The organism is Streptomyces sp. NPDC020983, from assembly GCF_044333485.1.
Classification (GTDB): domain Bacteria; phylum Actinomycetota; class Actinomycetes; order Streptomycetales; family Streptomycetaceae; genus Actinacidiphila.
In genome coordinates this window covers 327,175-382,588 of the sequence record NZ_JBIRRA010000005.1, presented here as the reverse complement: position 1 = coordinate 382,588, position 55,414 = coordinate 327,175, and the positions used below count along the sequence as shown (strand labels likewise).

Here is a 55,414-nt window from a genome sequence, read left to right as displayed (position 1 = left end):
GCTGCAGTCCCTCGACGAGGACGAGCGCGCACGCCAGGGCCCGGACCCGCAGATCGTCGCGCTCCTCTCCGTGCTCGACGCGCATCCCGGGCGTCCGTGGACGGTCGAGGGGATGGCCCGGGTCGCGCACCTGTCGCGCTCGTCGCTCGGCGAGCGCTTCCGCCGGGCCCTGGGCAGTACCCCCGCGCAGGTGCTGCGCGAGGTGCGGATGCGGCACGCCCGCGCGCTGCTCGCCACGACCGACCGGCCGGTGGAGCAGATCGCGTTCACCGTGGGGTACGGCTCGGCCGCGGCGTTCAGCCGGGCGTTCTCCGCCTACCACGGGACGCCGCCGCAGGCGTGGCGCTCAGACCCGGGGGGTGCGCAGCGACGCGAAGCCGGCGCTGCCCGCCAGGGCCACGACGGCGCCGAGCAGCATCGCCGCGCGGACACCGCTGTGGTCGACGACGGCGCCGCCGACGGCCGAACCGGCGGTGATCGCCACCTGGAAGGCCGCCACCTGCAAGGACAGCGCTGACTCGACGCTGCGCGGCTCGGCACGGGTGACCCACAGCTGGGTGGCGACGGGCACCATGTTGAAGCCGATCCCCCAGACGACGATGCCGGCCGTCGCGAGCACCGGATGCGTCGTCGCGACCAGCAGCAGGAGGCTCGCGCCGAGCAGCGCGGGCGCGGCGACCACCGCGACCCGCAGCCGGCCGGCGAGCATGCCCGCCGCGAGGTTGCCGGCGAGCCCGCCGACGCCCCAGCCGAGCAGCAGCCAGACCGTGCCGCCGTCGGTGACGCGTTCGATGGCGAGCCGGATGAAGGGGTAGGCGGCGAAGTTGCCGAAGGCCACGAGCGCGATGCAGCCGACCCCGGCCATCAGCCGGCGGCCGGACACCACCCGGCGCAGCATGCCGAACCCCGCCCCGGGCTGCGCCGGTACCGGCGGCAGCGTCGCCACGACCGAGACGAGCGCCAGCACGCTCAGGCCCGCCGCCGCCCAGAACACCGGCCGCCAGCCGACCGCGTCGCCCAGCACGGAGGAGAGCGGCACCCCGACGATGGTCGCCGCGCTCACCCCGAGCGCGAGGCTGGTGGACACCACGTGGTCGCGGCCGGGCATCGCGCGGATGCCCGCGCCGAGCGCGAAGGACCAGAAGCCGGCTATCGCGGCGCCCAGCAGCAGCCGTCCGGCGAGCAGCAGCGGGAAGTCGGGGGTCACGGCGACGATCAGGTTGGAGACCACCGCCAGGGCCAGCAGCCCGACGAGCACCGTCCGCCGGTCGGTGCGGGGCAGCAGCACGCCGATCGTGGGTGCCGTCACGGCGCCCGCGACCGCGGTCGCGGCGACCGCCAGCCCCGCGGTGCCCTCGCTGACACCGATGTCGGACGCCATCGCCGGCAGCACGCTCGCGGGCAGGAACTCACTCCCGACGAGCGTCGCGATCCCCAGCGTGAGCGCCATGACCGGCGCCCACGACCCCTCTCCCCCGGCAGCGCCGGACACCACCTCGCCACGTGCCTCGGCAGCGGCTTCCGGAACGGTCACACGACCCTCAGACGTCATGCGCCCAGTCTCCCGGCCGTGGCCGCGGCCGGCTTGACCGTTCGGCCGCTCCCCTTGACGCGGACGCCGGACCCCGCCCGCTGTCGGAGGGGCGGGCTAGTGTCCTGTGACCCGGCCGTCCACCGAAGGAGCGTCATGTCCCTGCCCCGGCTCCCGCAGACCGCGCCCGGTGAGGTGCTTTTCCTCGCCACCTGTTACGAGGACGGCGCGGCCCTGTGGGGCGGGCTGCCCGAGGCGGTCGGGGGCCGCACGGAGGGCGGCGTGCTCGTGCTCGGCGAGGGCGGGGTGCGGCTGCGCCCGGCCGAGGACGGCCGGTGGGAGCACCTGCTCGGCGGCAACGTGCCCGCGCTCGTCCCGGCCGGCGGCCCCGGCGTGCCCGTCGCCGTGCTGGCGGACATCCCCGCGGTGTACGGCGGGGACGGTCCGCTGCTGGTGGACCTGGCGGTGACCCCCGGCCGCGGCGTGCGGGTGGCGGCGGCCCGGCTCGGCGGGATCCTGGCCGCGCTGCTGGACGGCACGCTCGCGTTCGGCGACCTGGTGGGCGGCATGGACGTGTGCGGCATGTACCAGGGGGACGCGGGGCGGCCCGCCTTCCCCGCACCCACGGTGCCGTCGCCCCGGTCCTTCCCCGCGCTGCCCGCCGCCGGTGGGCCGCTGCTGGTCCGCACCTCCTTCGACGACGAGGAGGGCTGGCGCGCGCTGCTCGACGAGTTGGGCGGGGCCGACGCGGACGGCCGGGTCGGCGCCGACCGGGATCCGGTGGGGACGGGCCCGGACCACGACCCGCCGGCGGCGCTGGTCGTCGACGACCGGGCCTTCGAGGGCCTGACGCCGGGCCATGTCCCCGCGCTGGTCCCGCCGGGCGACCACACCGAACTGGTCGCGCTCGCCGACGCCAGGACCTTCGCGGACCCCGGCCGGCCGCTGACCGCCGTCGACCTCTACGACACGCCGGGACATGCCGCGGTGCTCCCGTGCGGCATGCTCGGGTCGCTGGCCTGCAACCTGGCGATCGCCAACATGGACTTCCACGAGTTCGTCCTCGCGGAGGGGGCTCAGCCGTGGTGGGACGAGTGACCGGCGGCGGTACGCGTCACAGCACCGGGAGGTCGGTGCCGTGCTCCGCGGCCGGGCGGGGGCCGAAGATACGGCGGTCTGCGGGATCGATGGGCAGGTCGTTGATGCTCGCCTCGCGGCGGCGCATGAGCCCGTGCTCGTCGAACTCCCACAGCTCGTTGCCGTAGGAGCGCCACCAGCGGCCGCGGGCGTCGTGCCACTCGTACTGGAAGCGCACGGCCATCCGGTTCCCGCGGAAGCCCCACAGGCTCTTGCGCAGGGCGTAGTCCTGCTCGCGCTGCCACTTGGCGGTGAGGAAGGCGACGATCTCCTCACGGCCGTGGACGAAGGTGTCGCGGTTGCGCCACACGGAGTCGGGCGTGTAGGCGAGAGCGACGTGCCGCGGGTCCCGGGTGTTCCAGGCGTCCTCGGCGGCCTGCACTTTCTGCCGGGCCGTCTCCTCCGTGAACGGCGGGATGGGCGGGCGGTCTTCCGGCATGATGGGCCCCCTTCATGGAGAACGCTCGTTCTCAACCTTGGCACTAAGGTAGGGAACGGCCGTTCTCGACGTCAAGGAGGCACGGATGCCCGCCCCGATCACCGAAGAGCAGTCCCGCCGGGACCGCGACGCGCTGCTCGACGCGGCCGAGCGGCTCTTCTACGAGCGGGGCTTCGGGGCCGTCGGCATGGACCAGGTCCGCGCGGCCTGCGGGCTGCCCCTCAAGCGGATCTACCGATTCTTCCCGGCCAAGGAGGATCTGGTCGTGGCGATGCTCCGGCGCCGGGACGCGCGCTGGCGCGGCAGCCTGGCCGCGTACGTCGAGCAGGCCGCCGATCCGCACGGGCGCGTCCTGGCGGTCTTCGACTGGCTCGGGCGGTGGTTCGAAGAACCCGGCTTCCGGGGCTGCGCGTGGATCAACGCCTTCGGCGAGCTGGGGGCCTCCTCCGGTCCGGTGCTCGCCGAGGTGCGGGCCCACAAGCGGGCGTTCCACGACCAGGTCGGCGTCTGGACGGCCGCCGCGGGCATCCCGGCCGAGCCGGTGTGCCTGCTCGCGGAGGGCGCCATGGTCATGGCGGGCATCACCGGCGACCCCGCACCGGCCCGGCAGGCACGCGCCGCGGCCGAGGCGCTGCTCGGCGCGCGGGGGCGGCCGGCGCAGGCAGCGGGAGCCGCCGGCCCGGCGGGGTGAGAGACGCGGATCACACCGCCCGCGGTGTCACAGGACGCGGACCTGTCCGGTCAGAGTTGCGTCAACGCACCTGAACGAGGGGTTCACACCATGGAAGCGCGTCTCGACTTCTTCGGCAGCGCGGTCGGCGGGAAGGTCCTGAAGTACCTCAACTCCGCCAACAAGGCGGTCGCGGACTCGGGCCTGCCGCACGCGACGCAGGAGCTGGTGAAGATCCGCGCGAGCCAGATCAACGGCTGCGGATTCTGCACCGACATGCACACCAAGGACGCCGCCCACGCGGGCGAGTCGCAGCTGCGGCTCAACCTGGTGGCGGCATGGCGCGAGGCCACCGTCTTCACCGAGGCCGAGCGGGCGGCGCTGGAGATCGCCGAGCAGGCCACCCGGATCGCCGACGCCGCGGGCGGTGTCACGGACGAGGCGTGGGCAGCGGCCGCCAAGCACTACGACACCGAGCAGCTGGCCGCGCTGGTGTCGCTGCTGGCCGTCATCAACGCCTACAACCGCGTCAACGTGTGCAGCCGCACGCCCGCGGGGAGTTACCGGCCCGGCCAGTTCGGCTGAGCCGGCCGGCCAGGGCCCCGGTCGCCGCGGGCCGGGAGGCGGCGGGCCGCCGCCTCCCGGGCCCCCGGCCCCGCCGGCGGCACGCCGGGCCGGGTCCGGTGGGACGCGGGAGGCGCCCGTAGCATGGCCGGGACCGCAGCCCGAAGGGACGACCGTGCACGCAGACCCCGACTCCGCCTCCCTGGACCGGGCGACGCGGGACTTCCTCGCGGCGCGTCCGCGGCTCTTCGGCGTCGCCTACCGGATGCTCGGCAGCGTGGCGGAGGCCGAGGACGTCGTGCAGGAGGCGTGGCTGCGCTGGCAGAACGCCGACCGCTCCGCCGTCGCCGAGCCGGCGGCGTTCCTCACCACGGTCACCACCCGGCTGGCGATCAACGTCGCGCAGTCCGCGCGGGTGCGGCGCGAGGCGTACCCGGGGCCGTGGCTGCCCGAGCCCGTCGACACCGGCGCCGACCCGTACCTCGGCGCGGAACGGGCCGAGGCGCTGGACCTGGCGGTGCTCTTCCTGCTGGAGCGGCTGAACCCGGTCGAGCGGGCCGCCTACGTGCTGCGGGAGGCGTTCGACTACCCCTACCGGGAGATCGCCGCGATCCTCGGCACCGGCGAGGCCAACACCCGGCAGCTGGTGAGCCGGGCCCGCAGGCACCTGGCGGCCGAGCGGCGCGAGGGGGTCGGCGCCGCCGAGCACCGGCGGCTGCTGGAGGCCTTCCTCGCCGCCGCCCGCACGGGCGACGTGGCGGCGCTGGAGGACCTGCTCGCGGCCGACGTCGCGAGCTGGTCCGACGGCGGCGGGGTACGCGGCGCGTCGAAGGTCCCGGTCCTCGGCCGGCCCCGGGTGGCCCGGTTCCTGGCCGCCTTCGCACCGCGCTTCTGGCCGGGCGCGCAGGTCCGGTGGACCGAGGCCAACGGCCGTCCCGCCGTGCTGGTCTCGGCCGGGGGCACGGCCCAGGCGCTGCTGTGCGCCGACGTCTCCGCACAGGGCGTCGACCGGATCCTGTGGGTGATGAACCCGGCCAAGCTCGCGCCGTACGTGGCGTCCCTGGCCGGCTGAGCCGCGCCCGCGGGCGGACCGCCGCCGGTTCGCCGGCGGCGGCTGCCGGGCGTGACGACCGGCGGCCCGGCGGAGAGGCGTGGGCGGCGCCCCGGTGATCCGGGGTCAGTCCCGGGACCCCGCCGCGTGCTGGGCCGGGAGCCGGGCGAACCACTCGACGGTCATCGCCAGGCCCTTGTCCACGTCCACCACCGGCTCCCAGCCCAGCACCGCGCGGGCCAGCGCGATGTCGGGCCGGCGCAGCCCCGGGTCGTCCACCGGGCGCGGCACGAAGCCCACCGGCGAGTCCGAGCCGCACAGGTCGCGGATGCGGCGGGCCAGGTCGAGGATGGTCAGCTCCACGGGGTTGCCGAGGTTGACCGGCCCGGGGTGGCCGGCGGCCGCCGCCGCGAGCAGGCCCGCCACGGTGTCGTCGACGTAGCACAGCGAACGGGTCTGCGAGCCGTCACCGGCGACGGTGAGCGGCAGGCCGGCGAGTGCCTGGGTCACGAAGGCGGGCACCGCACGGCCGTCCCCGCGGCGCATCCGCGGGCCGTAGGTGTTGAAGAGCCGCACGATGACGGTGTCCACGCCGAGGGTGGTGCGGTAGGCGGTGGTGAGCGCCTCGGCGTAGCGCTTGGCCTCGTCGTACTGGCTGCGCGGGCCGACCGGGTTGACGTTGCCCCAGTAGCTCTCCGGCTGCGGGTGGACGAGCGGGTCGCCGTAGACCTCGGAGGTGGAGGCGAGCAGGAAGCGCGCGCCCTTGCGGTGGGCGAGGTCCAGGGCGTTGGCCGTGCCGTGGGAGCCGGCCCGCAGCGTCTCCAGGGGGTGCCGGGCGTAGTCCAGCGGGGACGCCGGGGAGGCGAGGTGCGCGACCAGGTCCACCGGCCCGGCCACGTCGAAGGGCTCGCAGACGTCGCGGACCTCCAGGGTGAAGCCCGGGTCGCCGTCGAGGCCGCTTAGGTTGCCGGTGCTGCCGGTCAGCAGGTTGTCGACGCACACGACCTCGGCGCCCTCGGCCCGCAGCCGGTCGCACAGGTGCGAGCCCACGAAACCGGCCCCGCCGGTGACGACCGCCCGCCGCACCGTGCGGCCCGCGCCCTGCTGCTCCATCGGCTCGTCCTTCCTCGTCGCGGTGTGTTCCATCGGTCAGGACTCCCGCAGCGATCGGCCGGTCCTCGTCAGGAACACGTCGTCGAGCGTGGGGCGGTGCAGCTCGATCGTGGCCAGCTCCACCCCGACGTCGGCGAGCGCGCGCATGATCCGCGGCATCGCCGTCTCGCCCGCGTCCACCGCGAGCCGCAGCTCCCCGCCGTCACGCACCTCCGCGGAGCGCACGCACTCCAGGCCGGCCAGCACCTCGGCGGCCTTCGCCGGGTGGTCGGCGACCTCCAGGGTGACCACCTCCCCGGCGATCTGCCGCTTGAGTTCGGCCGGGGTGCCCTCCGCGACGGTCCGGCCGCCGTCGATGATGGCGATCCGGTCGCACAGCGCGTCGGCCTCGTCCAGGTAGTGCGTGGTGAGGAACACGGTCATGCCGTCGGCGCGCAGCCGGCGGATCTCGTCCCACATGTGCGCCCGGCTCTGCGGGTCCAGGCCCGAGGTCGGCTCGTCCAGGAACAGCACCCGGGGCCGGTGGACGACGCCGAGCGCGATGTCCACCCGCCGCCGCTGCCCGCCCGAGTACGTGCGGCAGTTCCGGTCGGCGTAACCGGCCAGGTCGAAGGCGTCCAGCGCCTCGGCGGCGCGCTCGCGCGCCTCCGCCCGGGAGGAGCCGAACATCCGTGCCTGGAGGACGAGTTCCTCGCGGGCGGTCACGTCGTCCCAGGTGCCGCCGCCCTGGGCGACGTAGCCGATGCTGCGGCGCACCTCGCCCGGCGCGGTGCGCAGGTCGGCACCCGCGACGACGGCCTCGCCCGCGTCGGGCGGCAGGAGGGTCGCGAGCATCCGCAGGGTGGTGGTCTTGCCGGCGCCGTTCGGGCCGAGGAATCCGAAGATCTCCCCCGCGGCCACGGTCAGGTCCAGGCCGGTGACCGCCTCCACGGTCGTGGAGGAGCGGCGCCGCCCGGTGCGGAAGGACTTCCGCAGGTCCCTGGTCTCAATCATCGAGGCGTCCTTGTCGTGCTCGGAAGTTGCGCGGGGTGTGTGCCGTAGGGGGGCCGGCGGTGCGTCAGCGGACGGAGCGGGCGAAAAGCCGCGCCGACCACGCGAGGGCGACGAGCGCCACCGCGCCCAGCAGCGCGATGCTCTGCCAGACCGAGGAGTCGCCGGCGTGCCCGGCGAAGAGCGCGCGCATCCCCACGACCGCGCGGCTGAAGGGGTTGACGTCCGAGATCCGGCGCAGCCACAGCGGCGCGAGAGCGAGCGGCAGCAGCGTGCCGGACAGCAGCATGAGCGGCTGGGCGATGTTGTTGACCACCTGGCCGAGCGCGTTGGGGTCGGTGACCTTGAGCGCGATCCCGTACGACACCGCGGAGCTCGTCAGGGTGATGAGGGCGAGCATCGCGTAGGCCAGCAGCAGGTCGGGGACGTGCACGAACAGGCCGAGCGGCATCGCCAGCACGATGATGACGGCCGCCTGCACGACGAGCACCACGACGTCCCGCAGCGCCCGCCCGAGCAGCAGCGCCGCCCGGCTCACCGGGGTCACCCGGGCCCGCTCCACGACGCCCGAGGCCAGCTCGGCGAGCAGGCCGAAGCCGACGTAGAGGCCGCCGCCGAGTGCCAGGGCGACGAGCATGCCGGGGACGTAGATGCGGTAGGCGTCGGTCATCGAGTCGGCGCCCATGGACGCCAGCGCGGGCTTGAGCAGCGGTGCGAACAGCGCCATGTAGATGACCGGCTGGGCCACGCCCAGCAGGATCGACAGCGGCGAGCGGGTCAGCAGCAGCATGTGCCGCTGGAAGACCAGCCAGGTGTCGCGGAGCGTCTTCACGTCGTCGTCTCTTCCCTCGGTGCGGAGCGTGGTACGGGTACGGCGTCCAGGAGTCCTTCGAGGTGCCGGGCCGCGGCCGCGGCGCCGCCCGCGGCGGCGAAGGAGTCGCGGACGCGGCCGGCGGCGGCACGGTAGGAGGGGTCGTCGAGCACGGCGAGCAGCGCGCCGCGCAGTTCCTCCGGGCGGACGCTCGGGAACCTGACCCGGCGGCCCGCGCCGACCGCCTCGACCCGGGCCGCGTTGATCGGCTGGTCGCCCTTGATGGGCGCGACGACCAGCGGCACGCCGTGCGCGAGCGCCTCGCAGACGGTGTTCAGGCCGCCGTGGCTCACGACCGCGTCCAGCCGCGGCATCAGCTCCAGCACCGGGGCCCGCGGCCGCACCAGCACGTCCGCCTCCGGCGCGCCGGGCACCGTGCCGTCGGGCGCGACCAGGACGGCCTGGACACTGCCGGCGAGCGGGCGCAGCGCCTCCACGACGCGGGCGTGGAAGTCCTGGGCGAGGTCGAGGGCCAGGGTGCCCACGGTGACCAGCACATGACGGCGTGCCGGGTCCAGCCACTCCCACGGGAAGGCGGTGTCCGGCGGCCGCGCGGCGAGCGCGGGGCCGACCAGGCGGGCGTTGTCCGGCCAGTCCAGCGGGCCGTTCAGGGCCTCGCCGGTGAAGGCGACCAGCAGGTGCGGGGAGAAGCGCAGGTCGTGCGGCGGCTCCCCGGGCATCCCGGCGGCGGTCCAGATCTCCGCCATCCGCGCGTGGATCCACGCCTCGACCCGCGGCAGCGCCCGGTAGGGCCGGGTCAGCTCCATCGTGGTCGGCGCGAGGCTCGCCCAGGGCAGCCCGGCGCGGTGCGCGGCCACGGCCCCGGCCACGGCGTGCTGGTCGACGGCCAGGACGTCGGGCCGGAAGGCGGCGACCGCCTTCTCGATGCCGGGCAGGGTGACGCGGGCGTGCGGGACGATGTAGCCCTCCCAGCGCGACTTCGCCGCCGCCATACCCCGGTCGGCCTGGCCCCGGTGCGCCCGCAGCGGGATGGGCGCGATCGCCGCGTCCGGCCCGAGCACCGGCCGCAGGAAGGACTCCGAGCCGGCCCACAGCACGTCGTGGCCGAGCGCGACGAGCTCCTTCGACACCGCGGCGAGCGGGTGCACATGGCCGGTGAGCGGCAGCGACACGAAGAGGTAGCGGCCCATCAGCCGTGCTCCGCGGATGCCGCGCCGCCGTCGCCCTCCGGGTCGTCCGTGCGGTCGCGGCGGGCGGCGACGAGGGCGGCCACGTCGCCGACGGTCAGCTCGATGACCGCGTCGATGCCGAGCTCCGCGACATGGCCCGCGAGGTCGACGCGCTCGCCGTAGCGCGCCCGCAGCGCGGCGCTCCACGCGGCCAGTTCCTGGCTCTCGACGAGCAGGTCGCCGTCCAGCCGGCTGGCGGGCGTCACGGCCTCCAGCCACGCGGCGTCCTCGCCGGTGACCTGCCGCAGCAGCTCGGCGACCGGCCGTACGAGCGTGTCCGCGTCCGCGGCAGGCGACGCGCCCGCCGCGGGGCCGGGTTTGACGGCCCGCAGGGCGCCGTAGGTGATGACGCCGGTCTCGAAGCCCTTCGTCATGAGCGGCCCCGCGTGGAAGAAGCCCAGCACGTCCACGCCGCGCTCGCGGGCCAGCCGGCGCATCTCGGCCCGTCCCTTGTCGTAGCGGGCGATCTGCGCGAAGGACGGGTCCCAGGAGTTGGCGACGGCCTTGCTCCAGTCGACCGTGGCCACGTCCGCGAAGCCGGCCGCGCGGGCGAGCCGCTCGTGCTCCTCCAGCGACGAGAAGTGCGGCATGACCTGGTGCTGGAGGATCTGCCGTACGAGGTCGCGCTCGTCGGCGGCCAGCTCGCCGTCGCGCACCGCCCAGGTGGCCACCGCGAGGACACCGCCGGGACGCAGCAGGCGCAGGGCCTCGGCGAAGAAGGCCGGGCGGTCGGACAGGTGCATGAGGCTCTCCAGCGCCCAGACCACGTCGAAGGACGCGTCGGGGAAGCCGGTGGCGAGCGCGTCCAGCTGGTGGAAGCGGGCCCGCCCGGCGAGGCCCGCGGCCTGCGCCTTCTCCCCGGCCCTGGCTGCCTGCCGGGCGCTCAGCGTGACGCCCTCGACGGTGCAGCCCATCGCACCCGCGAGGTGCAGCGCGGGGCCGCCGATGCCGCAGCCGACGTCCAGGACGGCCGAGCGGGGAGGGACACCGGTGAATGCGACCAGTTCGCGCACCAGCCGGTCGGTGGCGGCGTGCCGGTCGGCACCATTGACGCCGGGTATTTCACCCGGATCCCAGAAACCGTGGTGGACGTGTTCTCCCCACAGGTCCTCGTAGAGGTCGAGCGTGATGTCGTAGTAGCGCTCCACGGCCGTGTTCAGGCCGGCGCCGGTCCCAGGTTCCAATGGCTGCCAATCCTTCGGAAAAAGAGCATGCGGAATCGGGAAAGGTAAGCGGAATAACGCGGGCGGGCGTGCACCGCGCCGGCGGCGGCACCGCGGGACGCGGCGACCGGACGCGGGCACGTGAATAGGTAAAACCGGGGGCGGGATAAATGTTGCCCCGGGAAGTCGCGCAGGAAGTGCGGGAGGCGCAGGAAGCGAAGCGGGTGCAGCACAGGAGCAGGACGTGGGGATCGTGCAGGACGGCAGTGCGGTGCGAGGCGCGCAGGAGGGCGCGAAAGTGCAGGCCGCGAGGACGGCCGCGAAAAGGGACCACCGAGTCGTGAGGGACGACTGGGGGATCCCGCAAGGGGCGGTGCCGTTCTGAGCTGCCAACTTCCAGCCGGGTCACGGCAGTTGGCCAATGAGCGGCCATGCTAGCGGCGGGCGTCGCACGTCGTCAATACGAGAAGATTTGTGTCGCATGTGACGGACAGATACAGCAGAGATTGATGAGGAATTTGTCGCCGCTGAGCGGAGGCGGGCTTGACAGCGCGGAATTCTGAGTTGAAAGTTCGGCGTGGGAATTCCGCTCGTCCCGCTATTGATCTGGACCATTCCGATTGCCCCGGCACCTCCGGCCCGTACGGGACGGATTCGGCCGGCGGACACCGGAAACCGGGGGCGGCGGGGTGCCGGAAACCACCAGACCGGGAATCACGAAAGGGGTCCGGGTTCTTCATGAAGGCTGCCTCGACGACACCCTGGGAAGGCCGGGAGGGCCGGCCGGCCCGACGCCCTTCCGGGGACGGTGCCTGGGACGGTCCCGCGGACGGCTCCTGGGACGGCTCCTGGGTGGACGACGTCCTGCTGGCCGGCCCCGGCGCCGACATCTGCCTGGTCTTCGACGCACCCGTCACCCGGGCAGAACTGCGCCGCCTGGTCCGGGAGCGGCAGGACGCGCTCACCGCCGCGGGGCTCGGTCCCGGCGGCAGCGCCGCTCTGTGCCTGGCACCCTCGCTCGCGCTGGTCGCCGACCTGCTGGCGGGCTGGCGCTGCGGGGCGCAGGTCGCGCTGCTCGACCACCGGCTCACCCCGTACGAGACCGGCCGGGCGCTGGAACGGCTCGCCCCCCAGGTCGTCGTCACCGCCGAACCGGTCGGTCCGGGGCCCGCGCGCGGCTTCCACGACCAGCACCCGGTGGCCCGCCCGCGGGCCGGCGGCCTGACGGCGCGCACGCCGCACGCGCTGGTGCAGCTCAGCTCGGGCTCCACCGGACCGTCCAAGATCATCGGCCGGACGGCCGCGGACCTCGTCGCCGAGATCGGCCGCTACGCGCGGATGGACGGGGTGCCCCGGGCCGGTGAGCGGATCGTCTCGATGGCCTCGACCGTCCACGTCCTGGGTCTCGTCGGCGGCCTGCTGCACAGCCTGGCCGCCGGGGTGCGGCTCGCCTTCCCCGCGCGCACCACCGCCGAGGGCATCCTCGCCACCGTGGCCGCCGGGCCCGAGCCGACCACCCTGCTCGGCGTGCCCTTCCACATCGAGCTGCTCAGCTGGGTGGCGCGGCCGCCGCGGCTGCCGCAGCTCACCGGCATGACGACCGGCGGCGAACTGGTCCGGGCCCGGGTGCACGAGGCCTTCACCGAGCGCTACGGCGTGCGGCTCGGCAGCATGTACGGGATGACCGAGGTCGGCGTCATCGCCACCGACCTGTTCGGCGAGCACCGCCCCGAGGTCACACCCGCGCCGGGCATCGCCGTACGGGAGGCGGGCGGCGAGCTGCTGATCGCCACCGAGCGCTCGCCCTACATCGGCTTCGACGACCCGGCCCGCTGGTCGGACGGCTGGCTGCACACCCGCGACGGCGGCAGCGTCGACCCCGGCACGGGGCGCGTCCGCGTGCTCGGCCGGCTGGACTCGCAGGTGTCGGTCGGCGGCCTCAAGGTCGACCTCACCGAGGTCGAGCACACCCTCGCCGAACTCCCGGACGTCGCCGCGGCGGTCGTGGTGTTCGGCTCGTCGGTCGAGGCCTACACGGTGCTGCGCGAGCCCGGCGCGCGCGCCCGCGTCGAGGCGGGGCTCGCCGAGCGGCTCGCCCCGTACAAGCGCCCGCGGCTGCTGCACGTCGTCGACGAGCTGCCGCGCACCGCCACCGGCAAGCTCGTGCGCGACCTCGCGGTGCTGCGGGCGGCCGCCGCCACCGCCGATTCCCCGCCGGACCGCCCGCCCGCCGGGTGACCGGCCGGACCGGACCCACCGTCACCGCCGTAACGCAAGCCACCGGAAGCCACCGGAGAGGGAGCCCCGCGATGTCCACCGAGATGTCCACCGATGAGATCCGCGCCTTCGTGCTCGAAGCGCTGAGCGAGATGAACTACAGCGTCGACGACGTCGACGACGACACCCCGCTCGGACCGGCCGGCGTCGACCTGGAGTCGCTCGCCCTGGCCGAACTGGGCATCCGCGCGGAGGAGCGCTTCGGCGTCGCCTTCGAGGAGGACGAGGCCGAGCAGCTGGGCACGATGACGCTCGGAGAGTTCGGCGCGGCGCTGGCCGCCCGTATCGCGGCCGCCCCCGCGGCGGGCCAGTGAGCGCGGCCGCGCCGCAGCCGCCCACCGTGCCCGGCCGCGCGGAGGTCCTGGCGATCCTCGCCGCCTTCGGCGACCGCCCGCCGGAGGAGGTGCCGGAGAGCGTCGACTCGATGGAGCTGGCCTGGCTCGTCCACCAGATCGAGTCCCGCTACGGCGGCACGGTCCCGGATTCCTCCCTGGTCCGTATGACGACGGTCACGGCCGTTCTGGACGAACTCGCGGCGCTGGCCGCCCTGCCGGGCGCCGCGGCGCAGCCGGACGCGGCGGAGGGCGCCGACGGAACGGGCACGGGCCCGGACGTCCGCGCGGCGGCCCCGTCCGGGCAGGGCGGTGCAGCCGCCGGGCCGGCCGGAGCGGCAGGGGGCGGCCCGGGTTCCGTCGGCGCGGGCGGCCCCGGAGCCGGGGGCGGCGGTGCGCGTGGGTGAGGCCGGGAAGGTGCGGCGCGGGCCCGAGGAGGTCGTCCTCACCGGTGTCGGCGTGCTCAGCGCCTTCGGGGTCGGGACGGGCCCGCTCATGGCGGCGGTGCTCGCCGGGCGGCCGGGGTTCGCGCCGGTACGGCGCTTCGGCGTCGCCGGGCGGCGGGCCGGCCACGCCGCCGCGCACCCCGGATCGCCCGTGCTGGCCGACGAGCTGCCGCGGATGATCGCTCTCGCGTGCGAGGACGCCGGGCTCGCGGCGCCGGTGCGCGCCCGCTGCCCGCTCTACCTCGCCGTGCACGGCGACCCGGCGCTGCCCCGGGTGCCCGCCGGCGAGCGGGCGGCGCACGGCGCGGGCCGCTTCGCCGAGGACGTCGCCCGGCGGGCGGGGCTCTCCGGTGCGGCACGCGCGTACACCTCGGCCTGCGTGGCGTCGAGCACCGCCGTCGCGGACGCCGCCGCGCTCGTCGCCCGCGGGCGGGCGGAGCGGATCGTGGTGGCCGCCGGATACCTGGTGGACGCCGACCAGTTCGCCCTCTTCGACGCGGGGCGGGCGCTCGCCCGCGACGGGCGGGTGCGGCCCTTCAGCGCGGGGCGCGACGGGTTGCTGCTCGGCGACGCGGTCGCCGCGGTGGTGGTCGAGTCCGCCACGGCGGCGCGCCGCCGCGGGGCGCGGACCCTCGCGCGGCTCGCGGGGTGGGGGCGCACCGGGGACGCCCACCACGTCGTCCGCCCCCGGCCCGACGGCTCGGGCCTGGCCCGCGCGATCACCGGCGCGCTGCGCCGGGCGTCCCTCGCCCCGGCACGGATCGGCTACGTCAACGCGCACGGCTCCGGTTCGCCCGCGGGCGACACGGCCGAGGCGGCCGCGCTGCACCGGGTGTTCGGCGCGGGCGCCGCGGCCCTGCCGGTCAGCTCCACCAAGGCCGTGCACGGGCAGGCCCTGGAGGCGGGCGCGCTGCTCGAACTCGTCGTCACCGTCTCGGCGCTGGCGGCAGGCAGGCTGCCGGTGAACGCGGGCTGGCTCGGCCCCGACCCCGGCTGCCGCCTCGGCCTCGTCCTCGGCAGCCCGGCGCCGGCCACGTCCCCCTACGCGCTGAGCCTGACCACGGCGTTCGGCGGCGCGAACACCGCGCTCCTGGTGGCCGCCGCATGACCTTCACCGACCGCACGGCGGCACGCCCGCCGCACTCCCCCGTCCGGACCGCCGCCGGCGACGCGCAGCCGCGGACCGCGCCCACGGCCCCCGGCGCACAGGCCGGCCCGGCGCCCTCCCCCGGTCACCGGCACGCAGGGTCCGACGCGCACCCGGCTCCGCCCCCCGGCGGCGGCGACCGCGTAACGGCTCCCCCGCCGGAGGAAGGACCGGGGCACGGGCACGGCGGCGAACTCGCCCTCCGTGCCCGGGAGTACGGGCTGCGCGTGCTGGCCGGAGCGGGGTGGCCGGAGGGTGCCGGGGACCGCGAGCCGCCGGTGCTGCCCGGCTTCGTCGGCTCGTCGTTCAGCCCGCTCGCCGCCGAGGTCGCACGGCGCTGCCTGGGGCGGCGGCCGGGCGGTCCGGTGGCGTGCACCGGACTGGTCGTCGTCAGCACGCTGGGCGACCTGCAGGGGGCCGTCCGGCTCGCCGAGGCGGTCGACACCGGCGGTGCGCCGGGCCCGCTGGCGTTCTTCCAGGCCGTGCCGAACGCCGTGGCAGGCCATGTGGCCGCCCGCTGGGGGCTGTCGGGACCGGTCGTGAGCGTCGCCGACGGCACCGCGGGCATGGAGGTGGCCGCGCTCCTCGTCGAGGACGGAGACGCGGACGAGGTGCTGCTGATCCGGGTGGACCAGGCGGCGACCGCCGGGGCGCGGGACCGCGCCGCGGCCGTACTGCTCAGTGGAGGGGATGTCCTGTGACGGGTGCGCGAGGCGCGGGCGGCGAGGTCGTCGTGACCGGGATGGGCATGGTCACCCCGGTGGGAACGACCGCCGCCGAGGTGACGGCCGCGATGTGTGAGGGGCGTTCGGGGCTGGCACGGCCGCCGGCCGGGAGCCCGCTCGAAGGCAGCGTCGACGTCGCCGCGTTCGGCCCGCCGGTCGACCCGGTGTCCGTGCTGCCCGCACCGGAGACCCGGGTGGTGGACCGCTACATCGTGATGGCGCTGCGGGCGGCGGCCGACGCGCTGGCCGACGCCGGGATCGAGGTCGGCCGGGACGTCGACCCGTACCGGATCGGCGTGATCCTGTCCGGCACCGGGGGCCTGGCCACCCTGGAGGCGCAGGTGGTGACGCGGACGCAGCGCGGCCGGCTGGGCGTCAGCCCGTACCTGCTGCCGGGGATGCTGCCGAACATGGGCGCCGCCCGCGTGGCGATCCGGCACGGGATCCGCGGCTACAGCTCGTCGATCGGGACGGCCTGCGCGGCGGGCGCGCAGTCCGTCGGCGAGGGGCTGCGGCTGCTGCGCTCGGGCGAGGCGGACGTGGTGGTGTGCGGGTGCAGCGAGGCGCCGCTCTTCCCGACGCTGGCCGACACCTTCTCCAACGCCCGTGCGCTGGCCCGCGGCTGGGCCGCCGACCCGGAGGGCGCCAGCCGTCCCTTCGACCGCCGCCGCAACGGCCTGGTGCTCGGCGAGGGCGCCGGGGTGCTGGTCCTGGAGCGGGCCGAGCACGCCGACGCGCGCGGCGCGGCGGGCTACGCGGGCCTCGCCGGGTGGGGCGCCACCAACGACGCCCACCACCCGACCACCCCGCACCCGGACGGCGAGGGCGCGGCCGCGTGCATGCGCCGGGCGCTCGCCGACGCGGGCCTCGCACCCGCCGACATCGGCTACGTCAACGCGCACGGCACCAGCACCAAGATCGGCGACCGCGCCGAGGCGCTGGCGATCCGCCGGGTGTTCGGCGCGGACGGCTGCCCGCCGGTGAGCGCCACCAAGGCCGTCACCGGGCACATGCTCGGCGCCTCGGGGGTGGTCGAGGCGGCGGTATGCATCGTGGCGCTGCGCCGCGGCGTGCTGCCGCCGACGCACAACCTGGACGACCCGGATCCCGAGTGCGACCTCGACCACGTCCGCAAGGCCCCGCGCCCGGCCCCGCGGATCGGCCACGTGATGTCGAACTCCTTCGGCTTCGGCGGCCACAACATCAGCCTCGTCCTCGGCCCGCCGGCCACCCGGCTCGCCCGCACCGTCTGAACGGCGCGCGGACGGTCCCCTCGTGGCACCGTCCCCGGCCGCACCGCACGCAATCGACCAAGGAGCGGCAATGGACTACCTCGGCATCGACCATGTCGAGTTCTACGTGGGGGACGCGCGCCAGGCGGCGTTCGTCCTGTGCTCGGCCTTCGGCTTCCGGGTGCACGGGCACGGCGGCCCCGAGACGGGCCTGCCGGACCAGCGCAGCCTGCTGCTCGGCCAGGGCGACTGCCGGGTGCTGCTGACCTCGGGCCTGCGCCCGGACCACCCGGCGGTCGAGTACGTCTCCCGGCACGGCGACGGGGTGGCCGTGGTCGCCTTCGGCACCCGCGACGCGGGCGCCGCCTTCGCCGCGGCCGTCGCGGGCGGCGCCAGCCCGGTCGAGCCGCCGCGCACGTACGACGGCCCGCAGGCCTCGGTACGCACCGCGACCGTCTCCGGATTCGGCGACGTGGTGCACCGCCTGGTCGAACGGCACGGCGCCGCGGGCGACTTCCTGCCGGGCGCGATCGTCACCGCGGACACCGGTCCGGAGGCCGCGCCGCCGGACGGGCCGGAACTGCTGCGGACGATCGACCACGCCGCGGTGTGCCTGGAGGCGGGCACGCTGGAGGCCACCACGGCCTTCTACCGGGCCGCCTTCGGATTCGACCTGATCTTCGAGGAGTACATCGAGGTCGGCGGCCAGGGCATGTTCTCGCAGGTGGTGCAGAGCCCGGGCGGCAACGCGACGCTGACGCTCATCCAGCCGGACCTGAGCCGCACCCCCGGGCAGATCGACGACTTCCTGGCGTGGCACGGCGGCCCGGGCGTGCAGCACCTGGCGCTGACCACCGACGACATCGTCGAGGCGGTGGACGCGCTCGGCGGCCGGGGCGTCGGCTTCGCGCCCACCCCGGCCAGCTACTACGGCTCGCTCGCCGGCCGGATCGGGCCCGTCGACCTGCCGGTGGAGCGGCTGCGCCCGCGCGGCATCCTCGTCGACCGCGACCACTGGGGGCAGATGTACCAGATCTTCGCCCAGTCGATGCACGTACGCCGCACGTACTTCTGGGAGCTGATCGAGCGCCACGGCGCCCGCACCTTCGGGACCAGCAACATCCCGGCCCTCTACGAGGCGAAGGAGCGCGAGCTCGCCGCCGTCCGCGCGACCACGAAGGCAGGCCTGTGATGACCGTCGACCAGGACCGTACGACCCCCGTCCCGGCCGGGGACCCCGTTCTCACCGAGGCGGAGGCGGCGCTGCTGCCGGACGACGCCGACGTGGCCTTCTACGCCGAGCACGGGTGGTACCTGACGAAGAAGCTGCTCGACGACGCCGAGGTGGACGAGCTGGTGGCGGCGAGCGAGCGCTACTACGCCGGCGAGCGCAGCCGTACGCTGCCGGTCCGCCCGCCGCGGCTCGCCGCCTGGCAGCCCTCGGACGGCCCCGTGCAGCGGCACAACGACTACGTGCACGTCGAGAGCGACCCGATCGCCCGCATCCTGCGCAAGCCGCTGATCGGCGCGGTCGCCGCGCGGCTGGCGCAGGCGTCCGAGATCCGGGTCTTCCAGTCGACGCTCATCCTCAAGCCGCCGGTCGCGGGCGAGCCCAGCAACATCGTGCCCTGGCACATGGACAAGCACTACTGGTCCACGTCCACCTCGGAGCGGATGCTCACCGCCTTCATCCCCTTCCACGACTGCGGCGAGGAGATGGGGACGCTCACCGTCGTCGACGGCAGCCACCGGTGGCAGGAGACCGGCCGCGAGGACTCCATGACCCGGCACTTCGCGGACCGCGACCGCACCCAGCTGGAGGAGGTGCTCTCCGCCAACGCGGCCCACAACGGGGCGGAGATCCGCAAGGTGCCGCTGGTCATCCCGAAGGGCCACATGAGCTTCCACCACTGCCGCACCTACCACGGCAGCGGCCCCAACCGCAGCGGCCGGCCGCGCCGGGCGGTCTCCCTCCACCTCCAGGACGGCGGCAACGAGTACCGCCGCTTCCCGCTCGAAGGCGGCGGCGAGGCGGTCTACAACCACGACGTCCTGGTGCGGCGGCTGCCGGACGGGCGCCCCGACTACGCCGACCCGGTGTACTGCCCGGTGCTCTGGCGCGGCGAAGGACCGCACGCGCGTGGCTGACGCGTACGGGGCCGCCGGCCTCTACCGGACGATGGCGCTGATCCGCGGCTTCGAGCAGCGGGCGGTGGAGCTGGTGCGGGCCGGCGTGATCGCCGGCGGCATCCACCCCTGCACGGGGCAGGAGGCGGTCGCGGCCGGGACGTGCGCGGCCCTGGGACCCGGCGACCTGATCACCAGCACCCACCGCGGCCACGGCCACGTGCTGGCCAAGGGCGCGGACCCGGCGCGCACGATGGCCGAGCTGGCCGGCCGGGACACCGGCCTCAACCGGGGCCGGGGCGGTTCGATGCACGCCGCGGACTTCGCGGCGGGCGTCCTCGGCGCGAACGCGATCGTCGGCGCGGCCGTGCCGATCGCGGCGGGCGCGGCCTGGGCGCTGCGGCAGCGCGGCTCGGACCGGGTGGTGCTGACGTACTTCGGCGACGGGGCCGTCAGCCAGGGCGTGGTGCTGGAGGCGTGCAACCTGGCGGCGCTGTGGCGCGTACCGCTCGTGCTGGTCTGCGAGAACAACGGCTGGGCCACCTCGATGCGCCCCGCCGACACCGTGGCCGGCACCGTGACCGGCCGCGCGGCGGCCTTCGGCATCCCCGCGGTGACCGTGGACGGCATGGACGCCGAGGCCGTACGGGACGCCACCGCGCGGGCCGTCGAGCGGGCCCGGTCGGGCGCGGGCCCGGCGCTGCTGGAGTGCACGACCTACCGCTTCGACGCGCACCACACGTGGGAGCACACCGCCCGCCCCCGCTACCGCAGCGAGGAGGAGGCCGCGGCGGGCCGCGCCCGCGACCCGCTGGAGATCCAGGGTGCCCGGCTGCCCGCGGAGGTGCGCGCGGCCGCCGACGCGGAGACGGCGCAGGTGCTGGACGCCGCCGTGCGGTACGCGCTCGACGCGCCGCACCCGGACCCGGCGGGCGCGCTGGACCACCTGTACGCCACGGGGCTGCGGCCCAGGGCGGGGGCGCTGTAGATGCCGAAGCTGTCCTACCTCAAGGCGCTGAACCGGGCGCTCGGCGACGAGATGGAGCGGGACCCGGCCGTCGTCGTCCTCGGCGAGGACGTGGGCGTGGCCGTCACCCACGTGACGGCGGGCCTGCTGCGCCGCTTCGGGCGTGACCGGGTGCTGGACACGCCCATCTCCGAGCAGGCCTTCACGGGCTTCGCGACGGGTGCGGCGATGGTGGGGATGCGCCCGCTCATCGAGTTCCAGATCCCCGCGCTGCTCTTCCTCGCCTTCGAGCAGATCGCCAACCAGGCGCACAAGTTCTCCCTCATGACGGGCGGCCAGACCCGGGTGCCGGTCACCTACCTGCTGCCCGGCTCCGGCTCCCGCGACAGCTGGGCGGGCCAGCACTCCGACCACCCCTACAGCCTCTTCGCGCACGTCGGGGTGAAGACGGCGGTGCCGGCCACGCCCGCGGACGCGTACGGGCTGCTGGTGACGGCGATCCGGGACGACGACCCGGTCGTGGTCTTCGCGCCCTCCGCGGCGCTGGGGGTGCGCGAGGACACCGACTTCGGCGCGCTCGCGCCCGTACCGCTCGGCTCCGGGCGGGTGCACCGCGCGGGCACCGACGTCACGGTGGTCGCGGTGGGGCACCTCGTGCACGACGCGCTCGCGGTCGCGGAGGAGCTGGCCGGGGAGGTGTCGGTGGAGGTCTTCGACCCGCGCTCGCTGCACCCCTTCGACTGGGCCGGCCTCGCGGCGTCGCTGGAGCGGACGGGACGGCTCGTCGTCGTCGACGACTCCAACCGCTCCTGCGGCATCGGGGCCGAGATCGTCGCGACCGCGGCGGAGGAGATGCGGCTGACCGCGCCGCCCCGCCGGATCACCCGCCCGGACGGCGCGGTGCTCCCCTTCGCCCGCGAGCTGGACCTCGCCTGCCAGCCGACCCGTGCGCAGCTGCGGACGGCGGTCGAGAAGGCGGTGCGCGGCGGATGAGCGGACAGGCCGCGGCCGGTCCGCCGGTGAAGCGACATGACGACATGACGACAGGGCGACACGCAGGAGGAACGCCGTGACCGGCAGAGACATCCGGGCCAGGCTCGCCGCCGATCCGGACCTGGGCGCGGGCAACGTCTTGCCCAAGCTCTTCGAGCACGGCGCCGACCCCGGGGGCCCGGGCGCCGCCTTCGACCAGCCCGTGGACGGGCACCCCGCAGGGAGCGCGCTGACGCTCGGAGCGCTCCGGGAGCGGGTGGAGGCGCGCGCCGCGTGGTGGCACGCGCACGGCATCGGCCCGCGCGACCCCGTCGCGGTGTACGTGTCCGGCTCGGCCGACACGTTGCTGAGCTTCCTGGCCCTCACCTGGCTGGGCGCGATCCCCGCGCTCATGAACCAGTACCTGACCGGCGACACCGCCGCCGCCTACCTGCGCAAGCTCGGCGCGACCGCCCTGGTGACCGACCCCGTGCACCGCGAGCGGCTGGCCGGCGGCGACCTGGGCGGCCTCGCCCTGCACGCCGACGCCGCGGACACCGGCGGCGGCGACCCGGGGAGCGCGCCCGCGCCGTACCGGCACCACGCCGACGACCCGATCGCCGTCACCCACTCCTCCGGCACCACCCGCATGCCCGCCGCCGTGGTGCACTCGCACGCCAGCCTCTTCGCCGCCATGCGGCTCTTCCGGCTGACCGCGCCGCGCGCCCGAGGGGCCGAGCGCATCCTCAGCACGCTGCCCGCCGCGCACGCGGCGGGCATCTCGGCCCTCAACATGGCGCTGTGCCTGCGCAGCGACCTGCTGTTCCTGTCCACGCAGAACGACGGCGCGGCGGTCGTCGACGCGATCGAGAGCTGGCGGCCCACGGGTGTCCTCGGCTTCGCCGCCACCTGGGCGCAGCTGGCCCGGCAGGACCTCGCGGCGCGCGACCTGGACTCGGTGTCGCTGTGGTTCAACACCGGGGACTGCGCGCACGAGCCGCACATCCGGCGGCTCGTCGCCGCCGGCTCGCGCGAGACCGCGACCCGCGACGGCGTCCGCCGGATGCCCGGCTCCAGCTTCGTCGACGGACTGGGCTCCACCGAGATGGGCCACTCCGCCTTCCACATCACCCACACCCGCACGACCGGGCGCTACGGGCGCTGCGTCGGGGTCCCGCACGGATTCGCCGAGGTCGCGCTGCTGGACACCGCGACCGGCCGCGAGGTCCCGGCCGGCCAGGTCGGCCAGCTCGGGCTGAAGGCCCCCACGCTCGCGCCGGGCTACTGGAACGACTCCGCGGCCACCTACCGCAACCGGCTGGGCGGCTACTACCTCACCGGCGACCTGATGTACCGCGACGAGGCGGGTTACTACTACCACGTCGACCGGGCGGTGGACGCGGTCGACCTCGGCGGCGGCGAGCACCTCTACACCGCCATGTCGGAGGAGCGGATCCTCGGGGCGTGCCCGGACGTCCACGACTGCACGGTGGTCTCCGACCGGGTCGGCGGGCAGGTCGTCACCGACGTGCTGCTGGCCCTGCACGACGGCGCCGACCCGGACGCCGACCGCACCCCGGCCGTCCGCACCGCCCTGACCCCGGCGGCGGCCGCGACCCTGCGCCGCGTCGTCGTCATCTCGGACGCCGACCTGATCACGGGCCCGACGGGCAAGGTCCGCAAGTTCCTGATGCGCCAGCGGCACCGGGCCCGGTCGGCGGAGGCGGGGGTGGGGGCGTGATGAGCGGACGCGGCCGGCCCGCCGAGGCGCCGGCCCCGGCGGCGGTGGCCCCGGCGGCGGTGGGCCCGGCGGCGGTGGGCCCGGCGGCGGTGGGCCCGGCGGCGGGCGGCGGGGCCGCGGAGGAGCGGGCGCCGGTGGCGGCCGCCGAGCGGATCGTCGTCGACTTCGCCGGGGAGGGCGAGGGCGAGGACGAGATGTCCTGGGGGATGTGGGAGATCTGGCAGGCCATGGGACGGCAGCGCAGCCCGCTGCCCATCGGCGGCAGCGCCGCGCTGGAGCCGGGAACCACGCTCGCCGGCCTGGCCGCCGAGCTGCGCTACCTGCTGGAGCGCTTCCCCTCGATGCGCACCCGGCTGCGCTTCGCCCCCGGCGGCCGGGCCCGGCAGCGGCTCTTCGCCAGCGGCTCCGTCACGCTGGAGGTGTACGACGCCGCGCCGGGTGCCGACGCCGGCGAAGTCGCCGCCGCCGTCGAACAGGCCTACCGTGAGCGGGAGTTCGACTTCACCGCGGAGTGGCCCGTGCGGATGGGCGCGGTACGGCAGGGCGGCCGGCCCGTCCACCTGGTGACCGTCATGCACCACCTGGCGACGGACGCGCTCGGCGGCGCGATCATGCTGCGGCAGGTGCAGACCCGGGACACCGCGCCGGTCAGCGGCATGCAGCAGCTGGAGCAGGCGCGGTGGCAGCGCTCGCCCGCGGGGCGGCGGCAGAACGCGCGGGCGCTGCGGCACTTCGAGAGCGTCCTGCGGACCATGCCGGCCCGGCAGCTCCCCGGTCCCACCGACCCGCGCGAACCGAGGCACTGGGGCGCCGAGTTCCTCTCGCCCGCGCTCACCGCGGCGCTGCCGCGGATCGCCGCGCGGACGGGCGCCCCGGTGGCCGGCATCCTGCTGGGCCTCTTCGCGGTCGGGCTGTACCGGGCGACCGGGATCAGCCCGGTGGTCGTCCGGCCGGTGGTCGGCAACCGCTTCCGGGCGGCCTTCGCGGACGTGGTCTGCATGGTCGCGCAGGCGGGCGTGTGCGCGATCCACGTCGCGGGCGCCGGCCCCGCGGACGTGGTGAAACGGGCCGTGCAGGGCAGCCTGACCGCCTACAAGCACGCCTACTTCGACCCGGAGGCGCTGGACGAACTGATCCGGCGGGTCTCCGTGGAGCGCGGCACGGACGCGGGCATCGGGACGTACTTCAACAACCGCAGCAACTACACCCTGCCCGCCGCGGACGCCGCGGCGGAGCCGGACGCGCGCGGGCTGCGGGCAGCCCGCCGTGACACCGTCTTCCGCTGGTACGAGCGTCAGGAGACCCAGACGGAGCGCTTCTTCGTGCACGTCGACGACGCCCCGTCCGGCGGGCTGCGCTTCGAGATCCACGTGGACACCCACCACGTCTCGCCCGCGCAGGCCGAGGCCTTCGCGTACGCCATGGAGGCGGCCGCGATCGAGGCGGCCTTCCCGGACACGGAGGAGGCGGAGTTCGCAGCGGGCACAGAGGGTGCAGAGGGTGCGGACGAGCCGGTCGCCGTGGAGTCCGCGCGGTGACGGCGCTCGCGGGGGTGTCCGCCTACGTCCCGGCGGGCCGCGTGCCGATCGAGGAGCCCGCCGCGCGGCTCGGGCTGACACGGATGCAGGTCAAGGTCTTCCGCCGCTACCACCGGCTCGGCGAGGTCGCCCGCGATCCGGGCGGCTCCGTGGAGGACCTGCTGCGCGGCGCGCTCGGCCGGCTCCGGGCGCTGCGCGGACGGGAGCAGGACGTACGGTACGTGCTGCACGCCCGGACCTTCCCGGCCGTCGTCCCGTATCCGTACGACCCCGTGCGCGCAGTCTGCGAGGAGTACGGGCTCGGCCACGCGGCGGTCTTCTCCGCCGGCCAGCACGCGTGCGCGTCCGGCCTGCTGGCCGTGGACGCCGCGGGGCGGCTGCTCGCGGCGGACGGCGACCCGGACGGCCTCGCCCTCGTCCTCGGCGGCGAGAAGGCCTTCACCCCGGAGGCCCAGCTCGTACCCGGCACCTCCTTCTTCGGCGAGGGCGCCGCGGCCTGCCTGGTGGCCGCGTCCGGCGAGCGCGACCGCGTGCTCGCCTACGCCGTCGAGCAGCGCGGCGAGTTCGACGGCGACTCCCCCGAACTCGCCGCCGAGTTCCAGCGGGTGTACGCCGACGCGCTCGCCGCGGCGATCACCGCGGCGGCCACCCGGGCCGGGCTGGCGGCCGCCGACCTCGCCCTCTTCCTGCCGCACAACGTCAACCGCGTGGCCTGGCACCAGGTGTGCCGCATCCTCGGCGTACCGCGCGAGCGCGTCCTGCTCGACAACGTCGCCGACACCGGCCACGTCTTCTGCGCCGACACCTTCGTCAACTACCGCACCGCGCTGGACCGCGGTCTGCTGCGGCCGGGCGAGCCGTACGTGATGGCCGCCGCGGGCGCCGGGCTCGGCGCCTCCTTCTCGGCGATGGTCCTCGTCCACTGACCGCCGCCCGCCCGCGAACGACCCGAACTCCCCCGAGAGGCCTGACCGATGACGGAGCAGCACCCCGCCCCGACCGCGACCGACCCCGAGCTGCGCGAGCGGCTCGTCGACGGCATCCGCGACCTCCTCCCGCGCGTCCTCAAGCGCGAGGTCGGCCCGGTCACCGCCGACACCGCGCTGCTGGACGCGCTCGGGCTGACCTCCACCACCGGCCTCGAACTCGTCCTCGAACTGGAGGAGCGGCTCGACGTGGAGATCAGCGTCGAGGAACTGGTCCGCGACGACTTCGGCACGGTCGGCTCGCTCGCCGACTACGTGGCAGGCAACCTGCTGACGGACGCGGACGCGTGAGCGTGCGGACCCTCGTACCGGGCACCGCCGTCGCCGCCGCTCCCGCCGGCTGGGGTGTGCGCCGCGCGGTCCGCCTCGCCTTCCCGGACCCCGGGCCCCCCGCGCCGGACCCGGAACGCACCGGGCGGCTGCGTGTCTACCTCACCGACCTCCTGCGCCCGTACGGCCTCGCCCTCGGCACGGAGCCGCCGGACAGCGGCGGCCACGCGTACGGCGACCTGGCCGAGGCGCTGATCCGGCAGGCCGTGCCGGCGGGCGAGGAGATCGACCTGCTCGTCCTCGCCTACGCCGTCCCGGACGTCACACCGGGCCGGGCCACGGCGACCTGGCTGAGCCACGTCTGCCCCGGCGGCCCGCTCGCCTTCGCCGTCAGCGACCAGGGCCCGGCCGCCGCCTTCACCGCCCTGCGGCTGATCCACGCCTACGCCACGACCGCCGCGCTCCACCGCGCCCTGCTCCTGGTCGTGGAGCAACCCGCCCTGCCCTACCCGCCGCTGACCACGCCGCCGGCGCCGCCCGGCACCTCCGCGGCAGCTGCGCCGGCGTCCGCCCCGCCGCACCCCGCCGCCGCGCGGCGGACCCTGGGCGCCACCGCGTCCGGACCCGGCTCCGCTCCCGTGCCACCGCTCCTCCCCGACGCCGCCTACGGTGTCGCCCTCCTCCTCGGGCCGCCCGCCCCCGGCGAGCGGCCCGCCGTGCTCGGTGACCTGCGGGCGGGGGACGCGACCGCCGACGACGTACGCGCCGCGCTCGCCGGGGACGGCGCGGTCGCCGTGGTCGGGACCGGGATCGACGGCCGGACGCTCGGGCCCGGGGCGCGCGTGCGCTCCGCGGCGGCCGGGCGGCCCGGCACCGGGGTGTGGTGGGAGCTGGCCGGAGCGCTCGCGGAGCCGGCCGCCGGGCCCCGCCGGCTGGTGCTGGCCGACCGGGCCCCCGGGTCCGGCGGCCTCGCCCTGGCCGCGGTCGACCTCCCCGCCCTCACCGCGCGGGAGACCGCTTCCGCCGGAGCGCACCGATGACGGCCACGACCCTCTCCGGCTACGAGCGCGCCGCCCGGCACCGGCTCGACGGCCCCGTCTGGGACTTCATCGACGGCGGCGCCGAGCGCGAACGCACCCTCGCCGCCAACCGCCGCGCCTTCGAACGGGTTTCACTGCGGCCGCGCGTCCTCGTCGACGTCTCGCACTGCGACACCGGCGTCGAACTGCTCGGCGCCCGGCTGCGTACCCCGATCGGTGTCGCGCCCACCGCGTACCACCAGCTCGCCCATCCGGACGGCGAGATCGCAACCGCGCGCGGCGCCGCGGCGGCCGGGGCGCTCTTCGTGGTGAGCATCTACGCGAGCCGCTCGCTGGAGGAGATCGCCGCGACCGCGCCCGGACCGCTGTGGATGCAGCTGTACTGGCTGCGCCGCCGCGAGGCACTCGCCGACCTGGTCGCACGGGCCGCCGCCGCGGGCTGCCGCGCGATCGTGCTGACGGTCGACGCCCCGCGGCTGGGCCGCCGCCACCGCGACGCGCGCAACGGCTTCGCGCTCGGGCCCGGTATCCGCGCCGCCAACCTCGACGCGGCGCTCACGGCCACCGCCCACGTCGCCTCCGCCGGGCGCTCCGCGCTCGCCGTGCACGCGGCCGAGGCGGTCGACCCGGCGGTGACCTGGGCCGATCTCGGCTGGCTGCGCGAGCGCAGCGCGCTGCCGCTGGTACTCAAGGGCATCCTGACGGCGGAGGACGCGCGGCTCGCCGTCCGGCACGGCGCGGACGCCGTCATCGTCTCCAACCACGGCGGCCGCCAGCTCGACGGCGCCCCCGCGAGCCTGGACGCGCTCGCGGAGGTCGTGGACGCGGTCGGCGGGGCCTGCCCCGTCCTGCTGGACGGCGGGGTGCGCGGCGGCACCGACGCCTTCGCGGCGCTCGCGCTCGGCGCCCGCGCCGTCCTGCTCGGCCGGCCCGTGCTGTGGGGCCTCGCGGCGGACGGCGCCGCCGGCGTGGCGGGCGTGCTGGACCTGGTGACCGAGGAACTGGCCCACACCATGGCCCTGGCGGGCCGCCCCGTGCTGGCGTCGCTCGACGCCTCGGCGGTGACGACCGGAGGAGGAGCCCGATGACGGTGGAGCTGGCCCGCGACGACCTGCACGTGTCCGTGTCCGACCCGCAGTCGGCCTCGATGAACTTCCTCAACGAGGTCGCCGCCCGCTTCCCCGACGCCGTGTCGCTCGCGGCCGGCCGCCCGTACGACGGCTTCCACACCACCGACGACCTGCACCGCTACCTGCGCACCTACCTCGCCCACCTGGAGGGGCTGGGCCTGGACCGCGAGCAGCGGGAGCGGCAGCTGCTCCAGTACGGCAGGACCAACGGCCACCTCGGCGGGCTGATCGCCCGGATGCTCGCGGTGGACGAGGGCGTCGAGGTGCCGCCGGAGGCGGTGATGGTCACCGCCGGGTGCCAGGAGGCCATGGTCATCGCGCTGCGCGGGCTGTGCGCGCGGCCCGGGGACGTGGTGCTGGCCGTCGAGCCCTGCTACGTCGGGCTGACCGGCGCCGCCCGGGTGCTCGGCGTCGAGGTCGTCCCGGTACCCGAGTCGGCGGACGGCCTGGACCCGGAGACGGTGGGCGAGGTCGCCGCGGCGGTACGCGCCACGGGACGGCGGCCGCGCGCCCTCTACCTCGTGCCGAGCTTCGCCAACCCCTCGGGCGCGTCCATGCCCGTACCGGCCCGGCGGCGGCTGCTGGAGGTCGCCGCGCAGGCGGATCTGCTCGTCCTGGAGGACGACCCCTACGGACTGTTCGGGCTGGACGACGAGCCGCGGCCCACGCTCAAGGCGCTGGATCCGGGCGGCCGCGTCGTCTACCTCGGCTCGTTCGCGAAATCCTGCTTCCCCGGCGCGCGGGTGGGCTTCCTGGTCGCCGACCAGGTGGTGGTGGGCGCGGACGGGCGGCGCGCGCTGCTCGCGGAGGAGCTGTCGGCCGTCAAGAGCCTGCTGACGGTGAACACCTCGCCGGTCGCGCAGGCCGTCGTCGGCGGCTTCCTCGTCGAGTCCGGGTGCAGCGTGCGCGCGGCGGGCAAGGCGAAGACCGCCTTCTACCGCGCCGGCCTGCGCGCCCTGCTGGGCGCGCTGGAGCGGGAGTTCGCGGACGAGCCGCGCGTGCGGTGGAACGCCCCGGCGGGCGGCTTCTTCGCGGTCGTGGACGTCCCCCTGACCGCGGACGAGGCGATGCTGGAGATCTCGGCCCGCGAGCACGGGGTGCTCTGGACGCCCATGGGCTTCTTCTACTCCGCCGGATCCGGCGGGGGCCGCCGCAAGATCCGCCTGTCGTGCAGCGCCCTGCCACCCGATCGTGTCGAGGAGGGCGTCCGCCGCCTCGCCGCCCTGGTCCGCGCCCGCGCGGACACCGCCCGGGGGGCGGAGCGGTGACGGCCGTCCAGGTGTGGCTGGTGGCCGACCGGCGGTCGGAGGCGCTCGTCACCGAACTGCTCGGCGTCCTGGACGACGACGAGCGGCGGCGCGCCGACGCGTACCGCTCGGCCGACGACCGGCGGCGCTTCGTGCTGGCGCACGGCGCGCTGCGGCACCTCGTCGCCCGGTCGCTCGGCGCGCCGCCCGGCGAGATCCGCTGGGCGCGCGGCCCGCACGGCAAGCCCGAACCCGCCGGGCGCTGGCGCGGCGTGCACGTCAACCTCTCGCACTCCGGAGAGCTCGCGATGGTGGCCCTCTGCCCGGACCGCCCGGTCGGCGTCGACGTCCAGCAGGTGCTGCCGCGGCTGGACGCGCCGGCCATGGCCCGCCGCTACTTCCCCCCGCAGGAGGCGGCCGCGGTGTGCGCCTGCCCGGACCCGTACCTGCGCGCCACGCGCTTCGCCCGGCTGTGGGCCCGCAAGGAGGCGCTGACGAAGGCGCACGGGGGCCGCCTGGTCGAGGGCCTGCGTGTCGCGGTGCCGTCCGGCGGGCCGCCGCCGGACATCCCCGCGCCCGACGCCTGGGCCCGGGCCTACCGCGTCCGGGACGTCCCGGCGCCCGCGGGCTACCGCGCGGCGGTGGCGCTGTCCGGCAGCACGGACTTCGCCGTCAGCCGCCACGACTGGCTCCCGCCCACCGCACCCTGACACACCGGAAGGCAAGCGATCCCATGCCCCTCGACCCGCAGCTCCAGGACCTGCGCGACCAGCGCGCACGCAGCGGAGCCACGCCGCTCTACGCGCTCTCGGTGGAGCAGGCCCGCGCCGCCGACCTCGCCGCGATCCGCGCGTCCGGCGGCAGCCCGCGCGCGCTCCACGAGATCACCGACCGGACGATCCCCGGTCCCGGCGGCCCGCTGCCGGTCCGGGTCTACCGGCCCGGGCCCGAGCGCGGACTGCCCGCGCTGCTGTACTACTTCGGCGGCGGCTGGACGCTCGGCAGCCTCGACACCGCCGACGTGCTGTGCCGCACGCTCGCCGCGGAGGCCGGCTGCCTGGTCGTCGGCGTCGGCTACCGGCTCGCACCCGAGCACCCCTTCCCCGCCGCGGTGCACGACTGCCACGCGGGCCTGCGCTGGGTCGCGGAGCACGCTGCCGAACTCGGCGCCGACCGCGCCCGGCTGGCCGTCGGCGGCGACAGCGCGGGCGGCAACCTCGCGGCCGCGGTGACGCTGCTCGCGCGCGCGGACGGGGATCTCGCGCTGGCCGCCCAGCTCCTGGTCTACCCCAACACCGACCAGCTGGCCGACGACACCTCGATGCGCGACAACACCGACCCCTACCTCTTCAACCACCACTCGGTGGCCTGGTACGCCCGCCACTACCTGGCCGGCCCCACGGACGCCGCCGACCCGCTGGCCTCGCCGCTGCGCGCCACCGACCTGAGCGGCCTGCCGCCCGCCCTGGTCATCACGGCGGAGTACGACCCGCTGCGCGACCAGGGCGAGGCCTACGCGCACCGGCTCGCCGAGGCGGGCGTACCGGTGGAGGCCACCCGCTACGCGGGCATGGCGCACGGCTTCTTCGCGATGGCGGGCGCCGTGGACGCCGCCGCCGAGGCCACCGCGCAGGCGGCCCGCCACCTGCGCCGGTGCTTCAGCGCGCAGCCGGCGGCGGGGTGACCCCGCAGCGCGCCGGAGGACGGCACGCCCGCGGCCACCACGAGGCGCGGCCCACCCGCCCGGAGCGCCGTCAGCGGCGGGCGGACCGCGCCTGCGGCGGGGATATCCGCACCCGCTGGGTCTCCGGAGCGTTCTCGATGTCGTCGAGCTGCGCGAGGATCGTGCGGCGCAGGTCGTCGTAGTCCGCGAACGAGTAGTCCTGGAAGAGGGTGTAGCCGGTCCACATCAGGTTGGCGCACACCCGGGCCGGCACCCGGCCCGTCCGGGCACCCATCCCGACCAGGGCGACGGACCCGATGCTGCCGGGCGCCAGCCCGTTCTGCCGGTGGACGGCCTGGAAGGCGGCGGCGCAGGCGAGGGCGACGTTGAGCGTCTCGCTCACGTTCTGCGCGGACTCCTCCATCGTCGGCGCCGAGATCAGGTACTTCGGGCGGACCGCGCCGGACGGCACGCACACCGCGCTGCCCACCGGCAGCCGGCCGCCCGCCTCGTCGCGGATCGCGCGCTGCACGCGCAGCTGGACACCCGCTCCCAGGTGGCGCTTGACGACCGCGTCGACCCCGCCGTCCATCCGGCCCCGGGAGTTGGAGGGGCTGACCCACGCGTCCACGTCCTGGTCGAGGAGGGAGGCCTTGCGGATCTCGATCCCCGGCGTGTCCGCGAAGGCCGCCCGCCACGACTCCACCACCGTCGCGTTCACGTCGGCCAGCACCACCCGGAGCGGCTGCTGCACACGGTTCACGGTCATGGGTCCCCCTACGGTCGAGATCTTTCCCCTTGTCGGTCACGACGCTACCCGGGCCCACTGACAACGCCCTGCCACGCGCCTCCCGGCCGCCGCGGGAGGGCGCATGAGCGGGTGTCAGACCCCGCAGGTATGAGTAGAGGTGCCGCGGCCGGCCGTACGACGGCCGCGCGGGCGCGGACACCGCCGCGGCCGCGGTCCGACACTTTCGACACTCCCGGAGATTCCGCCATGAGCGACGCCCCCACCACCCCCGCCACGCCCGGTCCTGACGACCCGCTGGCTCTCGCAGAGCTCTTCGCGGGCGGCGGCGAGCCGTGGCTGCCGCTGCTGAAGCCGGTCATCGAGGCGCAGCCCGGCGCGGCGGAGTTCATCGGCCCGCAGCGCCGCCCGGAGGTCGTCCCGGTACGCGAGCTGACCTTCCAGGCGCTCAAGCCGCACGCCCCGCAGAAGTGGAAGGTCGTCGTCTTCGGCCAGAACCCGTACCCCCGGCCGGAGAGCGCGACCGGCATCGCGATGTTCGACAACACCTTCCACGACTGGAAGGATAGCCAGTTCGGACGGGTCGTCAGCATCCGCTGCATCATCAAGGCGGCGGCGATGTGGAAGTACGGGATACCGAAGAAGACCCCGATCGCCGACGTCCGCGCGCTGCTGAAGGAGAAGGAGACCGTCCAGCCGCCGGAGTGGTTCCAGGCGATGCTCACCCAGGGCGTGCTGCTGCTGAACGCCGCGCTGACGGCGCACAGCGACGGCTCCTCGGGACCCGAGCGGCACACCGCGTTCTGGCGGCCGGTGGCCGAGCGGATCGTCGAGGAGATCCTGAGGGCCAAGCAGGACGCCCCCGAGGAGGACCGCGGGGTGGTCTTCGCCTGGTGGGGCGCGCACGCGCGCAGCCTCAAGCAGGTCGTCGTGCGGCTGCAGAAGAAGTATCCCGGCGTCGAGGTACGGCACATCGACCACTGCAACCCGGCGGCGCAGGGCGACATCTTCTGCGACGGCGAGCACTTCGCGGTCGTGAACGACGCCCTGGCCTCGCTCGGCGCCGACCCGGTCGACTGGCTGCCCAGCACGGGGTGGGACGCCGCGGCCGCGGGGGCGGGCGGGGCGGACGGCGGCGTCGCCGAGCGGATGGGCGCGTTCATCACGTCCACCATGGAGCTGCACCAGCTCTACCTGGAGCGCCTCGCGAGCGTGAAGGACGAAGGCCTCGTCCTTCCCGCCGTCACCGGCGTCCTCGACACGCCGCTGATGGACTTCCGGGACGCGGTCGGGCCGGTCGTCGACCTGCTGCCCGCGCTGGACGGGCACGTCAGCCGCTCGCACGAGTTCGGCAAGCGGCGCGCGGACGAGCTGTCCGGCGTCCTGTCGCCGGAGGCGATCGCCGCGCTCTACCTCTACACGTGCGAGTCCGCCTTCTACCGCGAGATCAACGCCGTGCTGCGCTCGCCGGACCGGTCGCGGGTCGTCCCGTACCTGCCCTACCTGCGGCTGCTGTTCTCGGCCGTCTCCGGGCTCCCGCCCCGCACCGAACCGCTGTGGCGCGGCGTGCCGCTGGACCTGCGGGCGCAGTACCCGCTCGGAAGCACCGTCACCTGGTGGGGCGTCTCGTCCTGCACGCCGAATCCCGGCGTCGCCCGCGCCTTCCTCGGCAGCCGCGGCAGGCGCACCCTCTTCACCGTCAACCCGCTGCGTGCGACGGGCATCCAGAACTTCTCCGCCTTCACCGGCGAGGAGGAGTACATCCTGCTGCCGGGCACCCAGCTGAAGGTGACGGACGTCCGGGCCGAGCGCGGCGGGCTGTGCACCGTGACCCTGACCGAGCTGGAGGACGAGCTCCTGGTGTCCTGATCCCGGTCCCCGCCCCCGCGGCGCTCAGCACCCCGCCTCCCGCCAGGGCGCCCAGCCGTCGTCCCCCGCGAGGTACGCCTCGCGGGTCGCGGCCGCGGCCTGCGCGGCGGTGAGCTGCGGCCGCTCCGCGGGGTCGGTGACGGCCGCACCGGGCCCGCGGTTGGCGTACTCGCCGAAGCGCATGCCCTGCCACGGGTGCGCGGCCGACATGTCGGCGTAAGGGTGCGCCGCGTCGATGCCGGCGCCGAGCAGGCTGTCGCGCACGGTCAGCATCGGCACCGCGGTGCTGTCCGAGCTCGGCACCCACGGGCGGGCCAGCTTGTAGGCGCCGTCCGGGGCGCCGCTGGTGATGCGGCAGCGCGTGGCGAGGAAGCCGTGCGGGTCGGCGGCCGTGGTGCTCGGCGCGAAGACGAAGCCGTACGGCGGTGCCGCCAGGTCCGTACGGTCCAGGGTGTGGAAACGGCAACAGTCGTAGACGGCGGTGGCGCGGCCGAAGACGAAGTCGACGTCGCCCTCGGCGTAGCAGTCCCTGAAGTACTGCCGCGCCAGGACGTCCTGCGCCATGGTGTCGGCGTACAGCGTGTCCTGGTGGCCGAGGAAGCGGCAGCGGTGGAAGGCCGAGCGGTCGCCCTGCACCTTCAGCGCGACCGCCTGGGTGCCGGTGACACCGGGGTGCTCGGCGCGCAGCCAGTCGTTGGCGAAGGTGACGCCGCGGGCGGTGAACCCGGCCGCCTGGACGGTCACGGTGGCCGAGCCCGAGGTGCCGTACGTGCCGCCGCCGGGCTTGGGCGTGCCGTTGGCGTTGCCGTGGACGATGACGGTGTCGCGCGGATCGCCCGTCGCGCCGAGCAGTGTCAGCCCGGACGCGGCGGCGGTGACCAGGACCGTCTCGCGGTAGGTGCCGGGGCCGAGCACGATGACGGAGCCCGCGCCGGGTACGGCGTCCACGGCCGCCTGGACGGTGGTGAAGTCGCCCCGCCCGTCAGGGGAGACGTACAGCGCGTCGCGGGCGTGCGCCGCGGGTGCGGCGGTGACCGCGGGCCCGAGGGCGGCGGCCGTCGCGGCGGTGAGCAGGGATCTGCGGGTGAGCGTCACGGGCCACTCCTCGGGGGCGGGGCTTCCCTTTGCGCCGACGTTCCGCAGTATGAACATGGTCCATGTCCACGCACAACCAGTGCGTCGAACAGAAAGCCTTTACTGTCCATCGGCCGCGTCCGCCCGCGACCTCCGCAGCGCATCCGTCGATGCGCTTCACCGGCGGTGGCGCCCCACGGCCACGGCCATCCGTTGCCAGCACGAGCCTTGTCCCTGACGGCAGATCGGGGCGGCCTCGACGCGTGGCGCGAACCGTGCAGGAGGTGTTGCCCGCCCGGCGGAGGTGCCCTACGGTGCTGGGCACCGCAGCGCTTCGACAGCGGGCAGTCCTGTCCCTCGATGCAAGCGCTTGCCGATCATGAGGTTCATCCCCCCACAAAGGAAGAGCACCATGTCCCCACGCACCGAGACACCCCGCCCGCCGCACCGCCGGCGCCACCGGCTCGCCGCCGTCCTGGGGGCGGTCACCGCCCTCGGCACCGCCGCCGTGGCCACCGGCGCCTTCCTGCCCTCGGCCTCGGCGGCGACCTGGCCCACCCCCACCAGCAACCACGGCACCGGCTCCACCATCTCGGTCTCCGGCACCAAGGACTACGGCTACGCCCGCTACTACGGCACCGGCAGCCTGGGCACCGGCGACCAGTCCGAGGACCAGGGCCCGATCTTCGACCTGGCACCCGGCGCGACCCTGAAGAACGTCATCATCGGCTCACCGGCGGCCGACGGCGTCCACTGCGAGGGCAGCTGCACGCTGCAGAACGTGTGGTGGGAGGACGTCGGCGAGGACGCCGCCACCTTCCGCGGCTCGTCGTCCTCCAACGTCTACACCGTCACCGGCGGCGGCGCGAGGCACGCCTCCGACAAGGTCCTGCAGTTCAACGGCGCGGGCAAGCTCGTCGTCAGCAACTTCGCCGTCCAGGACTTCGGCAAGCTCGTACGCTCCTGCGGCAACTGCTCGACGCAGTACCGGCGGACCATCGAGCTGAACGGCATCGAGGCCACCTACCAGGGCAGCGCCCTCGCCGGCATCAACACCAACTACGGCGACACCGTCTCCCTGCGCAACATCACGATCATCGGGGACGGCAGCCACAAGATCGTCCCCTGCCAGAAGTACATCGGCAACAACACCGGGGCCGAGCCCACGAAGAACGGCTCCGACGCCGACGGCTACTACTGCAACTACAGGTCGTCGGACATCACCTACCGGTAGGGCCGCCCTCCCGGGCCGTCCGCGGCGCGGCGCCCCCGCCCCGCCGCGGACGGTCCGGCCGGAACCCTCCCGCCCGGGCGGCCCGTGCGGGAGGAGTCAGCCGGCGGCGGGCGGCACCTCGCCGCGGGGGGACCAGAACATCAGCAGGAACTCCACCGGGACGGCCCCTGCGTCCTCGTCCTCCGGGCCGTTGAACTCCGCCACCAGCGCCGTCAGCCGGGCGCGGAAGTCGGCGGCACGGTCGGGGGACAGGCGGGTGTCGAGGGCGACGATCACCGGGCCGAGCGGGTCGGGCGAGCCGTCCGGGGCGGGGTCGCGCTGGAAGCGGCCGGTGGTCACGTCCCGGACGAGCCGGTCGCGGACGTCGTTGAGCGCGGCCGCGAAGGCGTCGGCGACCTCGCCCGCGTTGCCGGGCGCGGCCAGCAGCTCGCGGCTCAGCCGCAGGGCGAACTGCGCGACCTGGTACTGGCTCTCCTGGATCCCGGAGACGAGCCGGGTGCGCGCCACCCGGATGAGCCCGGCCGCCTCCAGCACCTTGATGTGCCGGTAGAGGCGGGTGACCGGCTGGCCGAGCATCCCCGCGAGCTCCTTGACCCGGAAGGCGCCGTGCACGTCGGTCATCATCGCGCGCAGGATCGCCAGCCGCAGCGGGTCGGAGAGCGCCTTGAGCGTCTCCACGTCGGCGACCTCCCGGACGGTCCGCACACCCTCCGCATCCTCGGCCATCGTCGCCCTGCCCCTTCCCGCCGTCCGCACACCGGCGCCCGCGTCCGGTCCCGCCCATTCAACACTAGTCAACCGTTCACCTGATCCCTACCATTCACGCATGAGTGAATGTCTTGCAGAACGTGAAGAGCGCGCTCCCGCGGCTGTGCCGCTGCGGCGCAACCGCCGCTTCCAGGCGCTGTGGATCGGCGCCGCCGCGGCCCATCTCGGCCAGGAGACCGTCGAGGTCGCCTCCCCCCTGCTCGTCCTGGGACTGACCGGATCCCCGGTGCTGGCAGGCCTGTTCGGCTTCACCGAGGTCGGCACGGCGATCCTGGCCGGACTGCCCGCCGGGGTCGCGGTCGACCGGCTCGACCGGCGCGGCGTCCTGCTGGTCTCCGAAGCGGTACGGGCGCTGACCCTCGCGCTCGTCGTCGGGTGCCTGGCGGCGGGCGCGGCAGGCGTCGGCCTGCTCCTCGGCGCCGCGGTGGTCCTGGGGGCGGCCACCGCGTTCGGAGCGCCCGCCCGGATGCTGCTGCTCCGCGCGGTGGTCCCGGACCACCAGCTCACCGCCGCACTCAGCCGGGACGAGGCGCGCGGCGGGGCCGCCGCACTGGCCGGACCGCCGCTGGGCGGCGCGCTCTACCTGGCCTCGCGCGCCTACCCGTTCGCCGCCGCGGCCCTCGGCTTCGCGGTCTCCTTCTGCTGCGCCCTGGCCGTCCGCGTCCCGGCGGCGGAAGGTACCGCGGGCCCGGCCGGAGCCCCGGCGGCGCGGCGGCCGACGGCCGTCCGGCCGGTCACCGGGACGCCGGCCGGGCTGCGCGAACTCGTCGGCGACCGGCTGCTGCGCGCGGCCCTGGCCGTCATCTGCTGCTTCTACTTCAGCGTGACCGCGGCCGTCCTGGTCGTCGTGGTGGCACTGCGGGACCAGCACCACTCCTCCGGCGCGATCGGCCTGGCCCTCACCGGCACCGCCGTCGGCATGCTCGGCGGCGCGGCCCTCGTGCCGCGGCTGGACCGGCGGCTCGGCCCGGGCGCGGTGCTGCTGGCCGCGTCCGCCCTCACCACGGCAAGCGTGGGCCTGCTGGCGCTGCCGCTCGGCCCGGTGTGGGTCTTCGCGATGCTGGCGCTGGCCGGGCTCGGGCTGCCGGCGCTGCGGGTCCTCGTCGACATCCTGGTCTTCCGGCGGACCCCGGACCACCGGCGGGGCCGCACCATGGCGGCGACGATGACCCTCATCGGCGCGGGGGCCCCGCTCGGCTCACTGGCGGCCGGGCTGGCTCTGCAACTGCTCGGCGTGACCGGCGCCATCGTGCTGGTGGCGGGCGTCCAGGCCGCCGTCACCACCGCCGGGCTGCGCAGCCGGCACGTCACCGCTGCCCGCTGGCCGCGGTGACGCCCCCAGGGGACCGCGGGCGGAACCGCCCTTCCCGCCCACGGCGCGGCCCCGCCCGGCACTCGCGTCGCCCCGCGCCTCCGGCACGCGCACGGTGCCCTCGGGGCCGTGCCGCGGAGCCGGGCAGGCGCACGGTGAACCCCGGTGTCCCCGCTCTCCCTGCGAAGGAGACCCGGGCGCCCCGGCCTGTCGGCACGGCCCTCGCGGACCGCGGTGGTGAGCGCTCAGCACCCTTGTGCGGACGCGTGTTCCAGAGCCTCTACGATCAGCTCGTCCGGCGCGGCCGGGCGTTGACAGTGCGGGCGGCCCCGCGGAGGGCCGCCGGAGAACGAGGGTGGGATTGTCCAGGCACCGGTTGTCGAAAAAGGGGCGCTACATCGCGTGGGGAACGGCCGCGGCCGTCGTCGCCGCGGGGGGTGTCGTGTGGGCGCAGTCGTCGATGGCGGCGACCACGTGGCCCGCGCAGAAGACCTTCACGGGGCGGGCGTTCGACACCTGCACCGCGCCGTCGCAGGCGGCGATGAAGGCGTGGAAGGCCGACGGCTACTACGGCGGCGCGGCCGTCTACGTCGGCGGGCGGAACCGGGGCTGCGCGCAGCCCAACCTGACCGCCTCCTGGGTGAAGGCGGCGAGCACCTCCGGGTGGAGGATCGTCCCGATCTACGTCGGCGCGCAGCCGCCGTGCCAGACGGGCACGAAGTCGGAGAAGCTCAGCGCCACCACGGCCGCCTCGCTCGGGGCGAGTGACGGCAAGGACGCGGTCGCGAAGGCGGCGGCGCTCGGGATGAGGACCGGGTCGGCGATCTACCTGGACATGGAGTCGTACGACATCACCAACACGTCGTGCAACAACGCCGTGCTGACGTACGTGCGCGCGTTCAGCAAGTCGCTGCGCGACAAGACCTACCGCGCCGGCTACTACGGCTTCTCGACGTCCAGCGCCAAGGCCGTCGCGACGGCGGCGAACAGGACGGACCTGCCGGGCAACCTCTGGTACGCGCTGTGGGACGGCAAGGCCACCACCACGACGGACTGGCCCTGGAGCACGACGCTGTACACCGACCACAGCCGGGCGCACCAGTACCAGGCCAACAGCAAGGAGACCCGCAAGGGCTACACGCTGACGGTGGACCGCGACTACTGGGACGGCCCGGTCGCCATCGTCTGAGCGGGCGGTCCGCCCGGGCCGCCGGCCGGATCCTCAGCCGGCGGCCCGGGCACGCGCGGCGTAACGGCCCGGCGCGGTGCCCAGCACGCGCGAGAAGTGGCGGCTGAAGTGGGACTGGTCGTAGAAGCCCACGGCGGTCGCCACCTCGGCCGGCGGCAGGCCGTCCAGCAGCATCCGGCGCGACATGTCGACACGGCGCGACATCACGTACTGGTGCGGGGCGATGCCGAAGGCGGCGCTGAACGCGCGCACCAGGTGCGCGGGGTGGGCGTGCAGGCGGCGCGCCGCCTCGGCCAGGGTGACGCCGTCGCACAGGTGCGCGTCCAGGAGGTCGCGCAGCCGCCGGGCGACACCGGTGCCGGGCCGGGCACCGGCGGGGACGGGCCGGGGACGCAGGTGCGTCCGCAGCCGCTCGCCGACGAGCGCGAGACGGCTCTCGGCCTCCAGCTCGTCACCGGGACGCGCGAGGGCCTGGTGCAACTGCCCGACGCGGGTGCGCAGCAGCGGGTCGGCGAGGTCGGGCGTGTCGACGGCGGGGCCGATGTAGCGCTCGTCGAGCTGCGTCATGTCGAGGTAGAGGACGCGTTTGCGGAAGCCGTGCGAGGTGGCGGGCGAGCCGTTGTGCGGGACCTGCGGCGGCAGCAGGCTCACCGTGCCGACCGGGGTGCCGTGCTCGCTGCGGTCCAGGTCGTAGCGGACGGCGCCGTCGTCGACGATCAGCAGCGTCCAGGCGTCGTGCACGTGCATCGGGTAGGAGTGCGCGGTGAAACGGGCGTGGAAGACCTCCACGACTCCCGCCACCGGCGGGTGCCACGCCGCGGTCTCCTGCGCTTCGGCCATGCAAAGAACGTACAAGACCGCGAGCGCGCCCGGCCGTGAGGCTGGCTGACATGGAAACCGTGAACGAGACCGGGGCCGGCTCCGTGCCCTCCGGCAGCGAGCCCGTCCGCTTCGGCACCAGGATCGCCGTCCTGCTGCGCGACGACCTCAGGCCGTGGCAGCGGCTGAACGTGACCGCCTTCCTGGTGAGCGGGCTCGGCAGCGCCGTCCCGGAGGTGGTCGGGGAGCCGTACGAGGACGCCGACGGCACCGCGTACCTGCCGATGTTCCGCCAGCCGGTGCTGGTCTTCGAGGGCGGCGGGCAGACGCTGACCGCCGCGCACGGCCGGGCGCTGTCCCGTGCCCTGCCGGTTGCGGTGTTCACCGCGGACCTCTTCGCGACGGGCAACGACCGCGACAACCGGGCGGCGGTGCGGGCGGTGCACCGCGACCGGCTCGACCTGGTCGGGCTGGCGGTGCACGGCCCGCGCAACGCGGTGGACAAGGTCCTCAAGGGCGCCCGCATGCACCCGTGACCGCAGGGGCTGCCGGACCTTCAGCCCGGCCCTCCCCCGGGCCGCGGCAACGGAAAACCCTTTGCCTGCGACCGACGTGACCAGGGACGATGCACGGCTGTGGAAGAGGACGACGACACCCCCGCCCGTACCGGACGCCTGCGGGCGCTGCTGCCGGACCTGACCCCCTGGCGCACCTCGCGCGACTTCCGGCTGATGTGGCTCGCCGGGGTGATCACCACCTTCGGCAGCTTCCTCACCCTGGTGGCGCTGCCGGTGCAGGTCAAGGACCTGACGGGGTCGGCGGCCGCGGTGGGCGCGATCGGCGCGGTGGAGCTGGTGCCGCTGGTCGTCTTCGGGCTGTACGGCGGCGCGCTCGCCGACGCGATGGACCGCAAACTGCTGATCAACGCGAGCGAGGCGGCGCAGGGGTTGCTGTCGGCGGCGCTGCTGGTCAACACGCTGCTGCCGCACCCGGGGGTGTGGCCGCTGTACGTGGTCGCGGCGCTGTCCAGCGCGCTGACGGGTCTGCAGCGGCCGGCGCTGGACGCGATCGTGCAGCGCATCGTGCCGCGCGACCAGCTCGCGGCCGCGGCCTCGCTCAACGCCCTGCGCTACCAGGTGGGCGCCATCGCCGGCCCCTCCCTGGCCGGCCTGGTGATCGCCTGGGTGGGACTGGAATGGGCCTACGCCGCCGACACGGTGACCTTCGCGGCCTCGGTGTGCCTCGGCCTCGGGCTGCGCCGCTCGCCGGCCGCCCACGACGCCGCCCGGCCCTCGCTGCGCGGCGTCGCGGAGGGCGCGCGCTACGCGTGGAGCCGCAAGGAGCTGCTGGGCACGTACGCGATCGACCTGGCCGCGATGTTCTTCGCCTACCCGGCCGCGATCTACCCCTTCCTCGCCGACGACCTGCACGCCCGCTGGTCGCTGGGCCTGATGTACGCGGCCGGGTCGGTGGGCTCGCTGCTGGTGAGCCTGACGAGCGGCTGGGCCTCCCGGGTGCACCGGCACGGCCGGATGGTGGTCCTCGCGGCGGCGGGGTGGGGCGCCGCGATGGCGGGCGCGGGCTGGGCGCGGCAGATCTGGCTCGTCCTGCTCCTCCTCGCGCTGGCCGGCGGGATGGACATGGTCAGCGGGATCGGCCGCAGCACGATGTGGAACCAGACGATCCCGGACGCGCTGCGCGGCCGGCTCGCGGGCATCGAGCTGCTGTCGTACTCGGTCGGCCCGCAGCTGGGCCAGGTCCGCTCCGGCGCGGTCGCCGCGGCGACCTCGGCCCGTACCTCGGTGTGGTCCGGCGGTCTCGCCGGGGTCGCGGCGGTCGGGCTGCTGGCGGCGTCACTGCCCGCGCTCATGGCCTACGACGCGCGGGCCGCCGGCGGGGCGCCGCAGCCGGCGCCGCGGGCGCCGGAGGGCGCGGGGGCGGCCTGAGCCGCGGCGCGCGCGGGTCCACTCCGGCCGCCGACCTCGCGGTGAGCCGCCGCGGGAGGCCCTCCCGGGACGGCCGGCCGGGGAGCGGGAGCGCGCCGGCCGCCGCTTCGCCCCGCCCCGGCTCCCCGCGGGGGCGGTCAGGCCGCGTGCAGCACCGCGGCCATGTCCGCGGCGGGCAGTTCGGCGGTGTAGACGTCGGTGCCGGGCTGGTGCTTGCGGCCGCCCGTGGCGAGCGGTCCGGCGTCCACGGGGTCGAAGCCGATCTCGCGGATCAGGCCGGCCACGACCGTCTTGGCCTTCGCGTCGTCGCCGGAGACCGGGATGGCCAGCCGCTCGGGGTCGCCCTCGGGGCGGCCGCGGTCGCGCAGGTTCTCCCAGAAGATGGCGTTGAAGGCCTTCACGACGTCGCCGCCGGTGGCCGCGCGGACCTTCTCGCTCGACGTGGTGGAGCCGTCGTCGAGGTCGGCCTCGTGGCCGTCGCGCTGCGGGTAGTAGTTGCAGGTGTCGACGACGATCTTGCCGCTCAGCCCGGCGCGGGGCAGCTCGCCGATCCGGCCGTAGGGGATGCTCACGACGGCGATCTCGCCGAAGCCCGCGGCCTCGGCGGCGGTGACGGCCCGCACTCCGCCGCCGATGCCGGCCGTCAGGCCCGCGAGCGTCTCCGGGCCGCGGGAGTTGGCGAGCGCCACCTCGTGGCCGACCGCGGCGAAGTGGCGGGCGAGGGTGGAGCCGATGTGGCCGGCGCCGATGATTCCGATGCGCATGCTGGTGCTCCTCGGGGTGGGGGGTCAGGGCGTGCGGGGGACGGCCTCGGCGCAGGCGGGCGGGCCTGCGGGCCGGGGGCGCAGCGGGACACCGTTGCGGCGCAGCACCTCGCGGACGTCCAGGATCAGCGGGAAGACCTCGTGGTTGCGGTCCTCGCCCTGCTCGTCCCAGGCGCGCTGCTCGGCCTCGACGGCCATCCGGTCCTCGGCGAAGACGCGCTCGGTGAAGCGCCTGATGAGCGGCCAGGCCAGCTGGAGCACGCCGGGCACCCGCGGCTTCTCGATCATGAGCAGCCCGTAGACGTGGCAGGTGCGCTGCTCGGCGTCCTCCGGCACGTAGGCCGCCCACAGCCGGAAGGCCGGGCGCTCGGCGCCCTCGGGGACCAGGTCGAGGGTCTGATAGGGGTATTCGGTGCGGATGGTCATGACGTCGCTGGAGTCGGAGCCGCCGAGGCCCTCGCGCGCCAGCAGGTTCGCGCCCCGGTTGCGCTTGCCGCCGTCGTGCCGGAAGAGGTAGCGCGCCTCGACCGACCGCGGGCCGGTGCGCGCGTCCAGCAGCCGCGGGCGCAGCCTGCCCACCACGCCGCGGTGCAGGAACTGGTGGTTCATGTCCAGCAGGTTCTCGTGCATGAAGGAGTAGTGGCAGCGCACCGTCCGCGAGTACGTCATGGTCCGGTAGCCGGCCGGGCCGTACGCGGGCAGCTGCGGCAGCGTGGCGGTCTGCGCCAGGTCCGGGTCGCCGGGGAAGACGAAGACCATGCCGTAGGCCTCGCGCACGGGGTAGCCGCGCACGCCGCGCGGAGGCCGGGCGTCGCCCTTGGACAGGTACGGGATCTGCGAGATCCGCCCGTCCCCCCGGTAGGCCCAGGCGTGGTAGCAGCAGCGCAGCGCGTCACCGTCCACCACGCCCATGCTCAGCGGCACCTGGCGGTGGGCGCAGCGGTCCTCCAGCGCGTGCACGGCCCCGCTGCGGCCGCGGTAGAGGGCGATGCGCTCCCCGGCGAAGGAGGTCGCGACGGTCTTGCCGCGGCGTACCTCGCGGGACAGCGCGACGGGGTACCAGTGGTCGGGATGGAGGCCGACGCGCCGCAGGTCGGCGGGTGCGGCACGCCCCGGTTCGCGCTCCCCGGCGCGCCGGGCCGCCCCCGTCACCTGCGCGGGCTCCTGCTCCCGCCCGACGGTCGCGGTGGCCTCGGTGTCGTTCTCGGTCATGCCTCTCCCTCGCACGCGGGACGGCGGGGCCTTCGGGCGCGCCGCGGCGGGCGCGCCGGGAAACCCCCGGGCACTCCTCATCCTCGGCCGCGCCCGGCCGCCCTGCCGGGTCTGTGCGCCCGGACAGGCGATCCCCGCGCGGGGTCAGCGGGCCCGCCGGGCGCGGAAGGCCGCCGCCTTCGCGCGGTTCTGGCAGGCCGTGGAGCAGAACTGGCGGGCCGAGTTGCGGGAGGTGTCGACGTAGACGCGGTCGCAGGCCGCGGCCGCGCACACCCCCAGGCGCCCGGCGAGGCCGCCGCCGAGGAGGACGGCCAGCCCCGTGGCGCAGCCGGCCCCCCAGCCGACCGCCAGGGAGTCGTCGCGGCCGTGGAAGTGCAGCTGCCAGCCGCGGTCGGGGTCCCGGTCGAGCTGCGGCCGGGCGCCGCGGGCCAGCAGCAGCGCGTTCAGCGAGCCGGCCGCGTCGTCCAGCCGCCCGCCGGCGGCCGCCTCGAAGACGGTGCGCAGCCGCCGTGCGGTGCCGGCCAGCTCGTCCGCCTCGGCCTGGGTGACCTGGTGCCGCTCGGGTACGGACAGCGCTTCGGCGACGGCCCGGCAGCGCTCCGGGCCGAGCGGGGCAGTGTAGTCGCGACCGCGCGCACGCCCGTCCGTGAGGTCGTTCACCAGGGCCACGGACGCGTCCAGCAACCTCTGCACGTGACTGTCGAACAGCACTTGACCAGTTACTCCCCTCGCGCATAACGTCATCACTGACATTACCCGTTTCGACAGTTACAGAGGTATGCCGGTGGCCCTTCCGCGCGCGGCCCGCGTCCTGCTCCTGGCCCGCGTCGTGAACCGGCTCGGCGCCTTCTCCGTCCCCTTCCTCGCCGCCCTGCTCACCGCCGACTTCCACACCGGCCTCGCCTCCGCCGGGGCGGTCACGGCGGCCTTCGGGCTGGCCTCGATCCCCTCACGGCTGCTCGGCGGGCGGCTCGCGGACGCGCTCGGCTCCCGCCGCACCATCGTGCTCGGCCTCGCCGGCTGCGCCCTCGCCCAGCTGGGCCTGGCCGCCGCGCGGTCCCTGACCGAGGCGGCGCTCGCCGCCGTCGTCCTCGGGCTGGCCTTCGAGCTGTACGAGCCGCCCAGCCAGGCGCTGCTGGCCGATCTCGCGGGGCCCGCGGGCAAGGTGCACGCCTTCAGCCTCTTCAACGCCGCCCTCGCGCTCGGCGGCATCGGGGCGGGGCTGCTGGCGGCACTGCTCGGCCGCTGGGACCTGCGCCTGCTGTTCGTCGCCGACGCGGTGAGCTGCCTGCTGTGCGCGGCCCTCGTGCGGTTCGCCGTCCCTCCCGGCCGCGCCGCGGACCCGCCGGGCGGACCCCCACAGGCGGGCGGATCGCCGTGGCGGGACCGCCGGCTGCTGGCCATGCTGGCGCTCGGCACCGGCTACGCCCTGCTCCACCTGCAGATCCTCACCGTGCTGCCGCTCTCCCTGGCCGCCCGCGGCCTGCACACCGCCGACGCCGGACTGCTCTTCACCGTCTCCGCGGTCACCGTCGTCTGCGGCCAGCCGCTGCTGCGCCTGCGCCGGGTGGCCGGAATGCCCCCGCACGCCGCGCTCGCCACGGGCCACCTGCTGCTCGCGGCCGGACTGCTCGGCTACGCGGCCGCCACCGGCCTGCCCGGCGCGGCCGCCGCCACCGTGCCCTGCGGGCTGGGCGAGATGCTCGTCATGGGCCGGGCGTACGCGCTCGTCGCCGACCTCGCGCCGCCCGCCGCCACCGGCCGCTACCTCGCCGCCTTCGGCACCTGCTGGGGCCTCGCCGGCGTGGCGGCGCCGCTGCTGGGCACGCAGCTGCTCGCCCGCACGGGCCCGGGCCCGCTCTGGTCCGCGACGGCCGCGCTGGCCCTCGTCCTGGCGGCGGCCCAGCTCCGCACCCCGCGCCCGCCGGCCGCGGCGCCGCGGCCTCAGTCCGAGGCGACCTTGACCGGCTGACCGCCGGTCAGGGACACCAGCTGGTCGAAGGTCAGCGGCATCACGGTGTGCGGTGTGCCGCCCGCGGCCCAGAGGACCTCGTACTCCCGCAGCGCCTCGTCGATCACCGTGCGCAGCGGCGCCGGGTGGCCGACCGGGGCCACCCCGCCGATCGCCTGGCCGGTGACCCGCCGGACCTCGTTCGCCGAGGCCATCGCGACCTCCAGCACCCCGGCGTTCGCCGCGAGCAGCCCGGTGTCGACGCGGTGCCGCCCGCTGGTCATGACGAGCAGCGGCTCGCCGTCGGCAAGGAAGACCAGGCTGCTGGCGATGGCCCCGACCGGGCAGCCGAGCGCGGCCGCCGCCTGCGCGGCCGTACGGGCGGAGTCCGGCAGCTCCTGGACGCGGACGGTGAGCCCCGCGTCCGCGAGCCGCTGCTGGACGATGCGGCTGCGGGCGGGCAGTTGCTGGTCGTCGGTCATGGTGGGGCGTCCCTTCCACGCGGGCCGGCCGTGCGGCCCACGCCGTGTTCGGATTCGGTGTCTGCTTCTGGTCCTGCTTCTGCTGCTGCGCTCGGCCGGAGTCGGGGCGGATCAGGCACTCATACGGTGCCGCCCTGCGGGTCCCCGCCCGGGTAGTGCATGAGGAGGACGACCTCGGCCGGGCCGCCGAGCGCGCGGAAGCGGTGCGGCCGGTCGCCGGGGTAGCGCACGCTCTCCCCCGCGGCCAGCTCCTGCTCGGCGCCCGCGGGGCCGACGCGCACACGGCCGCGCACCACGGTCACGGTCTCCTCGACCCCCGGGGCGTGCGGTGCCGAGTCCTGCCGCGCCTCCTCCAGCACCGCCCGGTAGACCTCGACGAGCTGGGAGCCGGCCGGCCACCGCCCGAGCAGCACCGCGGCGACGGACTCGCCGCGGACGGCGCCCGCGCCCGCGGTGGGCGGGCCGTCCGGCAGCAGCGCCCCGAGCGGCGCGCCCAGCGCGGTCGTGAGCGCGAAGAGGGTGCCGAGACGAGCGCCGCGCCGGTCGTTCTCCAGCTCCGAGATCGTGCCCTTGCCGATCCCGCTGCGCCGCGCCAGCTCCGACAGCGAGCATCCGTGCTCGCCCCGCAGCCGCCGCAGCCGCATGCCCAGCGTCTCGTCCACCCCGCCCACTTCCGTTCTGTTAACGGAACGCTAGCACGCCGTACGGGAGTTGCCGCGCGGCCGCCGCCCCGCCGACGGGCCGCCGCCCGGCCGGCGCCCGGCCGGCGGAATCCCGCACCGGCCGCGATCGCGGGGTAATTCCCCTTCCCCGTTTCGCTTTCCGGTTTCCGGCACAAGTCTTGCCAGCCCGTCAGAAGCCGCCCTATCCTCGCGGCAAACAGAAAGCGCTTTCTAAAACGGGGGGCTCATCCGGAAGGAGAAGCACCACCATGAGACGAGCAGCAGCCCTGCAACTCGGCGCCGCCGGCGCCACGCTGGTCCTCGCCGTCGCGACCGGCGCGGTCCTGTCGGGCCAGCAGGCGTCGGCGGCCGCGGCGACCGACGCCACCGGCTACGCGAGCCAGAACGGCGGCACCACCGGCGGCGCGGGCGGGCAGACCGTACGGGCCACCACCGGCGCGCAGATCAACGCGGCCCTGTGCAACCGGGCGAGCACGGGCACCCCGATCGTCATCCAGGTCGAGGGCACCATCAACCACGGCAACACCGCCAAGGCGTCCGGACGTTGCAGCACCGCCGACGACGTCATCGACCTCAAGCAGATCAGCAACGTCACGATCGAGGGCGTCGGCAGCGGCGCGGTCTTCGACCAGCTGGGCATCCACGTGCGGCAGGCCAGCAACATCGTCATCCGGAACGTGACCGTGCAGAACGTCAAGAAGTCCGGTTCGCCCACCTCCAACGGCGGCGACGCCATCGGCATGGAGAGCGACGTCCACAACGTCTGGGTCGACCACGTGAGCCTGCTGGCGTCCGGCGGCGAGGACGAGGGCTACGACAGCCTCTTCGACCTGAAGGACAACACCCGGTACGTCACGCTGTCCTACAGCACGCTGCGCAATTCCGGCCGGGGCGGCCTCGTCGGCCACAGCGACTCCGACCTGTCGAGCAGCTTCATCACCTACCACCACGACCTGTACCAGAACATCGACTCCCGCGCCCCGCTGCTGCGCGGCGGCACGGCGCACATGTACGACAACTACTACGTGGGCCTGAACAAGTCCGGCATCAACTCCCGGGCCGGAGGCCACGCGAAGATCGACAACAACTACTTCGAGGACTCCCAGGACGTCATCGGCACCTTCTACACCGACCTGATGGGCTACTGGCAGGTCAGCGGCAACATCTACGACAACGTGACGTGGACGGCCGAGGGCAGCGAGAACCACCCGGCCGGGCCGGACCCGCAGTCCAACACCACCGTGAGCATCCCGTACGCCTACGCCCTGGACGACGCGGCCTGCGTGCCGTCGGTCGTGACCCGGACGGCGGGCGCGAACAAGGGCCTGCTGGTGTCGGACGGCAACTGCGCGACCCAGTCGCCGACCGCGCCTCCCACCACCCCCACCCCGAGCGCGTCCACGACGTCCTCCCCGACGGCGCCGCCGACCCAGCCCGGCGGCACCAACCTCAGCCTGAGCCCGGGCGCCGGCTCCGACGGCTCCAGCAAGGCCTCGGGCACCAGCTACGGCAACGTCCGCGACGGCGACATGGGCACCTACTGGTCGCCGAGCGGCACCACCGGGTCGATCTCGATCAAGTGGGGCTCCGCCACCGCGGTCTCCTCGGTCGCCGTCCGCGAGTCCGCCGGCACGGCCGGCCGCATCGGCTCATGGAACCTGGTCGACGCCGGCACCGGCGCGGTCCTGAAGTCCGGCAGCGGGGCGGGCACCATCAGCTTCCCGCAGATCTCGCTGGAGAAGATCACCTTCCAGATCACCAGCGCGTCGGGCACGCCCCAGGTGGCCGAGTTCGAGACCTACGCCTGACCCGCGCCGCCATTTCCAGGACAAGCGCTTTCTCTCACAGCCCGGCGGGAATCCCCATTCCCGCCGGGCATTTCCCCTGCTACTCCCCCGCCGCCGGAACAGCCAGGTGCGGGAAACGGAATTCGGTGCGGCTGTGGTGCGCGGCCCCGGGACGCAGGACGGTGGACGGGTAGGCGGGGCGGTTGGGGGAGTCGGGGAAGTGCTGGGTCTCGAAGCAGACCCCGGTGTGGCGGGTGTAAGCGGCGCCCTGCGGGCCGCGGTGGGTACCGTCCAGGTTGTTGCCGGTGTAGAGCTGGAGGCCGGGCTCGGTCGTCCAGACCGCCATGCGGCGGCCGCTTCCCGGGTCGTCGACACGCGCGGCGCGGCGCAGGGCGCCCGGCACGGGCGCGGGGTCGAGGACGTAGCAGTGGTCGTAGCCGCCCGCCGCGGCGAGCTGGGCGTGGTCCGCGGCGATGCGGTCCCCGATCGGGCGCGGCCCGGTGAAGTCGAAGGGGGTGCCGGCCACCGGCTCGGGGGGTCCGAGGGGGATGGCCCCGGGGTCGACGGGCAGGTAGGACGCGGCGTCCAGCGCGAGGACGTGGCCGAGGACGTCGCCGCTGCCCGCGCCGGCGAGGTTGAAGTACGCGTGGTGGGTGAGGTTGACGACCGTGGGCCGGTCGGTGGCCGCCCGGTAGTCCAGGGCGAGGGTGCCGCCCGCGTCCAGGGTGTAGGTGACGCTGACGTCGAGGGCGCCGGGGAAGCCCATGTCGCCGTCGGGGCTGTGCAGGCCGAGGACGACGGAGACGGTGCCGTCGTCGGTGCGCGGGCCGGGGCGGGCGGACCACAGCCGGCGGTGGAATCCGTCCGGGCCGCCGTGCAGGGCGTGGCCGCGGTCGTTGGCCGGGACCCGGTGCACCGCGCCGTCCAGGGTGAAGCGGCCGTGCGCGATGCGGTTGGCGTAGCGGCCGACGACCGCCCCCAGGAAGGGCTGCTCGGAGGCGTACTCGGCCGTCCCCGGCAGGCCGAGGACGATGTCGGCGGCCGTCCCCTGCCCGTCCGGCACCCGCAGGCTGTGCAGGGTGGCGCCGTAGGTGAGCACCTCCGCGCTCACGCCGCTCGGGGAGCGGAGCGTCCAGCGGTGCACGGTCTCACCGCCGGGCGCGGTGCCGAAGGGCGCGCTGACGAGGGAGGCACGGGGCATGGTCGTCCTCGGGTACGGGCGGCCGTCACCGGCCGCGGTCGTCGGGGGATGCAGCACAGCATGCCAGGGCCCGGCAGGCGGCTGAGCAGCGGGTTCCCGCTGCCGGAGCCGGGTCAGGCCCTGCGTACGGCCGTGGACTCGCGGGCGATGAGCCGGTACCCCGGGTCGATACGGCGCGGTGCGGGCGGCTCGGCGGCGCCGCGGCTCTCGATACGCTCGGCCAGGCAGTCGACGGCGAGCCGGGCGAGGGCCGTCTTGTCCGGGGCCACGGTGCTGAGCGACACGCTGCCGTAGCGGCCCTCCTCGATGTCGTCGAAACCGACGACGGCGACGTCGCCGGGCACCCGCAGGCCGCGTTCGGCCAGGGTGCGCATCGCGCCGACGGCCATCAGGTCGTTGTACGCGAAGACCGCGTCGGGCCGCTCCTCTCGGTCGAGCAGCGCGGCCATCGCGGCGGCGCCGTCCCGCCGGCCGTAGCCCTCGGTGGCCACGACCATCGACTCGTCGGGTTCCAGTCCGGCGGCCAGGATGCCCTGGCGCCAGCCGCGCAGCCGCAGATGGGCGGGCTGCCGGGTGCTCTCCCGGCGGGCGCCGAGGAAGGCGATCCGGCGGCGGCCGATGTCGAGCAGGTGGCGTACGGCGGCGCGGGCCGCGCCGACGTTGTCGACCATGATGTGGTCGTACGGGGCGTCGTACTCGCGCTCGCCGAGCAGCACCAGCGGCGGGCCGTCACCGCGGGCGGCGAGGTCCTCGTTCTCCAGCCGGATCGGGCTGAGGATCAGCCCGTCGATGACATGGGCGCCGAATCCCCGGGTGACCAGCACCTCCTTCTCGCGGGCTCCCGCGGTGTGGTCGAGCAGCACGGTGAGGCTGTGCCGGGCTGCGGCGTCGACGACGGCGCCGGCGACCTCCGCGAAGTAGGGGTTGCCCAGTTCGGGTATCGCCAGCGCGATGATGCCGGTGCGGCCCTTGCGCAGGTGGCGGGCGGTCAGGTTGGGGCGGTAGCCGAGGTCGTCGATCGCGCGCTGGACCCGCGCCCGGGTGGTCGGTGTGACGTGCGGGTAGTCGTTGACGACGTTGGAGACGGTCTTCACCGACACGCCGGCGCGCAGTGCGACATCTTTGAGGCTGACGCCCACGGCTTTCCTTTCTTGCGGGCCCTGGGTGGCGGGACGGGCCCGGCCGCGACGGAACGGCCGGGCCCGTGCGCCGGGCACGGGCGTCCGGAGCGGTCGCTCCGGTTGCCGGGTGCGGCCGAGCAGCGTCCTCGGCAGCACCGCGGCGGGGAACCCGCCGCTGACGGCGCCGGTGAACGCCGCGCCGTACTGCGAGAAGTAGTGCTCGGTCAGATTGTGTCCGACGGCGAGCGGCAACACGCCGCAGGGCCGGTCGAGCCCCGCGGGCGACGGCCCGCGGGAGACGGCGGCCCGGCGGAGGTGACGGCGAAGGGCGCCGTGCGGCACCGGGCGATCAGCGGGCCCCGGACCGGGCCAGGGGCGGCGGGGGGGGCGACGGCCTGGCCGTACGGATCTGTACAACGATGCAGACAGACGATCGGGAGGACAGCCGGGACCTGTCAGGGTGTGGTGTGAAACGCGTCCGGCCGATGCCCCTCCAAGGGCTCTCCTCCCGGTGTTCCGCGGTGTCCGGCAGTGGGCTCCGGACCGGCGGACGGCCCTGGCAGCGGGCGAAGAGCCAGCTCAGCAGGGAACGCAGGTCCGAGCGGCGCACGGTCCGAACCGGCCCGGCGGGAGGGGGAATTGCCCGCGCGAAAGGTCTAGACATGACAACTGAGCCGTGCTGTCATCGTGCTGCCCGATGCTTTACATCGTTGAACGCCACGAGCGAATCGTCCACGCCGGTACGCCGTCCGCCCACTCCCCCCGCACCGTCCCCGGCCGCTCCTCGCGGGCCGCTCGCCAGGGCCACGGCCGGGCGAGGCCCGCAAGGAGCGCGGTGACGAACCCCGGCGAGCGCACGCGCACGACCCCCTGACGGGTGGCGGCGGTGGTGGTGCCTCCGCCGCCGCCACCTGCACGGCGCCCAGCGGTCCGGCAACCGCCGTCCGGTGACCGGGCGGCAGCTCCCCTCCCCCACTCCCAGGAGCGCTCCATGCGACTGACACCCAGAGCCACGCCCGCCCCACCCGGCGCGACAGCACCCCGCGCCACGCCGGACCGTACGGCGGCCTCCCGGACCCCGGCACTCCTCGCGGCGGCGCTCCGCCGGGCGGCCCGGGTCATCGGGCCGCCCGTGGCCGTGCTCGCGCTGGTGCTCGGCTCCCTCCTGGCACTGCCGGCCGCCTCCCAGGCGGCCGGCTCGCTGCCGTGCGACATCTACGCGGCCGCGGGCACACCCTGCGTCGCCGCGCACAGCACCGTGCGGGCCCTCCTCTCCGGCTACGTCGGCCCGCTCTACCAGGTCACCCGTGCCTCGGACGGCGCGACGGCGGACATCGGCCTGCTGGCCCAGGGCGGTTACGCCGACGCCGGGCACCAGGACACCTTCTGCGGCGGCACCACGTGCCGCATCAGCAAGGTGTACGACCAGACCAGCCGCCACAACGACCTGCTGCCCGGACCGGCGGGCGGCGCCGGCGGCGCGGACCGCGGCGCGGACGCGAGCGAGATCGCCGTCCGCGCGGGCGGGCACAAGGTCTACGGCATCTGGGTCTCGCCGGGCGTCGGCTACCGCTACACCGGTGCCGCCTCGGGCGTCGCCGTGGGCGGGCAGCCCGAGGGCGTCTACATGGTCGCCAGCGGCACGCACGTCGGCTCGGACTGCTGCTTCGACTACGGCAACGCCGAGAGCACCCCGTACGACACCGGCAACGGCCACATGGACGCCGTCTCCATCGCCACCACCTGCTACTTCTCCCCCTGCACCGGGTCGGGCCCGTGGGTGGAGGCGGACCTGGAGAACGGCATGTTCCAGGGCGACAACGGCTCCAACACCGCCAACCTCGGCAACAGCAGCCCGTACGTCACAGCCGTGCTGAAGAACGACGGCCGGACCACGTACGCCCTCAAGGGCGGCAACTCGCAGGGCGGCGGACTGTCGACCTGGTGGAGCGGCGGGCTGCCGACCCGCGGCGGATACCGGCCCATGCAGCAGGAGGGCGGCATCATCCTCGGCACGGGCGGCGACAACAGCAACCGCAACATGGGCACCTTCTTCGAAGGCGCGATGGTCGCCGGCTACCCGAGCGACGCGGCCGAGAACGCGGTGCAGGCGAACGTCGTCGCGGCCGGCTACAGCGGCCGGACCGACGTGCCCAACGGCCCGCAGGGGACGGTCACCGGCCCCGGCGGCAGGTGCGTGGACGTCGCCGCCGACGACACCGGCACGAACGGCGCCGCGGTGCAACTGTGGGACTGCCAGACCTGGGCCGAGGACCAGCACTGGGCGCACCACGCCAACGGCTCGCTCGGCACGCTCGGCCGCTGCCTGGACGTCAACGGCAACGGCACCGCCAACGGCACCCAGGTCGAACTGTGGGACTGCAACGGCGCCGGCGGCCAGAAGTTCGTGCAGCGTTCCGACGGCTCGCTGTTCAACCCGCAGTCCGGCCGCTGCCTCGACTCCCCGAACGGCGCCACCGCCAACGGCACCCGGCTCCAGATCTGGGACTGCAACGGCTCCGCCGCCCAGCGCTTCACCGTCAACGGCGGCGCCCCGGTGGCCGGTCCCGGCGGCAGGTGCGTGGACGTCGCCGCCGACGACACCGGCACGAACGGCGCCGCGGTGCAGCTGTGGGACTGCCAGTCGTGGGCCGTCGACCAGCACTGGTTCCACAGCGCCGGCGGAACGCTCGGCACGCTCGGCCGCTGCCTGGACATCAACGGCAACGGCACCGCCAACGGCACCCAGGTCGAACTGTGGGACTGCGACGGCGCCGGCGGGCAGGTCTGGAACCAGCGCCCGGACGGCTCGCTGTTCAACCCGCAGTCCGGCCGCTGCCTCGACTCCCCCAGCGGCGCCACCGCCAACGGCACCCGCCTCCAGATCTGGGACTGCAACGGCTCCGCCGCCCAGCAGTTCGCCCTGATCTGACCTGGCGGCCCCCCGCCGGACGGCCCGGGGCGCGGAGGTCCGCATCCCCCGCGCCCCGGGCCGTACGGTCGCCCGTTCCGCGCCCGCCGCGCGCGGGACGCAAACCCGCTGGCGCGACAGGCCGGCGACGGTCGAGCATGCTGTCCATGAGCGATCACCCCGAGCGGTGGACCCGGGCCACCGTCTACCCCGACATGTGGACCGACCCCGACGACGACCCGCGCGAGAACGGCCCCGGCCCGGAAGGCGAGGCCGCCACCCTGCACGACTTCCTGACGCGCTACCGGATCACCGTGCGGATGAAGTGCGAGGGGCTGGACGCCGGGCAGCTGGCGCGCCGCTCCGTGCCGCCGTCGACGATGTCGCTGCTGGGCCTGATCCGGCACCTCGCCGAGGTGGAGCGGGACTGGCGCAACTGGCTCGGCGAGGGCGAACCGCAGCCGAAGCTCTACGGCCCGAAGGACGCGGACTTCCTCGGCGCCGTCGCCGACCCCGCCGTCGTCGAGGCCGCCTACGCCGACCTGGAGCGTGAGCAGGCGGCGACCGACGTGGCCCTGGCCGCCCACCCGGATCTCGGCGAGCGGGTCGGGAAGGACGCGATCGCGATCCGGGAACTGCTGGTGCACAGGGTCGAGGAGTACGCCCGGCACAGCGGCCACGCCGATCTGCTCCGCGAGTGCGTCGACGGCCGGGTGGGCCAGTGACGGCCGCCTGACGCGGCGCCGGGCCGCCCCGGGGCCCGGACGGGCGGGGCAACCGCCCCTCCGGGCACGGCCGGGTTCAGCGGTCAGCCCGCGGCCAGCAGTTCGAGCGTGTCCACGACCCGGTTGGAGAAGCCCCACTCGTTGTCGTACCAGGCGACCACCTTGACGTGGCGGCCGTCGACGCGGGTGAGGGCCGAGTCGAAGATCGACGAGGCCGGGTTGCCGACGATGTCGGACGACACCAGCGGGTCGTCGGAGTATTCGAGGATCCCGGCGAGCGGCCCGTCGGCGGCGGCCCGGTAGGCGGCCAGCACCTCCTCGCGGGTCACGTCGCGGGCCACGGTGGTGTTGAGCTCGACGATCGAGCCGACCGGCACGGGCACCCGGATCGAATCGCCCGAGAGCTTGCCCTCCAGGCGGGGCAGCACGAGGCCGATCGCCTTGGCGGCGCCCGTCGTGGTGGGCACGATGTTGACGGCGGCGGCGCGGGCGCGGCGGGCGTCGCGGTGCGGGCCGTCCTGGAGGTTCTGCTCCTGCGTGTAGGCGTGCACGGTGGTCATGAAGCCGTGCTCGATGCCCGCCAGGTCGTCGAGGACGGCGGCGAGCGGCGCCAGCGCGTTGGTCGTGCAGGAGGCGTTGGAGACGACGGTGTGGGCGGCCGGGTCGTACACCCCGGTGTTGACGCCGTAGGCGACCGTGGCGTCCGCGCCGTCCGAGGGGGCGCTGACGAGGACCTTGCCGGCGCCGGCGTCCAGGTGGGCGCGGGCGGCCTTCGCCGAGGTGAAGCGGCCGGTCGACTCCAGCACCACGTCGACGCCGAGTTCGGCCCACGGCAGCCGGGCCGGCTCCCGCTCGGCGAGCACCCGGATGCGGCGGCCGTCGACGACGAGGCTGTCCCCCTCGGCGGTGACCGGGCGGCCGAACCGGCCCGCGGTGGAGTCGTACGCGAGCAGGCGGGCGAGGGCGACGGGCTCGGTGAGGTCGTTGACGGCGACGACCTCCAGGTCGCTGCCGCGCTCCAGCAGGGCGCGCAGCACGTTGCGCCCGATGCGGCCGAAT

Annotated in this window: 52 protein-coding genes and 1 pseudogene (2 of these 53 running past the window's edge); 34 read left to right on the top strand and 19 right to left on the bottom strand. The window is 75.4% G+C overall.

Going from position 1 to position 55,414, the window contains the following annotated elements; all coding sequences use genetic code 11:
* A pseudogene (locus tag ACH4SE_RS13360) lies at nt 1-337 on the top strand (helix-turn-helix domain-containing protein) (its annotated part extends 434 nt beyond the left edge of the window); the annotation flags it as partial.
* Nucleotides 338-346: 9 nt separating this feature from the next.
* On the opposite strand, the gene ACH4SE_RS13355 reads toward ACH4SE_RS13360, so the two are convergent.
* On the bottom strand, nt 347-1,552 hold the full coding sequence (locus ACH4SE_RS13355; RefSeq protein ID WP_398543483.1) for an MFS transporter: 1,206 nt from the start codon (nt 1,550-1,552) through the stop codon (nt 347-349).
* 135 nt (nt 1,553-1,687) lie between these two features.
* Here ACH4SE_RS13355 and ACH4SE_RS13350 point away from each other — a divergent pair, with 135 nt between their 5' ends.
* Nucleotides 1,688-2,629 carry a DUF6924 domain-containing protein gene (locus ACH4SE_RS13350; RefSeq protein ID WP_398543482.1) on the top strand — a complete coding sequence of 314 codons (942 nt, stop codon included), beginning with the start codon at nt 1,688-1,690 and terminating at the stop codon, nt 2,627-2,629.
* Nucleotides 2,630-2,645: 16 nt separating this feature from the next.
* On the opposite strand, the gene ACH4SE_RS13345 is transcribed toward ACH4SE_RS13350, so the two are convergent.
* Complete coding sequence (locus ACH4SE_RS13345) at nt 2,646-3,107, bottom strand: nuclear transport factor 2 family protein (protein WP_398543481.1); 462 nt, start codon at nt 3,105-3,107, stop codon at nt 2,646-2,648.
* A gap of 85 nt (nt 3,108-3,192) precedes the next feature.
* On the opposite strand from ACH4SE_RS13345, the gene ACH4SE_RS13340 reads away from it, so the two are divergent.
* The 3 genes from ACH4SE_RS13340 (at nt 3,193) to ACH4SE_RS13330 (ending at nt 5,413) form a co-directional block, all read left to right on the top strand.
* Nucleotides 3,193-3,798, top strand: a complete 606-nt coding sequence (locus ACH4SE_RS13340) for a TetR/AcrR family transcriptional regulator (protein ID WP_398543480.1) — start codon at nt 3,193-3,195, stop codon at nt 3,796-3,798.
* Nucleotides 3,799-3,888: 90 nt separating this feature from the next.
* Nucleotides 3,889-4,362: a carboxymuconolactone decarboxylase family protein gene (locus tag ACH4SE_RS13335; protein WP_398543479.1), complete on the top strand. Its 474-nt coding sequence runs from the start codon at nt 3,889-3,891 to the stop codon at nt 4,360-4,362.
* A gap of 154 nt (nt 4,363-4,516) precedes the next feature.
* A complete protein-coding gene (locus ACH4SE_RS13330; RefSeq protein WP_398543478.1) occupies nt 4,517-5,413 on the top strand; it encodes an RNA polymerase sigma-70 factor in 897 nt (298 codons plus the stop codon).
* A 105-nt stretch (nt 5,414-5,518) separates the two neighbouring features.
* Here the strand turns inward: ACH4SE_RS13330 and ACH4SE_RS13325 are convergent, their stop codons facing one another.
* The 5 genes from ACH4SE_RS13325 to ACH4SE_RS13305 form a co-directional block, all read right to left on the bottom strand.
* Complete coding sequence (locus ACH4SE_RS13325; RefSeq protein WP_398543477.1) at nt 5,519-6,538, bottom strand: NAD-dependent epimerase/dehydratase family protein; 1,020 nt, start codon at nt 6,536-6,538, stop codon at nt 5,519-5,521.
* Nucleotides 6,539-6,541: 3 nt separating this feature from the next.
* Entirely contained in the window at nt 6,542-7,498 is a 957-nt protein-coding gene (locus tag ACH4SE_RS13320; RefSeq protein ID WP_398543476.1) for an ATP-binding cassette domain-containing protein, read from the bottom strand.
* Between the two features lie 64 nt (nt 7,499-7,562).
* The gene (locus ACH4SE_RS13315) at nt 7,563-8,327 is read right to left on the bottom strand and encodes an ABC transporter permease (protein ID WP_398543475.1); all 765 of its coding nucleotides are present in this window, start codon (nt 8,325-8,327) and stop codon (nt 7,563-7,565) included.
* Nucleotides 8,324-9,517: a glycosyltransferase gene (locus tag ACH4SE_RS13310; RefSeq protein WP_398543474.1), complete on the bottom strand. Its 1,194-nt coding sequence runs from the start codon at nt 9,515-9,517 to the stop codon at nt 8,324-8,326. Before ACH4SE_RS13310 ends, ACH4SE_RS13315 begins: the two co-directional genes overlap by 4 nt.
* Nucleotides 9,517-10,740 (bottom strand): methyltransferase domain-containing protein, encoded by a 1,224-nt coding sequence (locus ACH4SE_RS13305; RefSeq protein ID WP_398543473.1) that lies wholly within the window; start codon nt 10,738-10,740, stop codon nt 9,517-9,519. The genes ACH4SE_RS13310 and ACH4SE_RS13305 overlap by 1 nt, the downstream gene beginning before the upstream one ends.
* A gap of 717 nt (nt 10,741-11,457) precedes the next feature.
* Between ACH4SE_RS13305 and ACH4SE_RS13300 the strand changes: the two genes are divergently transcribed.
* The 19 genes from ACH4SE_RS13300 to ACH4SE_RS13210 all read left to right on the top strand — a co-directional run bounded on the left by ACH4SE_RS13300 (nt 11,458) and on the right by ACH4SE_RS13210 (nt 30,580).
* Nucleotides 11,458-12,957 carry a class I adenylate-forming enzyme family protein gene (locus ACH4SE_RS13300; protein ID WP_398543472.1) on the top strand — a complete coding sequence of 500 codons (1,500 nt, stop codon included), beginning with the start codon at nt 11,458-11,460 and terminating at the stop codon, nt 12,955-12,957.
* 71 nt (nt 12,958-13,028) lie between these two features.
* The gene (locus ACH4SE_RS13295; RefSeq protein WP_398543471.1) at nt 13,029-13,310 is read left to right on the top strand and encodes an acyl carrier protein; all 282 of its coding nucleotides are present in this window, start codon (nt 13,029-13,031) and stop codon (nt 13,308-13,310) included.
* On the top strand, nt 13,307-13,735 hold the full coding sequence (locus ACH4SE_RS13290; RefSeq protein WP_398543470.1) for a hypothetical protein: 429 nt from the start codon (nt 13,307-13,309) through the stop codon (nt 13,733-13,735). Before ACH4SE_RS13295 ends, ACH4SE_RS13290 begins: the two co-directional genes overlap by 4 nt.
* A complete protein-coding gene (locus tag ACH4SE_RS13285) occupies nt 13,728-14,882 on the top strand; it encodes a beta-ketoacyl synthase N-terminal-like domain-containing protein (protein ID WP_398543469.1) in 1,155 nt (384 codons plus the stop codon). Before ACH4SE_RS13290 ends, ACH4SE_RS13285 begins: the two co-directional genes overlap by 8 nt.
* Complete coding sequence (locus tag ACH4SE_RS13280) at nt 14,879-15,622, top strand: beta-ketoacyl synthase chain length factor (RefSeq protein ID WP_398543468.1); 744 nt, start codon at nt 14,879-14,881, stop codon at nt 15,620-15,622. Before ACH4SE_RS13285 ends, ACH4SE_RS13280 begins: the two co-directional genes overlap by 4 nt.
* Nucleotides 15,619-16,899, top strand: a complete 1,281-nt coding sequence (locus ACH4SE_RS13275) for a beta-ketoacyl-[acyl-carrier-protein] synthase family protein (protein ID WP_398543467.1) — start codon at nt 15,619-15,621, stop codon at nt 16,897-16,899. The genes ACH4SE_RS13280 and ACH4SE_RS13275 overlap by 4 nt, the downstream gene beginning before the upstream one ends.
* 70 nt (nt 16,900-16,969) lie before the next feature.
* Nucleotides 16,970-18,070: a 4-hydroxyphenylpyruvate dioxygenase gene (gene hppD / locus ACH4SE_RS13270; RefSeq protein ID WP_398543466.1), complete on the top strand. Its 1,101-nt coding sequence runs from the start codon at nt 16,970-16,972 to the stop codon at nt 18,068-18,070.
* Nucleotides 18,070-19,026 carry a phytanoyl-CoA dioxygenase family protein gene (locus ACH4SE_RS13265; RefSeq protein WP_398543465.1) on the top strand — a complete coding sequence of 319 codons (957 nt, stop codon included), beginning with the start codon at nt 18,070-18,072 and terminating at the stop codon, nt 19,024-19,026. The genes hppD and ACH4SE_RS13265 overlap by 1 nt, the downstream gene beginning before the upstream one ends.
* Entirely contained in the window at nt 19,019-19,993 is a 975-nt protein-coding gene (locus ACH4SE_RS13260; RefSeq protein WP_398543464.1) for a thiamine pyrophosphate-dependent dehydrogenase E1 component subunit alpha, read from the top strand. Before ACH4SE_RS13265 ends, ACH4SE_RS13260 begins: the two co-directional genes overlap by 8 nt.
* The gene (locus ACH4SE_RS13255) at nt 19,994-20,965 is read left to right on the top strand and encodes an alpha-ketoacid dehydrogenase subunit beta (protein WP_398543463.1); all 972 of its coding nucleotides are present in this window, start codon (nt 19,994-19,996) and stop codon (nt 20,963-20,965) included.
* Between the two features lie 76 nt (nt 20,966-21,041).
* Complete coding sequence (locus ACH4SE_RS13250) at nt 21,042-22,685, top strand: class I adenylate-forming enzyme family protein (RefSeq protein ID WP_398543462.1); 1,644 nt, start codon at nt 21,042-21,044, stop codon at nt 22,683-22,685.
* Complete coding sequence (locus ACH4SE_RS13245; RefSeq protein ID WP_398543461.1) at nt 22,685-24,223, top strand: condensation domain-containing protein; 1,539 nt, start codon at nt 22,685-22,687, stop codon at nt 24,221-24,223. The genes ACH4SE_RS13250 and ACH4SE_RS13245 overlap by 1 nt, the downstream gene beginning before the upstream one ends.
* Complete coding sequence (locus ACH4SE_RS13240; RefSeq protein WP_398543460.1) at nt 24,220-25,149, top strand: 3-oxoacyl-[acyl-carrier-protein] synthase III C-terminal domain-containing protein; 930 nt, start codon at nt 24,220-24,222, stop codon at nt 25,147-25,149. The genes ACH4SE_RS13245 and ACH4SE_RS13240 overlap by 4 nt, the downstream gene beginning before the upstream one ends.
* A 48-nt stretch (nt 25,150-25,197) precedes the next feature.
* Nucleotides 25,198-25,500: a phosphopantetheine-binding protein gene (locus ACH4SE_RS13235; RefSeq protein ID WP_398543459.1), complete on the top strand. Its 303-nt coding sequence runs from the start codon at nt 25,198-25,200 to the stop codon at nt 25,498-25,500.
* On the top strand, nt 25,497-26,519 hold the full coding sequence (locus ACH4SE_RS13230; RefSeq protein WP_398543458.1) for a hypothetical protein: 1,023 nt from the start codon (nt 25,497-25,499) through the stop codon (nt 26,517-26,519). The genes ACH4SE_RS13235 and ACH4SE_RS13230 overlap by 4 nt, the downstream gene beginning before the upstream one ends.
* The gene (locus ACH4SE_RS13225; protein ID WP_398543457.1) at nt 26,516-27,607 is read left to right on the top strand and encodes an alpha-hydroxy acid oxidase; all 1,092 of its coding nucleotides are present in this window, start codon (nt 26,516-26,518) and stop codon (nt 27,605-27,607) included. The genes ACH4SE_RS13230 and ACH4SE_RS13225 overlap by 4 nt, the downstream gene beginning before the upstream one ends.
* Nucleotides 27,604-28,917 carry a PLP-dependent aminotransferase family protein gene (locus tag ACH4SE_RS13220; RefSeq protein WP_398543456.1) on the top strand — a complete coding sequence of 438 codons (1,314 nt, stop codon included), beginning with the start codon at nt 27,604-27,606 and terminating at the stop codon, nt 28,915-28,917. Before ACH4SE_RS13225 ends, ACH4SE_RS13220 begins: the two co-directional genes overlap by 4 nt.
* Nucleotides 28,914-29,606: a 4'-phosphopantetheinyl transferase family protein gene (locus ACH4SE_RS13215; protein ID WP_398543455.1), complete on the top strand. Its 693-nt coding sequence runs from the start codon at nt 28,914-28,916 to the stop codon at nt 29,604-29,606. Before ACH4SE_RS13220 ends, ACH4SE_RS13215 begins: the two co-directional genes overlap by 4 nt.
* Nucleotides 29,607-29,629: 23 nt before the next feature.
* Entirely contained in the window at nt 29,630-30,580 is a 951-nt protein-coding gene (locus ACH4SE_RS13210; protein ID WP_398543454.1) for an alpha/beta hydrolase, read from the top strand.
* A gap of 70 nt (nt 30,581-30,650) precedes the next feature.
* Here ACH4SE_RS13210 and ACH4SE_RS13205 read toward each other — a convergent pair whose 3' ends face one another.
* Nucleotides 30,651-31,328, bottom strand: coding sequence for a macro domain-containing protein (locus tag ACH4SE_RS13205; RefSeq protein ID WP_398543453.1), 678 nt, complete (start codon nt 31,326-31,328; stop codon nt 30,651-30,653).
* A 228-nt stretch (nt 31,329-31,556) separates the two neighbouring features.
* Here ACH4SE_RS13205 and ACH4SE_RS13200 point away from each other — a divergent pair, with 228 nt between their 5' ends.
* The gene (locus tag ACH4SE_RS13200) at nt 31,557-33,176 is read left to right on the top strand and encodes an ADP-ribosyltransferase domain-containing protein (protein ID WP_398543452.1); all 1,620 of its coding nucleotides are present in this window, start codon (nt 31,557-31,559) and stop codon (nt 33,174-33,176) included.
* A gap of 24 nt (nt 33,177-33,200) precedes the next feature.
* On the opposite strand, the gene ACH4SE_RS13195 is transcribed toward ACH4SE_RS13200, so the two are convergent.
* A complete protein-coding gene (locus ACH4SE_RS13195) occupies nt 33,201-34,271 on the bottom strand; it encodes a pectinesterase family protein (RefSeq protein ID WP_398543451.1) in 1,071 nt (356 codons plus the stop codon).
* Nucleotides 34,272-34,662: 391 nt separating this feature from the next.
* On the opposite strand from ACH4SE_RS13195, the gene ACH4SE_RS13190 reads away from it, so the two are divergent.
* Nucleotides 34,663-35,484, top strand: coding sequence for a pectate lyase (locus tag ACH4SE_RS13190; protein ID WP_398543450.1), 822 nt, complete (start codon nt 34,663-34,665; stop codon nt 35,482-35,484).
* A 96-nt stretch (nt 35,485-35,580) separates the two neighbouring features.
* Here the strand turns inward: ACH4SE_RS13190 and ACH4SE_RS13185 are convergent, their stop codons facing one another.
* Nucleotides 35,581-36,210 (bottom strand): helix-turn-helix domain-containing protein, encoded by a 630-nt coding sequence (locus tag ACH4SE_RS13185; RefSeq protein ID WP_398543449.1) that lies wholly within the window; start codon nt 36,208-36,210, stop codon nt 35,581-35,583.
* A 100-nt stretch (nt 36,211-36,310) separates the two neighbouring features.
* On the opposite strand from ACH4SE_RS13185, the gene ACH4SE_RS13180 reads away from it, so the two are divergent.
* Nucleotides 36,311-37,585: an MFS transporter gene (locus ACH4SE_RS13180; protein WP_398543448.1), complete on the top strand. Its 1,275-nt coding sequence runs from the start codon at nt 36,311-36,313 to the stop codon at nt 37,583-37,585.
* Nucleotides 37,586-37,925: 340 nt separating this feature from the next.
* The gene (locus ACH4SE_RS13175) at nt 37,926-38,753 is read left to right on the top strand and encodes a glycoside hydrolase domain-containing protein (RefSeq protein ID WP_398543447.1); all 828 of its coding nucleotides are present in this window, start codon (nt 37,926-37,928) and stop codon (nt 38,751-38,753) included.
* 33 nt (nt 38,754-38,786) lie between these two features.
* Here the strand turns inward: ACH4SE_RS13175 and ACH4SE_RS13170 are convergent, their stop codons facing one another.
* Nucleotides 38,787-39,593, bottom strand: a complete 807-nt coding sequence (locus ACH4SE_RS13170) for an AraC family transcriptional regulator (RefSeq protein ID WP_398543446.1) — start codon at nt 39,591-39,593, stop codon at nt 38,787-38,789.
* 50 nt (nt 39,594-39,643) lie between these two features.
* Here ACH4SE_RS13170 and ACH4SE_RS13165 point away from each other — a divergent pair, with 50 nt between their 5' ends.
* On the top strand, nt 39,644-40,108 hold the full coding sequence (locus ACH4SE_RS13165; RefSeq protein WP_398543445.1) for a DUF2000 family protein: 465 nt from the start codon (nt 39,644-39,646) through the stop codon (nt 40,106-40,108).
* A gap of 99 nt (nt 40,109-40,207) precedes the next feature.
* Nucleotides 40,208-41,518 carry an MFS transporter gene (locus ACH4SE_RS13160; RefSeq protein WP_398543444.1) on the top strand — a complete coding sequence of 437 codons (1,311 nt, stop codon included), beginning with the start codon at nt 40,208-40,210 and terminating at the stop codon, nt 41,516-41,518.
* A gap of 137 nt (nt 41,519-41,655) precedes the next feature.
* Here the strand turns inward: ACH4SE_RS13160 and ACH4SE_RS13155 are convergent, their stop codons facing one another.
* The 3 genes from ACH4SE_RS13155 to ACH4SE_RS13145 form a co-directional block, all read right to left on the bottom strand.
* Nucleotides 41,656-42,282, bottom strand: coding sequence for an NADPH-dependent F420 reductase (locus ACH4SE_RS13155; RefSeq protein WP_398543443.1), 627 nt, complete (start codon nt 42,280-42,282; stop codon nt 41,656-41,658).
* 24 nt (nt 42,283-42,306) lie between these two features.
* A complete protein-coding gene (locus tag ACH4SE_RS13150) occupies nt 42,307-43,494 on the bottom strand; it encodes a Rieske 2Fe-2S domain-containing protein (RefSeq protein WP_398543442.1) in 1,188 nt (395 codons plus the stop codon).
* A gap of 144 nt (nt 43,495-43,638) precedes the next feature.
* A complete protein-coding gene (locus tag ACH4SE_RS13145) occupies nt 43,639-44,205 on the bottom strand; it encodes a CGNR zinc finger domain-containing protein (RefSeq protein ID WP_398543441.1) in 567 nt (188 codons plus the stop codon).
* 73 nt (nt 44,206-44,278) lie between these two features.
* Between ACH4SE_RS13145 and ACH4SE_RS13140 the strand changes: the two genes are divergently transcribed.
* Nucleotides 44,279-45,466 (top strand): MFS transporter, encoded by a 1,188-nt coding sequence (locus ACH4SE_RS13140; RefSeq protein ID WP_398543440.1) that lies wholly within the window; start codon nt 44,279-44,281, stop codon nt 45,464-45,466.
* On the opposite strand, the gene ACH4SE_RS13135 is transcribed toward ACH4SE_RS13140, so the two are convergent.
* Nucleotides 45,439-45,927 (bottom strand): YbaK/EbsC family protein, encoded by a 489-nt coding sequence (locus tag ACH4SE_RS13135; protein ID WP_398543439.1) that lies wholly within the window; start codon nt 45,925-45,927, stop codon nt 45,439-45,441. The two genes, ACH4SE_RS13140 and ACH4SE_RS13135, sit on opposite strands and share 28 nt — an antisense overlap.
* 119 nt (nt 45,928-46,046) lie before the next feature.
* Nucleotides 46,047-46,589, bottom strand: coding sequence for a helix-turn-helix domain-containing protein (locus ACH4SE_RS13130; protein WP_398543438.1), 543 nt, complete (start codon nt 46,587-46,589; stop codon nt 46,047-46,049).
* A gap of 269 nt (nt 46,590-46,858) precedes the next feature.
* Between ACH4SE_RS13130 and ACH4SE_RS13125 the strand changes: the two genes are divergently transcribed.
* Nucleotides 46,859-48,418: a polysaccharide lyase family 1 protein gene (locus tag ACH4SE_RS13125; RefSeq protein WP_398543437.1), complete on the top strand. Its 1,560-nt coding sequence runs from the start codon at nt 46,859-46,861 to the stop codon at nt 48,416-48,418.
* A 79-nt stretch (nt 48,419-48,497) separates the two neighbouring features.
* On the opposite strand, the gene ACH4SE_RS13120 is transcribed toward ACH4SE_RS13125, so the two are convergent.
* Nucleotides 48,498-49,598: an aldose epimerase family protein gene (locus ACH4SE_RS13120; protein ID WP_398543436.1), complete on the bottom strand. Its 1,101-nt coding sequence runs from the start codon at nt 49,596-49,598 to the stop codon at nt 48,498-48,500.
* A 113-nt stretch (nt 49,599-49,711) separates the two neighbouring features.
* On the bottom strand, nt 49,712-50,737 hold the full coding sequence (locus tag ACH4SE_RS13115; RefSeq protein ID WP_398543435.1) for a LacI family DNA-binding transcriptional regulator: 1,026 nt from the start codon (nt 50,735-50,737) through the stop codon (nt 49,712-49,714).
* Between the two features lie 973 nt (nt 50,738-51,710).
* Between ACH4SE_RS13115 and ACH4SE_RS13110 the strand changes: the two genes are divergently transcribed.
* Together ACH4SE_RS13110 and ACH4SE_RS13105 are read left to right on the top strand one after the other, a co-directional pair.
* Nucleotides 51,711-53,651: an arabinofuranosidase catalytic domain-containing protein gene (locus ACH4SE_RS13110; RefSeq protein WP_398543434.1), complete on the top strand. Its 1,941-nt coding sequence runs from the start codon at nt 51,711-51,713 to the stop codon at nt 53,649-53,651.
* Between the two features lie 146 nt (nt 53,652-53,797).
* Nucleotides 53,798-54,355 carry a DinB family protein gene (locus ACH4SE_RS13105; protein WP_398543433.1) on the top strand — a complete coding sequence of 186 codons (558 nt, stop codon included), beginning with the start codon at nt 53,798-53,800 and terminating at the stop codon, nt 54,353-54,355.
* 83 nt (nt 54,356-54,438) lie between these two features.
* Here ACH4SE_RS13105 and gap read toward each other — a convergent pair whose 3' ends face one another.
* Nucleotides 54,439-55,414, bottom strand: partial view of a type I glyceraldehyde-3-phosphate dehydrogenase gene (gap, locus tag ACH4SE_RS13100; protein ID WP_398543432.1) — the 3' portion only. Its footprint extends 23 nt past the window's final position; 976 of the gene's 999 nt are visible here — the last part of the coding sequence; the start codon falls outside the window, past its right edge — the gene reads right to left on this strand; the stop codon is at nt 54,439-54,441.

Excerpts from the sequence above, each read along its gene's own strand:
- ACH4SE_RS13210 (WP_398543454.1), top strand. The coding sequence starts at position 29,630 with ATGCCCCTCGACCCGCAGCTCCAGGACCTGCGCGACCAGCGCGCACGC.
- ACH4SE_RS13280 (WP_398543468.1), top strand. The coding sequence starts at position 14,879 with ATGACCTTCACCGACCGCACGGCGGCACGCCCGCCGCACTCCCCCGTC.
- ACH4SE_RS13355 (WP_398543483.1), bottom strand. The coding sequence starts at position 1,552 with ATGACGTCTGAGGGTCGTGTGACCGTTCCGGAAGCCGCTGCCGAGGCA.
- hppD (WP_398543466.1), top strand. The coding sequence starts at position 16,970 with ATGGACTACCTCGGCATCGACCATGTCGAGTTCTACGTGGGGGACGCG.
- ACH4SE_RS13180 (WP_398543448.1), top strand. The coding sequence starts at position 36,311 with ATGAGTGAATGTCTTGCAGAACGTGAAGAGCGCGCTCCCGCGGCTGTG.
- ACH4SE_RS13185 (WP_398543449.1), bottom strand. The coding sequence starts at position 36,210 with ATGGCCGAGGATGCGGAGGGTGTGCGGACCGTCCGGGAGGTCGCCGAC.
- ACH4SE_RS13165 (WP_398543445.1), top strand. The coding sequence starts at position 39,644 with ATGGAAACCGTGAACGAGACCGGGGCCGGCTCCGTGCCCTCCGGCAGC.
- ACH4SE_RS13135 (WP_398543439.1), bottom strand. The coding sequence starts at position 45,927 with ATGACCGACGACCAGCAACTGCCCGCCCGCAGCCGCATCGTCCAGCAG.
- ACH4SE_RS13245 (WP_398543461.1), top strand. The coding sequence starts at position 22,685 with ATGAGCGGACGCGGCCGGCCCGCCGAGGCGCCGGCCCCGGCGGCGGTG.
- ACH4SE_RS13320 (WP_398543476.1), bottom strand. The coding sequence starts at position 7,498 with ATGATTGAGACCAGGGACCTGCGGAAGTCCTTCCGCACCGGGCGGCGC.
- ACH4SE_RS13255 (WP_398543463.1), top strand. The coding sequence starts at position 19,994 with ATGCCGAAGCTGTCCTACCTCAAGGCGCTGAACCGGGCGCTCGGCGAC.
- ACH4SE_RS13105 (WP_398543433.1), top strand. The coding sequence starts at position 53,798 with ATGAGCGATCACCCCGAGCGGTGGACCCGGGCCACCGTCTACCCCGAC.
- ACH4SE_RS13225 (WP_398543457.1), top strand. The coding sequence starts at position 26,516 with ATGACGGCCACGACCCTCTCCGGCTACGAGCGCGCCGCCCGGCACCGG.
- ACH4SE_RS13120 (WP_398543436.1), bottom strand. The coding sequence starts at position 49,598 with ATGCCCCGTGCCTCCCTCGTCAGCGCGCCCTTCGGCACCGCGCCCGGC.
- ACH4SE_RS13150 (WP_398543442.1), bottom strand. The coding sequence starts at position 43,494 with ATGACCGAGAACGACACCGAGGCCACCGCGACCGTCGGGCGGGAGCAG.
- ACH4SE_RS13345 (WP_398543481.1), bottom strand. The coding sequence starts at position 3,107 with ATGCCGGAAGACCGCCCGCCCATCCCGCCGTTCACGGAGGAGACGGCC.
- ACH4SE_RS13350 (WP_398543482.1), top strand. The coding sequence starts at position 1,688 with ATGTCCCTGCCCCGGCTCCCGCAGACCGCGCCCGGTGAGGTGCTTTTC.
- ACH4SE_RS13340 (WP_398543480.1), top strand. The coding sequence starts at position 3,193 with ATGCCCGCCCCGATCACCGAAGAGCAGTCCCGCCGGGACCGCGACGCG.
- ACH4SE_RS13220 (WP_398543456.1), top strand. The coding sequence starts at position 27,604 with ATGACGGTGGAGCTGGCCCGCGACGACCTGCACGTGTCCGTGTCCGAC.
- ACH4SE_RS13170 (WP_398543446.1), bottom strand. The coding sequence starts at position 39,593 with ATGGCCGAAGCGCAGGAGACCGCGGCGTGGCACCCGCCGGTGGCGGGA.
- ACH4SE_RS13265 (WP_398543465.1), top strand. The coding sequence starts at position 18,070 with ATGACCGTCGACCAGGACCGTACGACCCCCGTCCCGGCCGGGGACCCC.
- ACH4SE_RS13310 (WP_398543474.1), bottom strand. The coding sequence starts at position 9,517 with ATGGGCCGCTACCTCTTCGTGTCGCTGCCGCTCACCGGCCATGTGCAC.
- ACH4SE_RS13335 (WP_398543479.1), top strand. The coding sequence starts at position 3,889 with ATGGAAGCGCGTCTCGACTTCTTCGGCAGCGCGGTCGGCGGGAAGGTC.
- ACH4SE_RS13155 (WP_398543443.1), bottom strand. The coding sequence starts at position 42,282 with ATGCGCATCGGAATCATCGGCGCCGGCCACATCGGCTCCACCCTCGCC.
- ACH4SE_RS13125 (WP_398543437.1), top strand. The coding sequence starts at position 46,859 with ATGAGACGAGCAGCAGCCCTGCAACTCGGCGCCGCCGGCGCCACGCTG.
- ACH4SE_RS13295 (WP_398543471.1), top strand. The coding sequence starts at position 13,029 with ATGTCCACCGAGATGTCCACCGATGAGATCCGCGCCTTCGTGCTCGAA.
- ACH4SE_RS13235 (WP_398543459.1), top strand. The coding sequence starts at position 25,198 with ATGACGGAGCAGCACCCCGCCCCGACCGCGACCGACCCCGAGCTGCGC.
- ACH4SE_RS13200 (WP_398543452.1), top strand. The coding sequence starts at position 31,557 with ATGAGCGACGCCCCCACCACCCCCGCCACGCCCGGTCCTGACGACCCG.
- ACH4SE_RS13190 (WP_398543450.1), top strand. The coding sequence starts at position 34,663 with ATGTCCCCACGCACCGAGACACCCCGCCCGCCGCACCGCCGGCGCCAC.
- ACH4SE_RS13205 (WP_398543453.1), bottom strand. The coding sequence starts at position 31,328 with ATGACCGTGAACCGTGTGCAGCAGCCGCTCCGGGTGGTGCTGGCCGAC.
- ACH4SE_RS13300 (WP_398543472.1), top strand. The coding sequence starts at position 11,458 with ATGAAGGCTGCCTCGACGACACCCTGGGAAGGCCGGGAGGGCCGGCCG.
- ACH4SE_RS13110 (WP_398543434.1), top strand. The coding sequence starts at position 51,711 with ATGCGACTGACACCCAGAGCCACGCCCGCCCCACCCGGCGCGACAGCA.
- ACH4SE_RS13325 (WP_398543477.1), bottom strand. The coding sequence starts at position 6,538 with ATGGAACACACCGCGACGAGGAAGGACGAGCCGATGGAGCAGCAGGGC.